This is a genomic window from Dyadobacter sp. LHD-138, from assembly GCF_030929615.1.
GTDB lineage: Bacteria > Bacteroidota > Bacteroidia > Cytophagales > Spirosomataceae > Dyadobacter.
The window spans coordinates 1-57,671 of sequence record NZ_JAVFVU010000043.1; the positions used below are offsets into that span (position 1 = coordinate 1).

General features: G+C 43.0%; 53 protein-coding genes and 1 other RNA gene (1 of these 54 running past the window's edge). 37 read left to right on the forward strand and 17 right to left on the reverse strand.

From position 1 onward, the window contains the following. Positions 1–89 precede the first annotated feature (89 nt). Both RB622_RS25445 and RB622_RS25450 read right to left on the reverse strand, forming a co-directional pair. Entirely contained in the window at positions 90–1,103 is a 1,014-nt protein-coding gene (locus RB622_RS25445) for a serine hydrolase (protein ID WP_308049577.1), read from the reverse strand. Between the two features lie 45 nt (positions 1,104–1,148). Continuing rightward, positions 1,149–1,337 (reverse strand): hypothetical protein, encoded by a 189-nt coding sequence (locus tag RB622_RS25450; RefSeq protein WP_308049579.1) that lies wholly within the window; start codon positions 1,335–1,337, stop codon positions 1,149–1,151. Positions 1,338–1,506: 169 nt separating this feature from the next. Between RB622_RS25450 and RB622_RS25455 the strand changes: the two genes are divergently transcribed. The 3 genes from RB622_RS25455 (at position 1,507) to RB622_RS25465 (ending at position 5,011) form a co-directional block, all read left to right on the forward strand. Continuing rightward, complete coding sequence (locus RB622_RS25455) at positions 1,507–3,699, forward strand: pyrroloquinoline quinone-dependent dehydrogenase (protein WP_308049580.1); 2,193 nt, start codon at positions 1,507–1,509, stop codon at positions 3,697–3,699. A 278-nt stretch (positions 3,700–3,977) separates the two neighbouring features. After that, entirely contained in the window at positions 3,978–4,838 is an 861-nt protein-coding gene (locus tag RB622_RS25460) for an alpha/beta hydrolase (RefSeq protein ID WP_308049581.1), read from the forward strand. Positions 4,839–4,855: 17 nt separating this feature from the next. After that, complete coding sequence (locus RB622_RS25465; RefSeq protein ID WP_308049582.1) at positions 4,856–5,011, forward strand: hypothetical protein; 156 nt, start codon at positions 4,856–4,858, stop codon at positions 5,009–5,011. 33 nt (positions 5,012–5,044) lie between these two features. Here RB622_RS25465 and RB622_RS25470 read toward each other — a convergent pair whose 3' ends face one another. From RB622_RS25470 to RB622_RS25480, 3 genes are all read right to left on the reverse strand, one after another. Further along, positions 5,045–6,184, reverse strand: a complete 1,140-nt coding sequence (locus tag RB622_RS25470) for a TlpA disulfide reductase family protein (RefSeq protein ID WP_308049583.1) — start codon at positions 6,182–6,184, stop codon at positions 5,045–5,047. 75 nt (positions 6,185–6,259) lie between these two features. Next, on the reverse strand, positions 6,260–6,505 hold the full coding sequence (locus RB622_RS25475) for a hypothetical protein (RefSeq protein WP_308049585.1): 246 nt from the start codon (positions 6,503–6,505) through the stop codon (positions 6,260–6,262). Continuing rightward, complete coding sequence (locus tag RB622_RS25480) at positions 6,502–6,687, reverse strand: T9SS type A sorting domain-containing protein (RefSeq protein ID WP_308049586.1); 186 nt, start codon at positions 6,685–6,687, stop codon at positions 6,502–6,504. Before RB622_RS25480 ends, RB622_RS25475 begins: the two co-directional genes overlap by 4 nt. A 793-nt stretch (positions 6,688–7,480) precedes the next feature. Between RB622_RS25480 and RB622_RS25485 the strand changes: the two genes are divergently transcribed. The 8 genes from RB622_RS25485 to RB622_RS25520 all read left to right on the forward strand — a co-directional run bounded on the left by RB622_RS25485 (position 7,481) and on the right by RB622_RS25520 (position 21,024). Next, positions 7,481–8,083, forward strand: coding sequence for a sigma-70 family RNA polymerase sigma factor (locus tag RB622_RS25485; protein ID WP_308049587.1), 603 nt, complete (start codon positions 7,481–7,483; stop codon positions 8,081–8,083). An 87-nt stretch (positions 8,084–8,170) separates the two neighbouring features. Then, on the forward strand, positions 8,171–9,271 hold the full coding sequence (locus tag RB622_RS25490) for a FecR family protein (RefSeq protein WP_308049588.1): 1,101 nt from the start codon (positions 8,171–8,173) through the stop codon (positions 9,269–9,271). 190 nt (positions 9,272–9,461) lie between these two features. Then, positions 9,462–12,767 (forward strand): TonB-dependent receptor, encoded by a 3,306-nt coding sequence (locus RB622_RS25495; protein ID WP_308049589.1) that lies wholly within the window; start codon positions 9,462–9,464, stop codon positions 12,765–12,767. Positions 12,768–12,783: 16 nt separating this feature from the next. Beyond that, entirely contained in the window at positions 12,784–14,298 is a 1,515-nt protein-coding gene (locus RB622_RS25500) for a RagB/SusD family nutrient uptake outer membrane protein (protein ID WP_308049590.1), read from the forward strand. A 52-nt stretch (positions 14,299–14,350) separates the two neighbouring features. Then, complete coding sequence (locus tag RB622_RS25505) at positions 14,351–15,793, forward strand: c-type cytochrome domain-containing protein (protein ID WP_308049591.1); 1,443 nt, start codon at positions 14,351–14,353, stop codon at positions 15,791–15,793. A gap of 6 nt (positions 15,794–15,799) precedes the next feature. Then, the gene (locus RB622_RS25510) at positions 15,800–19,042 is read left to right on the forward strand and encodes a DUF1553 domain-containing protein (RefSeq protein ID WP_308049592.1); all 3,243 of its coding nucleotides are present in this window, start codon (positions 15,800–15,802) and stop codon (positions 19,040–19,042) included. 5 nt (positions 19,043–19,047) lie between these two features. Continuing rightward, positions 19,048–20,532 (forward strand): DUF1501 domain-containing protein, encoded by a 1,485-nt coding sequence (locus tag RB622_RS25515; RefSeq protein WP_308049593.1) that lies wholly within the window; start codon positions 19,048–19,050, stop codon positions 20,530–20,532. Between the two features lie 306 nt (positions 20,533–20,838). Beyond that, positions 20,839–21,024, forward strand: a complete 186-nt coding sequence (locus RB622_RS25520) for a hypothetical protein (protein ID WP_308049594.1) — start codon at positions 20,839–20,841, stop codon at positions 21,022–21,024. Between the two features lie 51 nt (positions 21,025–21,075). Here RB622_RS25520 and RB622_RS25525 read toward each other — a convergent pair whose 3' ends face one another. After that, a complete protein-coding gene (locus RB622_RS25525; protein ID WP_308049595.1) occupies positions 21,076–21,393 on the reverse strand; it encodes a hypothetical protein in 318 nt (105 codons plus the stop codon). A gap of 235 nt (positions 21,394–21,628) precedes the next feature. On the opposite strand from RB622_RS25525, the gene RB622_RS25530 reads away from it, so the two are divergent. Continuing rightward, positions 21,629–22,801 carry a protein-L-isoaspartate O-methyltransferase gene (locus RB622_RS25530; RefSeq protein ID WP_308049596.1) on the forward strand — a complete coding sequence of 391 codons (1,173 nt, stop codon included), beginning with the start codon at positions 21,629–21,631 and terminating at the stop codon, positions 22,799–22,801. A 551-nt stretch (positions 22,802–23,352) separates the two neighbouring features. Here the strand turns inward: RB622_RS25530 and ssrA are convergent. Then, positions 23,353–23,725, reverse strand: a transfer-messenger RNA (tmRNA) gene (gene ssrA, locus RB622_RS25535). 752 nt (positions 23,726–24,477) lie between these two features. On the opposite strand from ssrA, the gene RB622_RS25540 reads away from it, so the two are divergent. From RB622_RS25540 to RB622_RS25570, 7 genes are all read left to right on the forward strand, one after another. Further along, positions 24,478–25,455 carry a T9SS type A sorting domain-containing protein gene (locus RB622_RS25540; RefSeq protein ID WP_308049597.1) on the forward strand — a complete coding sequence of 326 codons (978 nt, stop codon included), beginning with the start codon at positions 24,478–24,480 and terminating at the stop codon, positions 25,453–25,455. A gap of 16 nt (positions 25,456–25,471) precedes the next feature. After that, positions 25,472–26,314: an exosporium glycoprotein BclB-related protein gene (locus RB622_RS25545; protein WP_308049598.1), complete on the forward strand. Its 843-nt coding sequence runs from the start codon at positions 25,472–25,474 to the stop codon at positions 26,312–26,314. A 222-nt stretch (positions 26,315–26,536) separates the two neighbouring features. Beyond that, entirely contained in the window at positions 26,537–27,232 is a 696-nt protein-coding gene (locus tag RB622_RS25550; RefSeq protein ID WP_308049599.1) for a hypothetical protein, read from the forward strand. A 339-nt stretch (positions 27,233–27,571) separates the two neighbouring features. Beyond that, positions 27,572–28,081 (forward strand): sigma-70 family RNA polymerase sigma factor, encoded by a 510-nt coding sequence (locus RB622_RS25555; protein WP_308049600.1) that lies wholly within the window; start codon positions 27,572–27,574, stop codon positions 28,079–28,081. Between the two features lie 3 nt (positions 28,082–28,084). After that, the gene (locus tag RB622_RS25560) at positions 28,085–28,660 is read left to right on the forward strand and encodes a hypothetical protein (protein WP_308049601.1); all 576 of its coding nucleotides are present in this window, start codon (positions 28,085–28,087) and stop codon (positions 28,658–28,660) included. A gap of 10 nt (positions 28,661–28,670) precedes the next feature. Continuing rightward, entirely contained in the window at positions 28,671–29,579 is a 909-nt protein-coding gene (locus RB622_RS25565) for a hypothetical protein (protein WP_308049602.1), read from the forward strand. Between the two features lie 23 nt (positions 29,580–29,602). Then, positions 29,603–30,868: a hypothetical protein gene (locus RB622_RS25570; RefSeq protein ID WP_308049603.1), complete on the forward strand. Its 1,266-nt coding sequence runs from the start codon at positions 29,603–29,605 to the stop codon at positions 30,866–30,868. Positions 30,869–30,997: 129 nt separating this feature from the next. On the opposite strand, the gene RB622_RS25575 is transcribed toward RB622_RS25570, so the two are convergent. Beyond that, positions 30,998–31,519, reverse strand: a complete 522-nt coding sequence (locus RB622_RS25575) for a DinB family protein (RefSeq protein ID WP_308049605.1) — start codon at positions 31,517–31,519, stop codon at positions 30,998–31,000. 194 nt (positions 31,520–31,713) lie between these two features. Between RB622_RS25575 and RB622_RS25580 the strand changes: the two genes are divergently transcribed. Next, the gene (locus tag RB622_RS25580) at positions 31,714–32,001 is read left to right on the forward strand and encodes an Ada metal-binding domain-containing protein (RefSeq protein ID WP_308049607.1); all 288 of its coding nucleotides are present in this window, start codon (positions 31,714–31,716) and stop codon (positions 31,999–32,001) included. A gap of 41 nt (positions 32,002–32,042) precedes the next feature. Here RB622_RS25580 and RB622_RS25585 read toward each other — a convergent pair whose 3' ends face one another. The 3 genes from RB622_RS25585 to RB622_RS25595 all read right to left on the reverse strand — a co-directional run bounded on the left by RB622_RS25585 (position 32,043) and on the right by RB622_RS25595 (position 36,333). Continuing rightward, positions 32,043–32,942, reverse strand: coding sequence for a DNA glycosylase (locus RB622_RS25585; protein ID WP_308049609.1), 900 nt, complete (start codon positions 32,940–32,942; stop codon positions 32,043–32,045). Between the two features lie 139 nt (positions 32,943–33,081). Further along, positions 33,082–33,705, reverse strand: coding sequence for a response regulator transcription factor (locus RB622_RS25590; protein WP_308049610.1), 624 nt, complete (start codon positions 33,703–33,705; stop codon positions 33,082–33,084). 123 nt (positions 33,706–33,828) lie between these two features. Further along, on the reverse strand, positions 33,829–36,333 hold the full coding sequence (locus tag RB622_RS25595; protein WP_308049611.1) for a T9SS type A sorting domain-containing protein: 2,505 nt from the start codon (positions 36,331–36,333) through the stop codon (positions 33,829–33,831). A gap of 542 nt (positions 36,334–36,875) precedes the next feature. Here RB622_RS25595 and RB622_RS25600 point away from each other — a divergent pair. The 5 genes from RB622_RS25600 (at position 36,876) to RB622_RS25620 (ending at position 39,693) form a co-directional block, all read left to right on the forward strand. Further along, the gene (locus tag RB622_RS25600; protein WP_308049612.1) at positions 36,876–37,529 is read left to right on the forward strand and encodes a response regulator transcription factor; all 654 of its coding nucleotides are present in this window, start codon (positions 36,876–36,878) and stop codon (positions 37,527–37,529) included. Between the two features lie 363 nt (positions 37,530–37,892). Next, the gene (locus RB622_RS25605; protein ID WP_308049613.1) at positions 37,893–38,435 is read left to right on the forward strand and encodes an N-acetyltransferase; all 543 of its coding nucleotides are present in this window, start codon (positions 37,893–37,895) and stop codon (positions 38,433–38,435) included. 79 nt (positions 38,436–38,514) lie between these two features. Then, on the forward strand, positions 38,515–38,775 hold the full coding sequence (locus RB622_RS25610; protein WP_308049614.1) for a hypothetical protein: 261 nt from the start codon (positions 38,515–38,517) through the stop codon (positions 38,773–38,775). Beyond that, entirely contained in the window at positions 38,760–38,945 is a 186-nt protein-coding gene (locus RB622_RS25615) for a hypothetical protein (protein ID WP_409021940.1), read from the forward strand. The genes RB622_RS25610 and RB622_RS25615 overlap by 16 nt, the downstream gene beginning before the upstream one ends. Further along, positions 38,932–39,693 (forward strand): HEAT repeat domain-containing protein, encoded by a 762-nt coding sequence (locus tag RB622_RS25620; RefSeq protein WP_308049616.1) that lies wholly within the window; start codon positions 38,932–38,934, stop codon positions 39,691–39,693. Before RB622_RS25615 ends, RB622_RS25620 begins: the two co-directional genes overlap by 14 nt. A gap of 135 nt (positions 39,694–39,828) precedes the next feature. Here the strand turns inward: RB622_RS25620 and RB622_RS25625 are convergent, their stop codons facing one another. Beyond that, entirely contained in the window at positions 39,829–40,026 is a 198-nt protein-coding gene (locus tag RB622_RS25625) for a hypothetical protein (RefSeq protein ID WP_308049617.1), read from the reverse strand. A gap of 408 nt (positions 40,027–40,434) precedes the next feature. On the opposite strand from RB622_RS25625, the gene RB622_RS25630 reads away from it, so the two are divergent. The 12 genes from RB622_RS25630 to RB622_RS25685 all read left to right on the forward strand — a co-directional run bounded on the left by RB622_RS25630 (position 40,435) and on the right by RB622_RS25685 (position 52,693). Beyond that, on the forward strand, positions 40,435–41,037 hold the full coding sequence (locus RB622_RS25630) for a helix-turn-helix domain-containing protein (protein WP_308049618.1): 603 nt from the start codon (positions 40,435–40,437) through the stop codon (positions 41,035–41,037). 853 nt (positions 41,038–41,890) lie between these two features. After that, a complete protein-coding gene (spt, locus tag RB622_RS25635) occupies positions 41,891–43,096 on the forward strand; it encodes a serine palmitoyltransferase (protein WP_308049619.1) in 1,206 nt (401 codons plus the stop codon). Then, the gene (locus RB622_RS25640) at positions 43,093–44,217 is read left to right on the forward strand and encodes a hypothetical protein (protein ID WP_308049620.1); all 1,125 of its coding nucleotides are present in this window, start codon (positions 43,093–43,095) and stop codon (positions 44,215–44,217) included. The genes spt and RB622_RS25640 overlap by 4 nt, the downstream gene beginning before the upstream one ends. Beyond that, a complete protein-coding gene (locus RB622_RS25645; protein ID WP_308049621.1) occupies positions 44,214–45,206 on the forward strand; it encodes an NAD-dependent epimerase/dehydratase family protein in 993 nt (330 codons plus the stop codon). Before RB622_RS25640 ends, RB622_RS25645 begins: the two co-directional genes overlap by 4 nt. Before the next feature lie 195 nt (positions 45,207–45,401). Continuing rightward, positions 45,402–45,860: a phosphatidylglycerophosphatase A gene (locus RB622_RS25650; protein ID WP_308049622.1), complete on the forward strand. Its 459-nt coding sequence runs from the start codon at positions 45,402–45,404 to the stop codon at positions 45,858–45,860. Next, positions 45,860–46,231, forward strand: a complete 372-nt coding sequence (locus tag RB622_RS25655) for a GtrA family protein (RefSeq protein WP_308049623.1) — start codon at positions 45,860–45,862, stop codon at positions 46,229–46,231. Before RB622_RS25650 ends, RB622_RS25655 begins: the two co-directional genes overlap by 1 nt. Before the next feature lie 83 nt (positions 46,232–46,314). Further along, positions 46,315–48,870 (forward strand): DUF5686 family protein, encoded by a 2,556-nt coding sequence (locus tag RB622_RS25660; RefSeq protein ID WP_308049624.1) that lies wholly within the window; start codon positions 46,315–46,317, stop codon positions 48,868–48,870. A 16-nt stretch (positions 48,871–48,886) separates the two neighbouring features. Next, positions 48,887–49,618, forward strand: a complete 732-nt coding sequence (locus RB622_RS25665) for a CDP-alcohol phosphatidyltransferase family protein (protein ID WP_308049625.1) — start codon at positions 48,887–48,889, stop codon at positions 49,616–49,618. Continuing rightward, positions 49,596–50,165 (forward strand): DUF4833 domain-containing protein, encoded by a 570-nt coding sequence (locus RB622_RS25670; protein WP_308049627.1) that lies wholly within the window; start codon positions 49,596–49,598, stop codon positions 50,163–50,165. The genes RB622_RS25665 and RB622_RS25670 overlap by 23 nt, the downstream gene beginning before the upstream one ends. A gap of 8 nt (positions 50,166–50,173) precedes the next feature. Beyond that, the gene (locus RB622_RS25675) at positions 50,174–50,812 is read left to right on the forward strand and encodes a sterol desaturase family protein (RefSeq protein ID WP_308049628.1); all 639 of its coding nucleotides are present in this window, start codon (positions 50,174–50,176) and stop codon (positions 50,810–50,812) included. Next, complete coding sequence (locus tag RB622_RS25680; protein ID WP_308049629.1) at positions 50,802–51,722, forward strand: phosphatase PAP2 family protein; 921 nt, start codon at positions 50,802–50,804, stop codon at positions 51,720–51,722. The genes RB622_RS25675 and RB622_RS25680 overlap by 11 nt, the downstream gene beginning before the upstream one ends. Positions 51,723–51,811: 89 nt before the next feature. Continuing rightward, positions 51,812–52,693 (forward strand): glycosyltransferase, encoded by an 882-nt coding sequence (locus RB622_RS25685; protein ID WP_308049630.1) that lies wholly within the window; start codon positions 51,812–51,814, stop codon positions 52,691–52,693. Positions 52,694–52,700: 7 nt separating this feature from the next. Here RB622_RS25685 and RB622_RS25690 read toward each other — a convergent pair whose 3' ends face one another. The 5 genes from RB622_RS25690 to RB622_RS25710 all read right to left on the reverse strand — a co-directional run. Then, a complete protein-coding gene (locus RB622_RS25690) occupies positions 52,701–53,465 on the reverse strand; it encodes a glycosyltransferase (protein WP_308049631.1) in 765 nt (254 codons plus the stop codon). Continuing rightward, a complete protein-coding gene (locus RB622_RS25695; protein ID WP_308049632.1) occupies positions 53,462–54,409 on the reverse strand; it encodes a glycosyltransferase family 2 protein in 948 nt (315 codons plus the stop codon). Before RB622_RS25695 ends, RB622_RS25690 begins: the two co-directional genes overlap by 4 nt. A 10-nt stretch (positions 54,410–54,419) precedes the next feature. Then, on the reverse strand, positions 54,420–55,235 hold the full coding sequence (locus RB622_RS25700) for a DUF5672 family protein (protein ID WP_308049633.1): 816 nt from the start codon (positions 55,233–55,235) through the stop codon (positions 54,420–54,422). Positions 55,236–55,256: 21 nt separating this feature from the next. Continuing rightward, positions 55,257–56,198: a hypothetical protein gene (locus tag RB622_RS25705; protein ID WP_308049634.1), complete on the reverse strand. Its 942-nt coding sequence runs from the start codon at positions 56,196–56,198 to the stop codon at positions 55,257–55,259. A gap of 165 nt (positions 56,199–56,363) precedes the next feature. Next, positions 56,364–57,671, reverse strand: partial view of an ABC transporter ATP-binding protein gene (locus RB622_RS25710; RefSeq protein WP_308049635.1) — the 3' portion only. Its footprint extends 516 nt past the window's final position; only the last 1,308 of its 1,824 coding nucleotides appear in the window; the start codon falls outside the window, past its right edge — the gene reads right to left on this strand; it ends in the stop codon at positions 56,364–56,366.

The window sequence follows — 57,671 nt, forward strand, 5'->3', positions numbered from 1 at the left end:
TCTCAACTTTTAAGGGGGTCAACATGTGCCAGAATGGCAGGCGATTCCAGCGAATCAGGCTACTTTAACATTCCAAAACATTCCGGCTTTTAGGGGGTCAACATGCTCCGGAATATCCAGGATAAAATACCACCGAGCAAAATCGAAAGGCCACTGTTGTATCCAAATTTCTCACCAGGCTTGTTCTTCTCATCCAAGTTTTTAGTCAGGACATACTGATACATATCTTTGCTCCGGTTCATCAAAACAGCATCGTTTTTCGGATCTGTATAAGGAATATCCTCTCTCCAATCTAATCCTGCCGACATGGTCAAAGCATTGCGGAGCGTAGGCAGCGGTATTTTTACTTTTATAGAATCATTGTAGGTCGGGAAGAAAGCAGTCAATGGTGCATCAAGATTTTGGATTAAACCATCATCATGTGCAATGCCAATCAGGAGGGATGTCACACTTTTGGTGCAGGATTGTATACTATGAATTCTTTCCCGATCACCCAGATAGAAGTATTCGTCCAGTAGCAACTTTCCATTCTGGGCAACAAGCAATGCATCCAGCCCATGAAAGTTGCCTTTTAAAATGCTTTCAAAAAGAGCATGCAATGGCTTCGAATTTGCAGTTTTCCTATGCATTGTGCCCACTTTCCAGCCATCACTGATCAAAGGCGGAGACTGATACGTCCATCTTTTTACTTGTTGATTCTCCTGATCGATCCTTGCCGGCCGCTGCGAGGACCAATGATCTGTTTTCGTAAAACTCAGCGTTTCAGGCTTGCGGTCTGGCATATGGAGTATCCCTTTGATTACCGTCTTATTCTTTGAAAGACTGCCTTTAAATGTCGCACCCTGCCCCAGATCCAGCGTTATCTCTGAACTTTTTACACTTGCACTTGACAAACTTCCTTCGGCCATTAACTCCGGAATTTCAAACCGGCCGCTCCAAGCGTCATTGAAAATATCGTGGCGTAGTTCAAAATCAAAAGCGCTTTTTTGATGTGGTACAGCCTCAAATTCAGTATGCCAGATCCCGACCACTTTTTGTTCATCAAAAGAGCAAGCCGCAACAGCTCCAAGCAGCGCCAGACTTACGAAGCATTTGTAAATCACTTTTAATATAATGAATTCAGTTTTGTGCTTTTTTTGATTTAATCTTTATTGTAAGTACAACGTCTTCTGACTGCCGTAGTCGAGGAAAATGGTATAAAAGCCATAGCCCATGCTGTGTGATTCCCGTGGGTCTGCTTTCGAAAGACCGGCAATGCTGACCAGCGGGTGGAGCGTTGATTGTTTATTGAATGCATTATAATCATGGATGCTATCAAATCTCAGGACATTACCCATAGGTCTGTTATTTAAGATGTAATGAAAACTTAGAATAGAGCCTTCAAGTTAGATCATGGCCCTTGATGTGATCAGTAACTTTGGTATGTAATTCAGTAATCTGTATACGTGCAAATTCACAAAATACGCATTACTTGCAGAAGTATAACAATGTCTAAAAAACATGCAAATGATGAAAAATATAAAGCTAAGGATTCCATTTGTGGTTGCGCCCAACAGAATGCGTTCTATCCGATTGACTGCTCTTGCCGTAACGATCATTTCGATTCTCGCCATCTCATCATCCTGGATGATTCAAGGTTCGGAAGACAACGGCTGGGGCGTTTATAAGGGCGATGAAAAAAGTACAAGTTACTCCGCTTTTGATCAGATCACTTTATCGAATGTAAACAAACTGCAAAACGCCTGGACCTTCGAAATGAACGACGTGGCCCCAGGTGAACCACCCATTTCCAGCCAAAGTAACCCAATCATTGTAGATGGGATCATGTATGCAAACTCTGGCAAGCAATGGGTGTATGCCATCAACGCACAGACAGGAAAGCAGCTATGGGCATTCAATGCGTTAGAAGAGGGCGCACCCACTGCCGCCAGCAGGGGCGTGACCTATTGGGAGAGCGGGGAAGATAAAAGGATCATATATTCTGCGGGCAATTACCTGATGGCTATCAATGCCAAGACAGGAAAACTTATTCCCACATTTGGTCAACAGGGAAAAGTTAATCTCAATGTTGGGGTCAGAGACGATCCTGCCAAAATATCGGTTACACTCACTACCCCAGGTAGTATTTTCAAAGACCTGATTATCATCGGGTCAAGATTACCTGATTTTTATGGTGCCGCCCCTGGATATATCAGGGCATATAATTGTAAGACCGGAAAATTAGCGTGGACATTTCATACCATCCCGCATCCTGGCGAGGTTGGTTATGATAGCTGGCCCAAAGAGGCTTATAAATATGCAGGCGGCGTGAACTGCTGGGCGGGTATGAGTATAGACAAGAAGCGGGGTATGGTTTTCCTTGCTTTGGGCTCGCCCACTTATGACTATTATGGGGCTGACAGAGTTGGTGCCAATCTTTTCGGGAACTGCGTATTGGCCCTGGATGCTGCCACAGGAAAATATAAATGGCATTTTCAGACTGTACATCATGATATTTGGGATTACGATTTGGCCAGCCCACCCAATTTGGTTACCATCAAAAAAGATGGAAAAGACCTGGATGCAGTAGCTCAGGTTACCAAACACGGTTTTATTTTTGTCCTTGACCGCGAGACGGGGCAATCACTTTTTCCTGTCGAAGAGCGGAAAGTACCTGCTTCCAATCTGCCGGGAGAAGTAGCCTATCCGACCCAGCCATTCCCAACAAAACCAAAAGCTTTCGTCAAACAGTTCATGACCGAGGAAGATTTAACAAATTACTCGCCGGCCGACCACGAGGCAATATTAGCCAAGTTCAGGTCGGTACGTTATGAAGGGCTGTTTACCCCACCTGATTTAAAAGGAACGATCTCCTTACCTGCTACCAGAGGTGGTGCCAATTGGGGAGGAGCTGCATTTGACCCCGGTACAAACTACCTGTATGTAAGAGGTCACAACCTGCCCGAAATACAAACCATTGTAGACGCCAATAAACAGTTTGCGGTGCGAAACAACACGCTTTTTGAGGCAGGCAGGGTTACCTACATGAAACATTGTGCATCGTGCCACGGCCCTGAAAAGAAAGGAATTTCGCCTACTTTCCCTTCATTGGTTGGTTTAAAAGGCAGAAAAGCTGAAAAAGAAGTGCTCGGAAAAATTTATCAGGGCGGCGGTGCAATGCCAGGTTTTAAAGGCATTTTATCCACCAGTGAAGAAAGGGCCATTATGGCCTTCCTGTATGATATGAAAGACGCGAAAATAGACATCCCACAGGTAACAAAGAGTGGCGAAGAGCCGGTTAGGTATATGAATACCAGCGCGTATGCTACATGGAGTGATCCAAGCGGTAATCCGGCACTTAAAGGACCTTGGGCTACTTTAAGAGCCCTGAACCTGTCAACAGGCGAGTATGAATGGCAAATTCCAATCGGTAATGACGAAAAGCTACAAGAAAAAGGCGGTCCGCCAACAGGGCTGCTGGCGCGTTCAGGCCCGATGGTAACAGCAGGCGGCTTGGTTTTTATTAGCGGCGCGGCAGATAAAAAGTTGTGGGCTTATGATAAAAAGACAGGCAAGATGGTTTGGGAAACCACGCTTCCGGCGGCAAACAATGCCAATGTATGTTCATACATGGTAAAAGGAAAGCAATATGTGGCATTATCAGTGGGCGGCACCAAAGAAAAGCCATCCGGGTCGATCATGACGTTCGCATTGCCGTAAAATTTTATAAACAATACGCATCGTGGTGAAAATCACCCTGAGCATTAACAACAAAAAGTATCCGATAGAGACTGATCCCGAGATGCCACTGCTCTGGGCGATTCGTGATATGGCCGGTTTAAAAGGTGCCAAGCATGGATATCGTTTCCGGACAATACCATCATCAGATTCATTAAAGTTTGGGATTGTCCAAGCAATTCAATAATTTTCATAAAAAATGCGTATTAAATCTTGAAATCTACATATTGCAACTAACCACGTCATTTAGACGCATCAAGATGAGACGACTCCTTTATTTTATGGTATTTAGTTTACTCGTTGCTTCATGTAATCAGGTAGAAAAGCCTAATGAGCAGGTAGAAAAACCGATTAATTATGGGTCAAATCATGGGAAGTATGTAATAATACACGACACGAAAATCTATTACGAGGAGTATGGGCAAGGGGTCCCTTTGCTACTCTTGCATCAGGGGCTGGGCTCAATAGAAAACCTGGCTGGCATAATACCCGAACTTTCCAAACATTTCAGGGTTATAGCGCCTGATGCCCCAGGACACGGCCGCTCCGGTCACGCTGACAGTTTAAGTGGAGAATTGATGGCCGAATATTGCTCGCAACTGATTGACCAATTAAAGCTGGACAGTGCTTATGTGATGGGCTGGAGCACCGGCGGGAACACTGCGCTGCTGCTTGCAGCCAATAGGCCCGACAAAATAAAGAAAGTGGTGAGCGGTGCTTCGAATTCAAAAGCCAGTGGACTAACTCAGGAAGCACGCGATATGTTAAAGGAGTATACCGTTGAAGCTGTAAAAGAGGATAAGGATTGGTTAGAACATTATCAGCGAATGAATCCCGAACCCGAAAAATGGATGAAGTTTTGGGAGGACAATCAAAAGGCGTGGGAAAGAGAGATCAAGATCCCAGATGATAAAATTACCAGCATTAAAGTACCCGTGTTATTGATCCGTGGTGACAAGGATATGATCAAACTGGATCATACTATATCGATTTTTGAAGCGCTCCAATACGGACAACTATGTGTTTATCCTAACGTGGGGCACGAAATGCCAGACGAAAAAGGAGAAATGCTATGCCGGATAGCAATCGACTTTCTGAATGAAAAAAGCGCTCTCAAATAACACCCATTTAAACAGTGGTGGCTGTTGCAGAAGTGCCTGTGAGTGTACTGGGAGACGGGACTTTTGTTAATTTCACTTTTGAGAAGGGCGCAGTAAAATGTTCATCCTTGGTGGATTATTCGAGAATTACGCCCCGCTCACTTCATTCACTGCCCGGTAGTATCGGTGGTTAAAGCCTTTTAAGCAACAACTCTTTTGGTAGTCCACTATTTGCCAGAAATAAGTCCTGCTATTTTATGATCTATGGACTCCCTGCCAGTTGCAATTCCAAGCTGGCGACTAACCAATTTGCCTTGGGGATCAAAGAGAAGGGAAACTGGGATTGCGCTCAGATCGTACTTTTTATCAAACTTTGTAAATGAGCTATCGCGCCTTAAAAGCATCTGGGGCCAGGGCATTTTCTCCCGCTTTAGAGCACTTATCCATGCCTTTTCATTTTGATCAATCGAAATACTCACGACATTTAAATTTTTGCGTTGAGCATGAAATATTTTAGTGATTTGCGGTATTTCTTGTCTGCATGGCCCACACCAGCTAGCCCAAAATACGATTAGATTATATCGCATACTGTCAATTTTTAGCTTGGATGGCAGAAAAGTTGAATCGAAAACTGCGATATCTTGAGGTATGTTATTCCCGTTCTGATTTTGATAATCAGAATATTCCACTAATCGCTTGTAATTTGGGGTACTGTAAACCGATTCATCAAATAGCAATAGCAATTCCTGTATCTCTGTATCTTTCATCTTACTCTTATTGCAATTAATCTGTCGTAGAAGGTGTTGAGATGTTGAAAATTGTTTGATAATGCGTGCATTATAGTCGTTTGACTTTTTTGTGTTGCCTGCTAATGGGGTAAAGGCCCAGTGCTTATAAGCTGCTTCCGTTTGTTTATTTATATTCAAAAAAGTAAAGGTGATTATTTCCTTTTTTTTGACCTTGGAGGAAGTATCAATGACAAAGTTCATTACACCTCTATCTACGTAGAACTGGCTCATATATGTTTTCTCCTTGAAAGGGTTCTTATATCCTAGCAGCCAAAATGAGTAATTTTGATCACCGGTTGCATACAGCATGCTGGCCTCGAATGGTGTAAAATTCTGGTCAGTTTTGATTCGGAATTGAAACTTCCCGTTTTTCACTATTGCTGAATCCAAGAACATTTTAGTCGCCTGTTCTCCCAAATAGACTTTTTTCCCCTCCAGGAACTGATTTGACTTTAGATCGACATTAATGACGTATTCGTCTCGTTCACCGCAACTTGACAAAGCGAGAAATATCCACATCCAGTTTGCAGGGAAAATGGAATACTTAATGCCTCGTGCATAAATAAAATTTAGGTTCATGACGAGAAAAGTTAGTTATTCGGTAATATATAAATTGTTTATATATAAAACAAAAATAACAAACTCCTTCGTGTTTTAGGAAATGGTGGTTTTTCTGACTTTTTTCATCACTGTTAATATAGCTTTTAAAAGCATGGGATGGGTTACGTCAATGTTGTCGGCCTGGCTACTTCGGATCTTACAGCCATTGGGCGAAAAGTGAACAACAAAAAAGTTGACTTTGCTTATCTGACAATGCAGCATGTTATGGCAGAATCCCACATTTTTATCCCGGTTCGGCAGACCCAAAGGGTCTGCCAGCCAGGATTCGGAAATTGTCAATGCACAACAAAATTCTGAATCTGTTCTTTACTCCCTTTTCGTACGGAGATCAGATACATACCCACGGGCAGCCGGCTCACGTCCAGATCCATTTTTCCTTCCGCTCTCTGAAGTAATTTTGCGTTCACTTTTCGCCCAAGCAGATCGTACACGGAGAATGGAATGCATTGTCTGTTGTCCACAATATGTCAAACAGACCTAGCCTCAGGATTCGGTTTGACTGGGCACATTCCTTTGACGTCCGTTCAAAAACCACATCATAGATTGTGGATGAAAGCGTTTTCTAAAAACGAGAAGCAATCCCCCAAAAAAGGTCTGGATCTTCTGGAAGCGTAAATAGAATTGCAGTCTTTTATATAGATATTCCGATGACCGTACAAATGATTTAATAATTCCGAAAAACGATCATGCATAAACTAAATACAGCAAAATTGCACAACATTCATTTGTTGAGTTTCTGTGAGGTAAAGACGGCGGTCTGAGCGATTATTTTGGTCGCTATGTCTTTCAGGGTACTGAGGGCACTTCTTTCGGAGTCAAATTGTCCAGGGTTTGGGTTTCAGTGAGGTGGCTGCGGGTAGGATGGAAAGGCAAAATACCTTTAGTAAAGATTCACGATGTGGAAGATACCTGCACTAGCTTTCGATTTTGTCGCATTAAGGTTACTAGAATAGTTATAATATTTAGTTGAATTATTATTTTATTGACCCTTGTTATTTAAATAAGATGTTGATATGTTTGTACATATTTGAGCATGTACTAGTCCTTTGATATTTGTGCGTGACCCCATTGACAGTCAATAACGAAAAGATTTTCGGGGCTTTGTAGTCAGGAGAAAAGCACTTGCTGAGAGCTCAGAAAGGGCAACTATATTTTTTGAAAAAGGATCAACATGCATAGTAGTGAAATCGCTATTGGATGCGGGCTTGATTGTCATTACGGCCAAATCGAACTACTATCTTTTTATTTGCGTCAATGGATGACTCTAAAGTAAGCCAGGAAAGTGAAGAATTTTTGCTATGGCAACGTTTCAAAATCGGGGACAAAGAGGCCTTCTCGCGGATTTACACTAAATACGCAGGAATTCTCTACAACTACGGTTATCACATGTTACCTGATACCTATCTGGTTCAAGACGCTATTCAGGACCTGTTTACCGATCTCTGGCGTATGAGGCAAAATCTTGCTCATACGACTTCAATCAAATATTACCTTTTTAGATCGCTTCGCCGCAAAATTCATCGCCTGTCAGCGGGCGAACGCCTTTTTGACTCCTTTCAGGAAGATGATCAGGACGTTGGGATTCCTTTCGTTCTCTCCGATGAGGCCCTCCGAATTGAGCGTGAGACGACAGATGAACAGATCCTGGCACTGCAAAAAGCATTACTGAAACTTCCTTCACGGCAACTTGAAGCAATCCGCCTACGTTTTTTTGATGGGTTCGAACTTGACCAGGTTGCTGATATTATGCAAATGAATGAACAATCTGCCAGGAACCTCATCCAACGTTCTCTCCGCAAATTGAGGCTGTCATTTGATTTACTTGTTATGATATACCTTTTCCGATATTTTTTTTAAAAATAACACGATCAAAGTGAGTTAAAAACAGAATTGATCGCTTTGGTACTTCCAAAGAGGTCAATTTATTGCCTTAATCCAGTACTCATGAATTATTCGAAATTTACTACCCAAGACTTTTTGATGGACCCTTCTTTTGTGCAATGGGCAAGAGAAGGTAAAAATGATGCGTTTTGGAAGACATTTATAGCCAACAATCCTTTCAAAAGTGAAGAAATAGAGCAAGCCAAACTGTTTGTCAATGCTGTGAAATCGTTTCCGTTATTTGAATTGGATGCTGAAAGTCAGGAGTCGCTGTGGGAGCGGGTCGAGCAAAAAATCGAGGAGGAAACACCTGTAGTTACGATGCCATTACTAGGCAGAACATGGTGGGTGGCGGCTTGTGTACTGATGATAGCTTCCTGGCTGGGCTGGCAAACATTTAAGAAAGACAATTCAAACAGTGTGACTTATGAAAACCTAATTACAGCGACGGACACAAAAAAAAGTGACTTAGTCGAATTTGTTAACAACACGGACAAAGTTTTGCCGGTGAATTTGCCTGACGGTAGCTCTGTATCCTTAAAAAAAAGAAGCCGTTTGGCATACTTTAAGAATCGTTTTGGGACAACTAAGCGGGAGGTATATATGTCCGGTGAGGCATTTTTCGAAATAACCAAGAATCCGGCAAAACCATTTTTTGTTTATGCTAATGAATTAATTACCAAAGTGTTGGGTACCAGTTTTATTATTAAAGCATACCCAAACGATAAGCAGGTAAACGTATCCGTGAAAACAGGCAAGGTTTCTGTATTTACACAGTTTGAAGCCAAACGGTCTTTGAAATTGAATTCCAATGAATTGGATGGCGTGGTGCTTACGCCCAATCAGCAGATCACGCTTGACAGACAGGAATTAAGGCTATCGCGTACGTTGATTCACCTGCCGGAAGTGCTTTCAGCGGCTGATACGGAAATTCAGTCTTTCGAATTTGATGACGTACCCGTTGCCGAGATTTTTGCGAAAATAGAAAAAGCCTATGGAGTCGAAATTGTTTACGATGAAGAATTACTGTCTGCATGCAAAATGACCGCCTCACTGGATAATGTGCCGCTTTACGAGAAGATTGAAATGATTTGTAAAGGATTGGGTGCCACTTATGAGATGATCGATGCCAAGATCGTAATTGAATCAAATGGCTGCAGTTGAAGCAACTTTAATCCGCTTATGATGCCAGAAAACTAAAAGAAAAAAGGTCAGTTGTGCGTCAACACGACTGACCCTGAGTTGCCCTCCCCGCTTGTTGGTCCTTGAAGGGAGGTTTTTGTCAAATTTCCTAATCTAACAAATCAAATGTATGAAAAATGATCTACTATTCTGTAGGCAAGTCACTAGATTTATGCGACTCACATTAACGCAGCTACTGCTGTCGGGTTTATTAATGAGCACAGTGTTCGCTCGCGAGGGAAAGTCTCAAGAGCTTCTGAGCTATAAAATTACTATTAACAAGAAGCAGGAGACCGTCAAGTTGATATTTTCTGAAATAGAGAAGTCACTGGATGTGAAATTTCTTTACAGTTCCAACCTGCTCAATCCCAATCAAAAAGTATCGCTTTCAAAAAATGAGACTTTGGGGTCGATCTTAACGAAGATACTGACACCGCTGGATTTGGAATATGAAGTGGCGGATAGGCAAATAATCATAAAACCTATATTGGTACCGTTAGGGCAAAAACGACGCGATGACTTGGGTAGCTCGCGGCCTTCGCTTGATAGTCTGATAAAGGGAGTAGTGGTCGATGAAAAAGGAGAAGCGCTTCCCGGCGTTAATGTTTTGATAAAAGGGACGCAAAGAGGCACGGTTACGGATGTCAAAGGAAATTTCAGTATTGATGTTTCTGCATCGGCCAGAGCCCTGATATTCAGTTATGTTGGCTATTTGCCTCAGGAGATAGCGATTACGAATTCCACTTCACTAAAAATATCCCTTAAAGCTGACCAGAAATCTTTGGAAGAAGTGGTGGTAATAGGTTATGGAACGCAGCGAAAGGTCGACGTTACAGGATCGGTTGCCTCTATCAGCAGTGCTGCCATTATGGAAAGGCCGTCTCCCAACGCGCTCGGTGCTCTACAGGGACTCGTTCCGGGGTTAAATATTACTTCAAATTCGGGGCGTCCCGGCGATATGCGCGTGAATATCAGAGGGTTTAACTCAATCAATGCTTCCAATAATCCTTTATTTGTGGTTGATGGCGTGATCGGCGTAGATTATTCTACAATAAACCCTAATGATATTGAGACCATCGATGTTTTGAAAGATGCTTCTTCGACGGCCATTTATGGGGCAAGGGGTTCGGGTGGAGTAATCATTATCACTACTAAACGTGGTAAGGATGGAAAGACAGCTGTAAATTTGAATATTTCGGGAGGCTATAACGTATTACCAAGAGAGATTCCTCTTCTTAACTCAACGCAATATCAAACCATGGAAAAGGCCGCATATGCCTTTGTCCCCGGTAGGGCATACCCGGATTTTGCAAAACTTGAGCCCCTGCTTTACAATGCGGACGGCACGCCGAAATACAATACCAATTGGCAGAGAGAGGTTTATAAGCCATCTTTTTCTCAAAATTATAATTTATCGATCGCCGGTGGCAGCCCCAATGTGAAATACAGTATGAACTATGGGTATCAGGATGACCATGCCTTAATGCTGTTCACTTATTTAAAGAAATATTCGGCAAGAATTAATGTTGATGCAAAAGTTAACAGCTGGCTCACGACGGGCTTAAATCTGTCCGCGATCGGCGCTAAAGAGCGGATCCAGGATGACGGGGTTGGAGGCTTTAACGGTCCTAGAAATACAATGGAACAATTACCGATGATTCCTGTAAAAATGCCCGATGGCTCGTGGGGAGGTAACTTTATGCATTTAAATTCGGAGGGTTCCGACAACCCGGTAAACTGGTTAACCAACTATTATAATATCAATAATAAAGTTAACGTTTTGGGAAACTCGTATTTAAATTTCCGTTTGGCTGATAATTTAGAATTCAAAACGAGTCTGTCCTTAGAAAGTTTTACAAACAAAAATGACATATCTGCCAGTGGATCTGCTGTACAACGCGGTCTTTATCAGCGGATTCGTGCAGGAATAAATACGGAGAGGTCTCTTTACTGGCAGAGTTCGAGCTATTTTACCTACAAAAAACAGTTAAATGAGGCCAATAACTTAAATATTATTTTAGGTACGGAATGGGCTAAGAAGCATAACGAGACATTTGGTGCTTCTTCTGCAAACTTTGATAGTGATTTTTATCTGGCGAATAACCTGGGTGCCGGGATCGTTCCTAATCCTCCGACATCTAACGTGTATGATTGGCAGATTCATTCCTATTTTTCCAGGATAACTTATTCTCTGTTAGATAAATACTTGTTTACCGCAACGGGGCGATATGACGGATCTTCCAAATTTGGAGCAAATCATAAATATGCATTCTTTCCTTCAGCTGCCGTAGCATGGCGTGTTTCAGAAGAGGACTTTTTAAAGAATTTCAAGACTGTAAGCGATCTGAAGATAAGGTTAAGCTATGGTAGCACCGGGAATTCTGAGATTGGGCAATACCAATCCATTGGAGCCCTGGCATCCAATACGGCTATATTTGGCGGGGCGCGTGCGGGCGGTCAGGTGCAAGGTAGAATTCCCAATCCCAATCTTCAATGGGAAAAGACCAATCAGTTAAACATCGGTGTTGATTTAGGCCTGTTTAATAACCGTATCAATGCAGTGGCAGATTTTTACAACAAAATTACAACCGGTCTGTTATTGAATGCCCCCGTTCCTTTTTCATCAGGATTTGATAACGTGCTAAGCAATATCGGGTCGGTACGTAACCGTGGCTTTGAACTAGGGCTGACTACGCGGAATCTCATTGGGGCTTTCAAGTGGAACACTACGCTTAATTTTTCAGCCAATAAAACCAAGATACTGGCGCTGGGCTTAAATAACGAGGATATTTTTCCTGGTCCGGGATTTCTTGACCAAACCAATATATTACGGGTAGGAGAGTCTGTCGGAACGTTTTATGGGCTTACCCGTTTGGGAACCTGGGGTGACAATGAGTCCGCGGAGGCTGCGAAAGCCGGCGCTAAACCTGGTGACATCAAAGAATCGACTACCAAGAGTGTTTTGGGGCACGCTTATCCGAAGTATGTAGCTGAAATCATCAATAAGTTTTCCTATAAAAACTTTGAACTGGTTGTCGATATCCAGGTAAGTCAGGGCAATAGCGTGTTAAACCTAGGCTATGCTACTTCGGAAGACAGACAAACGCTTGCCAACAGTTACACGACTGTTTTGAATGCCTGGACGCCGACCAATCAAAATACCAGCATTGCCAAGGTAAGATTAAATGGTGATGGCCCTTCATTGCGTCAGGATAGTCATTATGTTCAGGATGGATCCTTTGTGAGAGGTAAGAATATTTCACTGTCTTACACCGTGCCCAAAAGTATCACCGACAAATTACATTTAAGCGGTTTACGCATGTTTGCCGGAGTTCAGAATGCCTTTCTGATTACCAAGTATAAAACGGGCTATGATCCTGAGGTCTCAACTTACCCGCAGGCCTTTGCTTATGGGATAGAATTCTACGCGCAACCCAAGGCAAGAACATTCAATTTAGGGGCAAATATCAGTTTATAATTTTATAATCAAGATAATGAAAAATATAAGAATATTAATTCTGATTCTAGGCATGTCCGTCGTGTCATGTGATAACTTTCTGGACGAAAATCCTGCAAGCTTTTATACTCCGGATAACTATTACGCAAGTTATCAGCAGGCGCAAAATGCTGTGAATGGTATTTATGCCTTTACGCGCGATTTCTATAGTCCGGTAGGCCTTTATGAGGAAAACGCCATGCTCATGCTGGAAAACCCCACCGGTCAGGCGAAAAGCGACATCAATCAATCCAATAACAATGCCAATTTGCGGAACCTGAACATGCAAACCACGGATCTGTATTTTAGGGTTTGGTGGCGTAGCTCCTATAAAGGTATTGGCGCGGCAAATTTGGCCATTCAGAATATACCGGCAATTTCATCTGCCGTTGTTACGGATGCACAAAAAAATCAGCTGTTGGGTCAGGCCAAATTCTTGCGGGCTTGGTTCTATTTCAATCTGGTCAGAATATTTGGTGATGTACCTTTGGTTAGCGAGCCTACCAGCAGTGCAGCCGGCCTTCAGATACCGCGGACGGCCACAAAAGACATTTATGAACAGTTAATTGTACCGGATTTACTTGCGGCAGAGCAAAGCGGGTTGCCTTTGTCAGACAATACGGGAAGAGTAGCTATTGGGGCTGTGAAATCACTGTTGGCGAAAGTTTACCAAACAATGGCGGGTTTTCCTCTGCAGCAAAAGGATAAATTGCCTTTGGCTAAACAAAAAGCTATGGAAGTGATTAGCTCCGGGAAATATACACTTTACCAAAACTACAGTCAGTTCCGCGACCCGGCCAACGACAATAGAATGGAAAATATTTTCATGGTCCAATATGCTTCCACGATTGCCTCGAGTCCTATGTTTGCCTTTACGCTTCCAAGTTTCAGCTTAATTTCTAATGGACAGCAGGAGATAGGTACGCTTTTGCCGGATGACACATTTTTTGGATCGTATAGCGCGTCCGATCTTCGGAAACAAGAAAGGCAATTCTTCTATTCTCATGCTCCCAATTTTTCAACAGGAGCCGATGTGCAATTCAAAAATGGACAACATATCTACAAGTATTGGGATGACGTTGCCCAGGCGAGTGGGTTAGGTTCCGGAAAGTGCTTTCCTATAATACGCCTTTCCGACATCATGCTCCTATATGCCGAAGTTCAAAATGAAACTGATGGAACGGCGGATGCAAATAGTTATGATTATATCAATGCAATACGGAAAAGGGCAAATCTGGCACCTTTGGCTGGGCTAAGCAAAGATCAGTTTCGTCAGGCGGTATGGCGGGAAAGGAACCATGAACTTTGTTTTGAAAATCAAACCTGGTTTGATATGGTCAGAACGCGGATGGTATACGATACTAAAAATGATGCTTTCGTTCCGATGGTAGGCTATTCCTTCCCTCGGGACAATACGATCAAGTTCCAGGAGAAGCATTATTTATTCCCGATACCGCAGGATGAAATGAATGCAAACCCGAAATTGGCTCCAAATAATCCTGGATATCAGTAAGCGCATTTATTTCCGTTCTTATACAAGAATTATATTTATTGTTTTTTAGTATATGCTTAACATTGAAACTATAGGGCGCCTTCATCCGCTTCTGGTACATCTTCCAATTGGCGTTTTGCTTTTTGCCGCAGCGCTGATGGTCTTTGGTCGGATCACCAGGGCCGATCTGGGCGCGGCGGTTTCATTTGCATGGGGGGCCGGCGCTTTTATGGCTTTTTTGTCCTGTGGTGCAGGATGGCTGCTGGCCCGGTCAGGTGACTATGATGCGGATATGGTACAAGTCCACCAATGGACCGGCCTGCTGACCGCCGGGCTTGGAACCTTGACTTTTTTAGTGCGGAAATACCGCTGGCTCCCTGCCTCTGCAACGGTGATGGTGCTCAGCATTGCGGGGCATTACGGTGGAAACCTGACCCATGGCGAGGGATATCTTTTTTCAAACGAGGAAGCGTCTTCGTCGGCTGAAGAGTCCGCGAAGACGCTGGAAGAGCAGGCGCTGGTAGTCTCTGATTCGACAGGGAAGAAGGTCATCCGACGCAGTTTTATGTACAGGGACCAGGTTATCCCCGTATTCAAAGCCAAATGTTACAGTTGTCACTCAGCTGCCAAAAAGAAAGGCGGGCTCCGGCTAGATACAGAAGCATTTATCCGAAAAGGCGGTAAGAATGGCAGTGTGCTCACAGCAGGTAACCCCGCAAAGAGCAAGCTGTTTACCTATCTGCTATTGCCGGAGGGCGACGACCGCCATATGCCGCCGAAAGGTAAACTCCAACTCACACGCCAGCAGATCGCCCTTGTCCAAACCTGGATCCAGCGCGGAGCTTCGTTCAAGGAAGAAATAGAAGTGATCCAGCAAAGTGACGACGATCCGCTGGTTGCCGGGATACCCTTGCTGCCATTGACTGCGGATTCGACCGAAGGGGTTGTTATCGAACCTGAAAAACCCGATTTTGAAACTACTTTGCTAAGTAGGCCGATGAATGCTCCTGACCAGCAGATTTTGCTAAAACTGAAAGAACAGCAAGTATCGCTGACCAAAATGTCACCAGGGGCGGAGTATTTGTCGGCCAATTTTGTGAATACCAGAGATTTCAAGCCAGAAACCTTCCAGGCCCTGCAAGGTATTCAAAACCAGGTGGTACGACTACGACTGACAGGCCAGCCGGTTCAGGATAGTGACTTAAAGCAATTGGCGCAATTTAAGAACCTGACGAGGTTGAACCTGGAAAATACCAAAATCACGGACAGGTCGCTCGAGCTGCTGGCCACATTGCCGAGCCTGGAACACTTGAACCTGTACGGTACCGCAGTGACGGACACGGGACTGGCACAGTTAGCCGCCTATCCGAATCTGAAAGTGGTGTATTTATGGCAAACCAAGGCTACTCCAGAGGGTATAAAGCGACTTTTGAAAGCCAGGCCAGACCTTAAAATAGAAACCGGTATCCAGCAGCTCGCTGCGCCGGATACCAATAAAGTACTGTCAAAAAAATAGTAAAAGATGATCAAATATCTGATGTTTATATTGGTAGGCGTGCCTTTATGGTCTTCACAGGGCCCCGGCAACAAGGATATTAAAGTGCCTGCGGACGTGGCGATGGAAATTGCGAAATTGCCTGTCCAGCTTGACTATAACCGGCATGTAAAGCCCATCCTTTCCGATAAATGCTTTGCATGTCATGGGCCTGATAAGGCTAAGCAGAAGGCCGGCCTGAGGCTGGACTTGCCAACGGGCGCTTTCGGGCAGCTTCCTGAAAGTCCCGGAAAGGTAGCGATCAAGCCTGGCGATTGGGCCAAAAGCGAAATGGTACACCGTATCCTTTCCGAAGATCCTGATTTCAAAATGCCAACGCCGCAATCCCATCTGACGCTCAATGCCGGGGAAAAGGCGGTTCTGATGAAGTGGATTAAAGATGGTGCCGAGTATAAGCCGCATTGGGCCTTCGTAAAACCGAAAAAGGCTACGGTACCGGTGTCAACATCTGTAATTGAATGGATTGTCAACCCCATTGATAATTTTATATTGTCAGGGCTTGAAAAGGAAAGGCTTAGCCCGGCGCCGGAGGCGAGCAAAGAGTTACTGCTGAGGAGGTTGTCGCTAGACATTACCGGACTTCCGCCTACGATCGGAGAGCTGGATGCGTTCATCGCTGATAATAACTCCGGGGCCTACGAAAAGCAGGTTGACAGGCTGCTGGCATCAACGCACTACGGAGAAAGAATGGCGGCAGACTGGCTGGATGCGGCCCGTTTTGCTGATTCGCATGGTTACTCTACGGACCGGATGCGGGATATGTCGCCCTACCGCGACTGGGTGATCAGCTCGTTTAACCAGAATATGCGCTACAACGACTTTATCCACCAACAACTCGCCGGCGACCTGATGAAGGGCCCGGGAAATAGCGCCCCGACCAGGGATATGCTCATTGCCACTGCCTTTAACCGGCTGCATCAGCAGAATGGGGAAGGCGGCATTGTGGAGGAGGAATATCAGACAGAATATGTGATGGACCGCGCCAATACGGTCGGGGATGCGTTTATGGCCATTTCGCTGGGTTGCGCACGCTGCCATGACCATAAGTATGACCCGGTGTCCCATAAGAACTATTACGAGTTGTTCAGCTTTTTCAACAATGTGCGCGAGGCAGGCCAGATTGCCCATAATGAAGACCTGCCTACACCAACGTTGATGCTTCCAAATGAAAAGCAGGAAAAGCTGATGCAGTTCATGCGTTCGGCGATTTCAGAGAAAGAAGCAAAAATAACCCGCAGCAATACGGCAGCAGGTTTTGAGGCATGGCTTGCTTCCGGCGCCTATCAGAAATTGGCGGAAGAGACGATACCTAAGGTCGGCTTGCAGGGTATTTACGATTTTGAAGATTCTCTTTCAAACCGTATCAATAAACAGCAAAAGGGAGCGATGAAGCGCGATGCAGGGGATAAGGACAAACCTGTGTTTGAGAAAAGCGCGCGCGGACAAGTATTGGTGTTGAATGGAGACAGCTATGCCGATTTAAAGGATGTGGGTGTCTTCCGCAGATCGGAGCCTTTCTCGATCGGTATATGGGCATGGTTTCCTAAGGATTTTAAAGAGGGGGTTATTTTTCACAAAAGTAATGCAGAGCGGCTGTACAACTTCAAGGGCTATCACCTTTTGATGAAAAACAATGTACTGGAAATCAGCATGGCGCATACGGCACCTTCCAATGCGATAACCCGACATAGTCGCCTCCCGGTTCCACGTGAGAAATGGGTACATCTGACGATGACTTACGATGCCTCATCGACTGCACGGGGTTTTCGCCTCTACCAGGACGGGGCCGAAGCACCTATGGAAACGGTAATCGATCAGCTTTACAAAGACATTATTTTTTATCAAAAAAATGAACCGGCTTTGCAGATAGGAGGCTGGTGGCGTGGCCTGGGCTTCAAAGGCGGAAAAGTGGATGACGTGATCGTCTACAACAGGGACCTCACGCCTTATGAGGTGCGAATCCTGGCGGGGAAGGCGAGCTGGGAGAATCTGGTCGGCAAGGCAAAGGCTGATCTGACCGATAAGGAAAAGGAGGTATTGAGTGCCTATTATCAGCAGACCGTAGAGCCGGCATTGCAAACTGAAAGAGAAGGACTTCGTCGCTTGCGAATGGCATACGATGATTCGACAAAGAATGTCGCAGAGATCATGATCATGCAGGAAATGCCTAAACCAAAGAAGGCGTTTCTGCTTCAACGTGGCCAATACGATATGCCTGCCGAAGAGGTTTTCCCAAGCACCCCGACGGCTATCCTGCCATTCCCGGACAGCCTGCCTAAAAATAGGTTGGGGCTTGCCAAATGGCTTACCAGCAAAGAAAACCCCCTGACAGCCCGTGTGGCAGTCAACCGGTACTGGCAGAGTTTTTTCGGTGTGGGTCTGGTTAAAACGGCAGAGGATTTTGGAAACCAGGGCGCCTTACCAAGCAACCCTGAGCTGCTTGACTGGCTGGCTGTAACATTCGGACAGGATTATGGATGGGATGTAAAACGGCTTATCAAGCTAATGGTGATGTCACGGGCTTACCGGCAGGATTCTCACACGAGTCGGGAGCTCCTGGAAAAGGACCCGGATAACCAGCTCCTGGCACGCGGGCCGTCCGGCAGGCTTTCCGCTGAGATGATCCGTGACAATGCATTGGCGGCGAGCGGACTTTTGAACCCCAAAATAGGAGGAAGGAGTATCAAGCCTTATCAGCCGGATGGCTTGTGGGAAATCAATAGTATGACTTACAAAGCCGACACCACCGATGAGGTCTACCGCCGTAGCGTATATGTGATCGTAAAACGCTCGGTACCCAACCCGACACTCGCTACTTTTGATGCCTCCTCCCGCAGCAGCTGCATTGTGAGGCGGCAGCGAACGAACACGCCTTTGCAAGCCCTGGTGACACTCAATGATCCTACTTTCCTGGAAGTCGCCAAGGTAATGGGGGAACAAATGGCAAAACAGCAGGATGCCGGGGCGGCGATTGTACAAACCTACCGGAAATTGACCGGCAGGACCCCGCAACAAAAAGAAATCATAATACTTGAAAATCTGAGAAAAATGGAGTTAGGGAAATTTACTTCCAACCCGCAAAAAGCCAGAGGCTGGCTGAAATCGGGTATGTATGTGACCGACCCGTCCCTTGATCCGGCAGCAGTGGCAGCCAATGCGGTCGTGGCGATCGCGATCCTGAATTCAGATGCTACATTGACAAAACGATAACCGGTATGAGCGCACATCATCATGAACCATTCCGCCTGCATACGCCCGACCTGGCGGATTTGAACCAAAAGCTCGACAGGCGGGCGTTTTTCCAGCGTACGGCCTCCGGCCTGGGCGCACTGGCATTGGGCAGCCTTTTGACCAATGCCACAGAGGCCTCGCCGATGAATGAAAAAACATTGGAATCGATCAGGCGGCAAGTTGCACCCAAAGCAAAGCGTGTGGTTTACCTGTTTATGGCAGGCGGCCCTTCGCAATTCGAAACCTTTGACTATAAACCAAAGCTGGCCGGTATGCTTGGCAAAGGGCTTCCGGATTCTGTCCGGGGCAGTCAGCGCCTTACTGGCATGAGTGCCAACCAGGCGAACCTGCCCATTGCACCCTCGCTTTACAAGTTTGACCAATACGGGAAGTCCCGGGCCTGGGTAAGCGAGCTCTTACCCTATACCGCGCAGGTTGTCGATGAGCTCTGTATTGTAAAATCCCTCTTTACCGAACAGATCAATCACGATCCGGCGATCACCTTTTTTCAGACCGGACACCAGCTTCCTGGAAGGCCCTCGATTGGCTCTTGGGTGAGTTATGGGCTTGGATCGGAAAACCAGAATTTGCCTGCATTCATTGTTTTGGTCTCCAAAAATGCCTCCAAAGACCAGCCGTTGTACGCGCGGTTATGGGGGAATGGCTTTTTGCCCTCGGAACACCAGGGCGTTCAATTTCGCTCAGGTAAGGAGCCTGTCTTGTTTTTGAATAATCCCGAAGGTTACGACGGAACAGACAGGGAAAAGATGTTAAGCTATCTGACCGAGCTTAACCAGGTGCAGAATGAAAGCTGGGGCGATCCGGAAGTCAATGCACGTATTTCGCAGTACGAAATGGCGTTCCGGATGCAGACTTCGGTACCTGAAGTAATGGACACTGCCGGTGAACCCGACGAAGTGTTTGAGCTATACGGACCCGACAGCCGTGATAAGGGCAGTTACGCAGCAAATTGCCTGCTGGCCAGGAAATTATTAGAAAAGGATGTGCGGTTTGTGCAGCTATACCACCAGGGTTGGGACCACCATGGCTCATTGCCGAAAGGAATGGCCAATCAATGCAAACAGGTTGACCGCGCCACGGCGGGACTGATTGTTGACCTGAAACGTCGCGGAATGCTGGAAGATACGCTGGTTGTTTGGGGTGGGGAATTTGGGCGGACGGTATATTCCCAGGGCAAGCTTAGTGCCGGCGATTACGGGCGCGATCATCATCCGAGATGCTTTACGATGTGGATGGCGGGAGCTGGTGTGAAACCGGGTTTCAGCTATGGACAGACGGACGATTTTAGTTATAATATCATTAAAGACCCTGTTCATGTCCACGATTTTCAGGCCACCTTGCTGCATTTGTTGGGTGTTGATCACGAGCAACTTGTGTACAAATATCAGGGTAGGAGATTCCGCCTTACGGATGTTCACGGTAGAGTAGTGAATGAAATCCTGACATAATATTGGTCGGAGCAATACGGGTGAACGATTAGCAATTAATTTGATTATTAAGTACTGTTTAATCCTGCGAATTACTGATGCGCAGGATTATTTTTTGTTCACGCATTTAGCCACCAGTCCAGGTATCTTCTGAGAAATAGCCTCAAACTGGCTAATTACGGTATATTGGGTATAAACCTTTGATCGAAATGAAAAACTTTATGATGTGCAGAAAGTAATTCGAGCATATGCTAGCCCCGATTCGTTTTTCTACCTTGATCCGTCTTATGTTTCCTCCGACCAGGGGCCCCATACAAGGGTTATCAGATGGATGATTTCAAAGCGCTGCTGAAAGCCTGTGTTACAATGAAGGGCAAATTTTTGTTGAGCAGTTATCCGGAAGAATTGTTAATGGATTACAGAAGTAAATACGGATGGAAAACAGAAGATCATAAAAAACACTCGCGGTTGATGGACGTAGAAAAGAGACTAAAACAAAAGTCGAGTGTTTGACCTGGAATTATTAAGCAACGGGGTTGATCAATGCCAATCCGGTTACTATAACTAAGAATACTTACGCTTTAAAAAAGTTGCTAAATCTGCTTCAAGCTTCTTAAGCGGAGAATAAAACGCGCCAGCGATTACTCCATACAAAGTTGCATCTATAAGGCTTATTGCAAAATTGGGAGACACACCCTGTACTGTAATTTTATTTCCACTTTTCGAAATTTGTGCCCCGACAAACTCCGATTTCCTAACAACAATACTTTTGTTTCGACCTAGACCGAAAAATCTATAAGAAAATTTAGAAGAAAATTCTTGTTCCAGAGTGTGCACAATTTCCTCATTTGATAGATCTTCATCTATTGTAAAAACTTTCATAGTCAATTAGTTAAATGTAATTATGTCTGTCAAAGGTTCGGAAAAAATAACTAATTTCAAAGCAAGTATTGCAAAAACTTGAAATATTTAGAAACGCTCCACACCTTTCACCCGGGATGCTTTAATAATGTTTTGTGATACAAACTTTATCACTTTTAAGAGAACAGGTGTTTGAAGAGAAAATTTATTTAAATGCTTTTTAGTAAGTACTATTTTAAATCTATCACTGTTTAATATGGTTTCTTTTCACTCTTATCAGCATGATCTATTAAAGCAGATCGAACAAGCTACCGGAAAAGCAATTGATGCGACCATACGTCAGGCATTTCTAGATACACCTAGACATTTGTTTGTACAACAATATTTAAATCCGATGTCTCAACAATGGTGCAACATTAACATAGACGGAGGAGAAGAGCACTTTCCAATTCTTTATTCTGATCGATCATTGGTCATTTATAAACCATGTGATTCTCATTTCGTTTCCACCATTTCGCAACCCTCATTGGTGTTAGATATGCTAGCAATGATGGATATTCAACCTGGAAATACAATTTTTGAAATTGGTGCAGGTAGCGGGTGGAATGCGGCAATGATGAGTCAATTAGTGGGTGTGGAAGGGCATGTATATTCGATGGAGATATTTCCTGAGTTAGTTAATAGCACGCGACGAACTATTGAACGAATTGGTTTCCAGGCGGTAACTGTGCTACTAGGCGATGGCGCAATGGGGTACATGCATGGCGCACCCTTTGATCGCATTATTTTTACTGCTGGCAGCTACGACATTCCTTTCGAGCTGCATCGACAGCTAAAAGAAAACGGGTTGTTATTAGCTGTTTTGAAACTAGCTGGTGGTGGGGATGATGTTGTGCTATTCAGGAAACTAAATGGAGTATTAGTATCACAGCATTCTTCACCGGCTATGTTTATTCCTATGTTAGGTGGATCTCTCTCCAAATCGTTAGATGGAGTTGAATTGTCTAGTTTTCTCGTTGATCATAATTTAGTGGTGAAACCTATTGGGCAAAAACCATTTTGGTGGGGTAGACGGTTATCCCGGAATATGATGCAAGATACCGAGGGTATTCGTTCCTTTTTGCAGTTTAGCGAACCAGGTTACCGTGTATTTTTAACCGGTGAATCTATTGTTGATGTGTGCTTTGGAATGTACGACGAAGAAAATTGCTCGTTAGTTGTTGTTCAAAATAATCTACTAACCAGCTATGGGAGCTTTGATGCCGAAAACAAATTCCTAGAAATATTAAGTCAATGGATTAAAATGGGAATGCCTAGTTCTGTCCAACTATCACTGAGGGTATATCCAAAACCAGATTACCTTCCTGACAATCACGAAGGGTGGATTCTTGACAGGCCAAATTCTATTTTTCTATCGAGATTGATATGATAATAAATGTAACGGTAAACTCGGATTTTGTGAGACCCTTTATCTTTTTTAATTCCTAATTGATTTAGTATTGACCTCTTACTGCCTCAGGGTATGAATCTAGTGCGTCTTCGTCAAGAAATAGACCCAGATCTCGTAAATACTTATCAGTTGTATTAATGTTCTTATATCTACATTACGCCTGAACAAGTTTAATATCCTTTGTAGCTTGATACAGAGAAATTCCATCAGTCTGTTTTCAGCCGTACAAGTTGTAATCCTGATTCAGTGATCATTTTCGCCGCACATTTTCGACGCAATTCCGTTGTAGTGAAAGACAGCGGAATTTTCACGCGTTTTCTTTTTAAGTCCTGTGTACTTTCGTCGAATGCGTAAAATTCGATATACCATTCCTTGGACAGGTCAACACTGTGGTTACTAAACACAGTCAGCTTTTAAGGTCGCTCAATTTTATTTTTTATCATTCCGTGTGTGTTTTTTTCTTCGCCGGTTTTGTCCCGAATATTATCCCGAAAACGAAAAATGCCGCTCCTGAGACCAGAAACGGCATTTTGTGGAGACGGAGGGATTCGAACCCTCGTCCAGAACAGGGAAACCCTGCGCCTTCTACATGCTTATCCGCGATTGAATTTTCGAGCCAGACAAGGTTCACGGCGGACCCGCGTCTTGGCCTTAGGTCCTAGGGTCTCGTTGGCTTTCCGTACCACTATGCCAACCAGCACTGATTTGCGACACCCCGGAGCCCAACCATCAGTGCGTAGGTTGGAGGGATGATGGCATTTGCTAGATCCTCCGGATTAAGCAGCCATGGCGTAAGTATTTTCGCCAGTTATTGTTTGAAAGGTATTATTTACGGGAGGTACCCCCAGCTCCCGACATGCTTACACACAGAATCCCAACCCGCTGTCAATTCCAGTCGCCCCCAAAACGGCGCAAAAAACTAACCCGTGAAAAATCACCTTGGTTGGCTGCTCCTACTTGACAATGATTACAACCGGATAGTTCCACCATATAGCAAATTCTTTACCACATAACATCGATACATTGCCCTGTATACGTATAATCATCTTAGTGTCAGGCCGGTATTTACACAATGTTCTTGCTGTTTTTTATCACCTCTTGGCTTCTCAAACTCGTTCAAATTGGGGAAAAGGGTCGAATAGACGATACCAGACAAACTAACTCCTCCGACTTTGCCAGACTTAGATCGGCAAAGCCAACAAATTTTCAGTTGTGCATTGGGTACTTTGGAGCATGAGAGATTTCTGACTACTGGGAATTCCGCATTGTCGAAAAAACGCGATTTAATTCAGACTCATTTAGAATCACCAGGAAAAGATAAGCGGGTATGGTCGTATTTATTTAACGGTAAGGAGAAACGAATTTTGTTTTGACTGGTATTTATTTTACTGAAATATTGCCATATGAGGAAAAAACCATCAAAAAAGACTCGCTTTTGATGTGTCAATATAGTTATTGTCATGTATAGAATATTATCTATCGGTTAATTCTCATTTTTTAGTATAAAATATATGATATATAGGTAGTTATGTGATAATAATGATTGATATTCATGTAAATAATTCAGAAAATTTTATAAATTTACTTCTACATTTTAATAGAATGTTTTTAGTATTTAAAAGCAATTATTTTCTACTTATCTAACCACTTACTCTATGAAACGATATCTGCTTTTTTGCCAACTGGCATTGCTTTATTCTTTTAATGCTGACGCACAGTTTACTGTCGGGTCTGAGGGTTTTTTCATTAAAGAGAATACGGATGTTTACCTGGACGGGCTGACTTTAAATCCGACGATCGCATTAACCTTAACGAACAAGACACTGACCATTTCGGGAACTCCATTGCCTGGATCTCCTCCGAGTATTGCGCGCGTCTACAACTTTAATGATGCCTTTAATTTTGTGGGAAGGCTCGGGCTTTTTTATCTGGCCTCTGAGCTGAATGGCAACGTAGAGGCTACGCTGCAAGTGGTGCACAAGGATGCCGTAGCTGTTGTAACTTCTGGTAGCGTTGTTAATGTAACGACGCATTACATCTATAACGATCTGGTCGGGCCGGTTACCTTCAAATCGGCTACCGCGGCACTACCGGGCGCGCTTCCGGTGACATTGATTGATTTTACCGCTAAAAAAGAAGATGGAGTTGCCCAGCTTTCCTGGTCGACCTCTTATGAAACGAATAGCGATTTATTTGAAATACAGCGTAGTACGGATACGAAAAACTGGCTGGCGCTGGATCAGATGCCAGCCTGGACAGAAAGCCGGATGACGCGACGCTATGACTATACCGACAATCATCCGGAAGCAGGAACCAATTTTTACCGGTTAAAGATGGTCGATAAAGACGGAAGTTTTGCACTGAGTAAGATCCGGGATCTGACGTTTACCAAGGGTGTTGAAACATCCCTTTACCCTAATCCGGTTCTTGAAAAGCTAAAAATAAAGGTCGATAACTGGAATGATGTTGCCGGTATTATACTGTTTAATAATCAGGGGAAAACATTTTTTGAGTCTGCCAATGCACTTTCAGCGCGGGAGATTGACATGAAAGATTTGCCCTCAGGAATTTACATGGTGCAGGTTAAACGTCTCAATGGCAGCGTAAATGTTATCAAGGTTATCAAACAATAATATTTAAACATTCAATATGATGGAAAATCAATCTTTTACACATATAAAAACGGGCGTGCTTTACTCCTCCGTTTACAGAATTGTTTTGTTGTCAGCTTTGTTCCTTTTTGTTTCAATCTGTACAAAAGCGCAGGTTGGCATTGGTACCATATCACCTGATGGAAGCGCTCAACTGGATGTGACCTCACCCAACAAAGGAGTCCTTATCCCAAGAATGGGTAAAATCGCTCGGGACGGAATCGGTTCGCCGGCAACGGGGTTGCTGATTTACCAGACAGATAACACGCCAGGTTTCTACTATTACAATGGCTCGGCATGGGTTCCTTTTATCTCTCCTGTGGCTCCTGCCGGTGATGCAATTATTCCTTATGCCTCAGGAGCACCGATTGTCATGACGACCGTTGCATTAGGTTTGGTAGGAACTACTTCTCTGGTCGGGTTTGGTTCTTCTTTTCCGGGTGTAAGTTTGCTTGGCGGTAATATTGACCTTTCAAACATAACCAACTTAGCGTTCTCGGTGCCGCGTGCTGGCACAATTACTGCGCTCTCTGCTTATTTTAGTACGACGGTTGCACTTGCTTTGTTTGGTTCGACGGTTACGGTAACTGCCCAGGTTTACAAATCCAGTGGACCAAACAATTCTTTTGCACCGGTTCCTGGTGCAATAGTTAACCTTGCTCCGGGATTAACGGGCACATTTGTTCCGTTGGGTACGACCGTTAATGGGATTACAACTGGTTTGAACATTCCGGTGAGTGCAGAGGATCGTTTGTTGCTTGTATTTTCGTCAACCGCGGCAGGGCTAAGTCTGCTACATACGGTAACAGGTTATGCAAGTGCAGGTCTTACAATAAAATAGTAGAAAAATATTTAATCTCATTTCCCTTCACTGATCGTGAGACGGATTTCAAAATTCGTTTTCACGATCAGTGAAGGGATTTTTTTTGACTATTGTGAGGGCTGAAAAATATTCTGATATTTTTTATTTTAAATAGAGTATAATATGCTTAGCATCACATCCTTATATAAATTCCTGAACGCATGTAAACCTTTTGGTCTCACAATTTTAAACAGCTCACCCATGAAGCCCTTCTTTCTTTTATTGCTGGCGTTTTTTCTTGTTGTTTTGCCTGATTTTGCGTTAGCGGGAACAACAAATTGCTGTCCGGACGGGGGTGTTACGGCCCAGGTGGTTTATCAGTTCAATGCGTTTAGGGAAGGGACGGTTTATTTTAAAAACGGAAAACATAGCAAGGCTAAGTTAAACTACAATTACCTGCACGGTGCCATTGAATTTATCGATGGGAGCAAGGACACGCTCGTGATGACAAACAAAGGCAGGATTGACTACATTACCGTAGATCAAAATATTTTTTATGCTCAGGAAGACAACGGAGACATGGAGCTTGTTGCTGATTTTGGCAATATTATGCTGGTAAAAAAGACACACTTGGTTGTGAAGGGGAATAAGACAAATGTTTCGGAGCAGAAGTATGTGGCCAATCCGGAAGCGGCAACGCCCACTGCGCTGCTGATTTCAAATCAGGGTGGAGAATTTCGTTGGCAAAACAATACCGTTAATCCCGATTATAAATTTAAGACGGAGTATTACTTCATTGATCGGAATCATGTATTTCACATCGCCAGGAGAGCGAACCTGCTTAAAGTTTTTGATAAAAATAAAACAGCGCTATCCAACTATTTGAAACAAAACGATATCAATTTCAACGAGGAAGCGCAGCTGAAAAAGGTATTGCAGTTTTGCAGTACCTTTTAACAGTAACCCTATTATTGATTTTTGAAAATGGTGGTTTCATGTTTTCGGAAGGAAATGTGAAAATTACCATTTTTTTTCTGTCTTTTGAAAAAGGTATTGCTAAGCGGAAGCGGTTTTCGATGAAGAACAAAATGGCACTTTTTACCCTGGTATCACACAAAGTCTTTTTGCCCGTATTTATAAAAATAGAAATTTTACGGAATGCATAAAACGGCTTCAAACGATCGGGAGCCGACATTGTTGCGCTGCTTTGTCAATGAAATGATTTATTTTTCGCGCTGTATACAACCTTTGTATGCCAAACAGGCCTCTTTAATCCGAATACTTTAAAAACTCCCTATGACGACGGAGGCAGAATTGATTACCGGTTGCCTTTTACATGATCGGATTGCGCAGCGGCTCTTGTACGACCGGTACAAAAATGCTATGTATACCCTGGCTTACCGGATTACCGGCGACTATGACGATGCGAATGACGTGTTGCAGGATGCTTTTCTGGAAGTTTTTCGGCATCTCGACCAGTTTCGCGGGGATGCGACGCTGGGGGCATGGATCAAGCAGATCGTGGTCAGGAAATCAACGAAAAAGAAACGTGTCGTGATTTGGCAGAATGCCGATGAGGAAACGGGCGAAAGTATCGACTGGGCGGAAGTTGACATCAACGTGGCACATCTCCAGACGGCTATCCTGACGCTGCCCGACGGATTCAGGACGATATTCGTTTTGGCAGAAATAGAAGGCTATGCACACCGTGAAATTGCCGGGATACTCAATATCTCGGAAGGAACTTCAAAGTCGCAGTTGTTCCATGCAAAAAGAAAATTGCGGAGTATGCTTACATCAAGATGATCTATGGAATATAACATAAATAATTTGCGGGAGGCGCTGGCAAAACTTCCTTCCTCCGGACCGTCAGATCATATCTGGCAGGAAATTAACAGACAATTAAACGAGGCACCGTTACAAAATGGGTTGAAAGAACTTCCGGTATTTGAGCCGGACGCGCACATCTGGGACGCGATTGAAGCTAAAGTTCCTGGTCGCAACCGTATTAATATGGCCTGGTGGTATGCGGCAGCGGTTATCCTGATCGGTGGGATTACGGGCTTATGGGCTTCGAAACAGAATATGGCGCCAGCGGTTGCCTATTCGCAGGAAATTGTTGATGAACGCTTGCTGGCTAAAAAGGATCTGGAGACTGACCAGCAGTATAAAAAGCTGAAAGCGTATTGTGAAGTAGAAACAGTGGTTTGCAACGACAAGAATTTTAAGCGATTAGAAGAGGAATATGAAAAACTGCAAACGGCGACGGAGCAATTGCAGCAAGCGATGGGTACTTATAATACAGAGCCGGAATTGGTCCGCCAGTTTAGTTTAGTGGAGCAGGAAAAAGCAGAGGTGTTGAACGAAATGGCCAAAATGATTTAGACCTAAGATCATGAAATCAGATATAAATATTTTCCGAAAACGACCGGTTTTAACAATCCTCCTCTGTTGGGTGGCTGTTAGCGGTTTTCAAACGGCGCAGGCGCAGCATGTTTTGCAGGTTGCTACGAAAGCGATTGAAAAAACTGTCGCAGCCACATCTATACGGACACTCTACATTAATGCAGAAAAGGCCGATATTGAATTGATCGCCTGGGATAAGACTGAAATAGCAATCGTGCTGGAATTGTCGGCAAGGCATCCCGACAAAGCCACCGCGACTAGTGATCTTGGTAAGATACAATACATTGCCGACCGGAGCGGGAAAGACTATTTTCTCCGAAATTACATTCTGCTGAAAGAAGGAGAAAGCAAGCCGCTGTCGAATCTTAAGGCTCGCTATGTGATTCATTTGCCATCGACCTGTGCCGTAGATCTGAAAAATACTTTCGGGACGATTCAGATGAAAGGGTTAGCCAATAACCTTAAACTGAGCGCAGATTTTTGTACCACTTCGCTGCTGAATATAAAGGGGAAAGGATTTTTTGAAACCTCTTTCGGAGCATTGAGAGCCATTGAGATTACCGGTACTTTTTCTTTTTCGAGTGATCATACGAATCTTAGTCTGGAAAATATTGGCGGCGCGATCCGCATGAATACTTTGTATGGAAACGTGGAGATATCTCCGTCACCCGGACTTACCAGTCTGGCGATACAGTCCAAAAAAGCGGTGGTGACGATGGTTACAAAAAACTGGCAGCAATTCGACTACGATATCAACAGTGCTTACACGACCATGAAACTTCCTAACGGTTTTAAATGGAAACGGAATACACCTGATTTTAAAGATGCATTTTACTCTAAAAATCAATTGGCCAACGTCCGGATCAGCGCGGAATTTGGCAACCTGACCATAAAATAGTGCCGCTTTCCTAAACATTAGCCATGAAAAAGAGCTTTTTTCTCTTACTTTTTTTATCAGTAGTTCACACACTATTTGCCCAGGACAGTACCCGAATTATCTTCAGCCAGGAAGCCGACACACTGGTCAAACAACGTTTCATTGACCGTTATGAAAATGTTTTTATGACTAAAGTGCCTACGCGGCATATGTTTAAAATTGGACTTTCGCAGTATTATCAGCCTATCCAGTTTACGTTTAACGACGATAAAGTCTTCAATAATTCCTCGCTTGCGATTGGCTACGAGTTTAAGTTTCTCCCTGCATTTTCTATTGCGCTTTCAGGGCATTTGCCGTTTTATGTCATCGAAATACCTTCTGAATTTGTATTTAAAAATGTCGTTTATGATGCACAGTTGCGGTGGTTCGTCAATATGAAAAGGAGAATCCGGACCGGAAAGAGTGCCAATAATTTCAGCGGAAATTATGTGGCTCTTAACTATACGCTGCCCGGCGCGCTCAGGATCTTGCAAAACGAGCCGACCGTTGGCATAAAGTTCGGATTTCAAAGGCGCGTATTGAACTGGGGTTTTATTGATTTTGCGGTGGCATTTCAGAAAAGGAGCCCCTGGTTTGAGTATGACCTGGATGCGCTCTGGGCTTTTTCAACCCAGGCCAGCTTTGGCTATGCTTTCGGAGACTGGAAAAGATCGAATAAGTCGCCGTTATGTGATATTTTGTTATGTGACGAGAATATCGGCAATCAGTGGAAAATTAAGTTGCCCGAGTTGACGTTTGGTCGCCATTTAAACCGAATGAGATTTGGTGTAGCCTATGAGCATAAAATCATGTCGTCTCCCTTTTCTGTAAACTTTCAATATGATATTAATTTGAGCAAAGGGTGGGGCTATACCGATGGTCCGGGGCGTTACATGGCCTATGAGACCTATACTGCGGATTTCGGCACGGAGATTTCGCAGTTTTTCACCATTCAGCCGAGGTATTATTTTCTTCAAAACCGGAGTAAAATGAGGGGGCAGGGTGGAAACGGCTTATCTGGAATGTATACGGGCCTGAATACCGAATATAACGTGTATTCCGGTCGGCACAACACTTTATTTGACAACAATCCGAATAAATATATCAAAAGTAATACGCTTTACATTGGTGCGCTTGTCGGTTTTCAGCAGAGGCTTTTTCGCCATGGTTACCTGGACTTTAATACCTCTTACAATTTCAAAAGGGAGAAATATTCGAAGGATAAGTCAACCGGATTTAGAGGGAATCTGGGTCTTGGATTCGCCTTTTAGTTATCATTACTTATACAAACGTCATAGAATAAATGGCTTGTGTCACTGCGTGAAGAAACCAAAAAGATTTGATTTTTTTGATGAAAAAGGCAGATCCGGCCTTCCAAAAGAACAGATCTACCCTTTCGTTTAGTACCTGTTCCAGAACGCTGGCGGTTCTATGCCCAGCGAACGAAGATAAACGTATCCTTGTCCACGGTGGTGAATCTCGTTATCGATTAAATAGAGTAAAGCAGCATTGACGGGTCCCTCGTATTGCCCGAAAGCGCGGTCGTTTTCCTGAAAACGCTGGGCAGGAATTTGTAGCCAAACCTTGTTTATCTCTTCGGTAACCATATCCCACAAGTCAAGAATTTCCTGTTTTGTTGCCGGCGGTGGCGTATTGGAAGCCAGTGGCGGGTTGTCGAATGTCCAGTTCCCGAAAGCGATACCGTGAATCCCAGGAGCTGCGAGTCCAATAAATTCCATCGACATCTGCGCAAAAGTACGCATGCCGCCAATAGAATAATTGAAGAGTTTTTCTTCCGGGAATGCGTCGATAACCTGACGTGTAAGGCGTCTGTGTCCCTGCCAGTGTTCCAGGAGGGCGTCGCGCGAGATAAAACCGGGTACTGCAGTAAGCTCAATTGCGGATGTGATGTTGTTTTCCATGTGTCTAAGGTTTTGCGTTTTAATATTTATACACAAATGAAATACCGCGAAATGACAACCGTATGTCAGTAGGGGGCAGGAATTTTTTTAATAATGAACTTATCTCGCGAAGTTGGCTTTTGACCGCAAGATCCGGGTTGAAAGGCGAGACATGAAATCCTATTTTTGCAGATATTATACCCGGATTAGGAAACATGGTTAAACACGAAACACTGGGGAACAGCGCATCTGACCGGTCGAGCGCCCTAGGCCGTTTGATCAGAAGCGGAGAAGTTACACTGGGCGGTTATAAAAAAAATGGAATATATGGAACATTGCGATGCAGTGCGGGCAGGAGAATGAAATTGGAAAACCGCGTTTTTTTCAGGGACGAGCAGGAGGCAATCGGGTTGGGCTACCGGCCTTGTGGAAACTGTATGCCGGAACAATATAAATTTTGGAAGGCTGGAAAGAGCTGGGCAGGTAATGCTGAAAAAAGTTGAGTATAAGCAAACGAAGGTCGACTTAAGGTTAAAACAGAGCGTTATTTTTTAGCCAGGCTTCTCCATAGATAAAATACGAGATAACTTTCCCAGCCCGCAAAATCCCGGAAGAAGCGGTTAATTGGCTGTGTGTCTTTTTTTGTTTCAATAACCTGGTGTGAAAATAGCGCCTGCATTAAACCGGCGTCACCATAGGGTATACACGACTGCTCTTTGAGGCTTTTCATGAGTGCGTAATTGGCCGTCCATATGCCAATTCCCTTGACGGAAGTAAGTGCTTTTTGTCGGGAAAGGAAATCTGGCAGCGCGGTTAATATTTCCTTACTGAGCTTTTTTTTGACAAATATTCCGGCCAGGCCTATGAGATATTCCGCCTTTTTTGCAGAAAACTGCATGGCTCTGAGTTCCTCAGGATCAACACGTGCCAAAGCTTCACAGGTAGGGAAAATGTGGTATTCTTCATTTTCGAATGTCATATGTGTTCCATACTTTTCCACCAGGCGCCTTTTCAGTTTGTAGGCAAATGTCAGGTTGATCTGCTGACCGATAATGCCCCAGCATAATGCTTCAAAAAGATCAGGAATGCCAATGAGCCTCAGTCCTGCGAATTCCTGGTTCATGTAAGAAAACCGGGGATCCTTGGATAAGAGCCTGTAAAACGGTGTTATATCACGGTTAAGATCGAACCATTCAGAAATGTATTCCTGAATGAGCGGGGCATCGCTTTCGTCAAAATCGCCGGAAATAATCTCAATAAACAGCTGGTCTGATTTCTGAAAAATATCCGTTAAAATAAGCTTCCCGTTAATAAACAGGGGTTTTCTGACGCGATCGGAATAAATGGTGTGCAGGCAATCGTCAAAATTTCGGTTCAGAAACCACAGGCATTCTGTGAAGCTAAAGGAGGATTCCAGCGGAATTGAAACGATATATTTGTTCATCAGTTTTATGGGCGCCAAGGGTTTTTTTTTATCCAATTGAAGTTTCGATAGCTACCCATCTGCATAACAAAGGTATTGGAGGGAAATTACCTTTCCATGCCGGATCTTGCGGTTTTGGTGGCGCTAAATAATTGAAGTCCTATTCCAGAAAATCCCGGAGTTCAAGTGTGTTTTTAACGCCCAGTTTTTTAAATATTTTGGTTTTGATCGTACTGATCGTTGAGCTTTTTCGCCCCGTTTTTGTTGCGATAGATGAAGTTTGCATGCCCTCGCAGAGATATTTGGCCACTTCTTGCTCCCTTTTGGTAAGGAGGTTTTGCTTTTCATCATGTATCTTTTTTTTCTTCACAAATGCCTCCGATAGGTATTCCAGCAGTTGAGGACTGATGTAATATTTTCCGTTTAAAACAGCATCAATACAAGCCAGAAGTTCGCCTATGTCGTTTTGTTTTAAAACGTAACCATTAATCCCGGATTCGAGGTATGGCATTTTTTTAAAATTCATTGGATTCTCATCGTAGATAATGATGGGGGTTTTTGGGTGATAGCCTTTTATCCTTTCAACCGTGTGAAAGTTGCTTTCCTTTGGATTTTCATTAATACCCTGAATGATCAGGTTTGGTGTAAGCGCCGGATTTAATTCATTGTATTCAATGATATCATTGCCCTCTTTCACGATAACTTCAATAAAATGTTTTTTCAAACAAAAGGACAACCCAAGACGAAGGATGGGATGCTTATCAATCAGTGCAATTATCAACATACTAAAAAGATTCAAGGTGAGAATGAGAAACAATCACCCTACCGATATGGCCGGCAAGGTGATTGTTAAGCAATTTTGTTTTTCCTTACTGTAAGATTCAGGCTCTAAGTTCTGAGCCAAACTTCATCGGGTAACGATTATTTTTTGTGTATCAAGTGTCCCATCTGTTTGTAAAACCTTAACAATATAGATACCGGTTGAAAAATTCTCTACACTGATTCCTTCACCTGAAACAGAGGCCGATTTGTATACGAGTATTCCGGATGCATTGACTATGGAAACTTCTTTTAATTTTTCTAAGGGTACATTTTGAATATATAATTTTTCAGTGACCGGGTTAGGGTAAACCGTTACCAGCGAATAGATGGTATTCGACCTGATACTTTCAATGTGGCTGAAAGCATAGGTTTCGTCTTTGTCAATCATTTTAATGCGGTAATAAACTGTGCCGCTGATAGGAGTATTATCAGCAAAATAATAGTTTATCTTTGATATACTTGTACCGTTTGCTAACTTTTTCCCGATATAATTCCACGTTTTTGCATCAGCACTACGTTCGATCTCGAAACGATCGGCGTTGATTTCTCCGGCTGTCGTCCAGTTCAATTGCGCCGAATTTCCTTCCTGACTTACGGAAAATGAGACAAGTTTCACAGGCAGGGGAGTTGGGAATGAAATGGTGTAATTGGCCGGAACGCTGGGTTGTCCTGCTGCATCAACCTCTGAATAGGTAAAGGTTAGGCTTGTGTAACCGCTTCCGGTAAACTTGACAATCAGTTTGTCAGGATTATAGGACGGTATGGTTTGACCGGCGGTAACGGCTTCCGAGGGTGACAGAACTCCATCGCCGTTGACATCATAATACAATGTTCCGTGCGTAGGCAATGTCTGAATGATGACCGTGTTGGTTCCGCTGATTCCATTGTACATACCATCTTCAAAATCAGACCCGATTAAAGGGCCAGGGCTGCTGATGGTTCCTGTTCCGTTAAGCGTAATGGCCGAATTTGCGGCTGGTTGTGTTGGCAGGATGTAGTTTTGTGTTACGGCGACCGGGATTTTTTCGATGCCAAAATCTTTGCCTGTAATGTCTGCATTGCCGGTTGAAAATCCATAAGTCCCGCTGTAAGATGGCGCCGAAGTGAAGATCCAGTCTGTTGGCAGTGTCGACGTGGTGGGCCCGGTTTGGCCTGCCGTATAATTGCTTGTGCTCAGGTAGATTTTCACATTGGTTGTTGGAGGCACGCCCTGAAACAAATAAGTACCATCCGGTTTTACGGCCGTGCTCATCAGTACTTTTCCTGTCGTTGCATCGACCAGGATTGCGAAAAGCCCCCCTGCATTCGTAGCCGTTTCAGCACCGGTTTTTATGTTGGTAAAAGTTCCGGCGGCACTGCCATTGGCGTCGTTCCAGATTGTCCCGCTTAGGTTCTGTGCCAGGAAATAACCGTTGATCGCGCTCAAATCGGCTCCGTTAGCGTCATTTGGCGTATTGGTAGGGTAAATAGTTGTATCTAAAAAGCTGTTTACCTTCCTGCTGTCACCTCCCACATTGGCATCGTTGGGTAGCACTGAATAGCCATGGAATGTATCACCAATGGAAAGTCCGAGATCTGCGAAAGATAAAAACATGGCCTTGACATCCTGAATCGTAATATTTGAATTTACGACGGTAGGGCGGGTGGCAGCCAAAAGTTGATCATTGACTGTTGCGGAACCAGCCTCATCTCTTCTTCTTAACGCAATGCTGGACATTTGGGAAATAATCGTTGTCGGCGTGTAAGCGCCTGATAAAGCCCCGCCATTGACACCTTTTTGTGTCCATGTATTGTTGAAGCTCAGTACGTCGTCATATAGATAATTCGTGCCTGCACCGGTGTTAGTTCCGCCACTTAATGCTTTTATGGCAGCGATTTTTATGGCGTCATCGTTCTGGCCGCGGTTAGCCAGGATTATGCCACTGGAATTGATATTTCCAATCGTCACGGCGATTCCAGTGTTCCATAGAAAATCTATCCTTTCGACGTTATTGGCCGTTACGTTTGCTTTTGCCCCGTTTGTTCCGTCATTCGGGTCGGCGTTGTATTCCTGATTTACAAAAGTATTATCGGTCCCGACATTGGCAAATCCGTTCATCAATGCAATGTTTCCTTCAAGATTTGCAGCACTTAGGGGTGTTCCCGGATAAGAGGGTATTAATGTAAAAGTGGTTCCCGATAGGGTACCCTCGGCGTAAAAACTTTGACGATCACCCCAAGGTATGGCCTGCTGGCTGGGAAACAATGCCCCGGTGCCATGTGCCTGATAACCACTGCTGATGTTTCTTCTTAGTACGACCGAGCTGGGTGATTGAGAAGATTGCAAATTGTAAGTACCGTCCCCTACCTTAAAGGAAGTGAGTTTTTTATTGTTTGTTCCAAAGTGGTATGTGGCATTGGTAGCAGGTAGTACGTCACTGCTCAGGGGCTGCATTGCTTGCGCCGTATAGTTTGAAGCAGTACCTGTAATCGATGAAATAACAGGCGAGGTGATATTGGTTTGGCCTTTTGTCTCAATGGCTAATAAAGGACTCAGGCATAATGCCGATAGCAGGCAGGATTTTTTTGAAAACTGGTAAAGCGTTCGCATAGTGTAAGAAGGATTAATAATTGTACAAGTGAGAGCCGGATTCCGGTACACGGCAGTTTCTTTCCGTCATTTACCGGAAATTTGTTTGATGAGGGTTGTTAAATAATTTTGACTGGAATAGTCGCTCTTTCTGCTATAATATTTTCTATATTACAATCGATAGAAAATCAGCGGTGAAATTCTGACGGTAGTCATGGTTTGTGGATTTCGAGTAAACTGGTTTGCGGTTTTTGACTAAATGACATTTTGGGACACCGTTGGATGGAGGTGTCTTCGGAAGTGAATTTTTGTATAGATACTTGTTTGAATAACAGATAGATGTGCCATAATTTTAGTTGATGAAAAGTGTTGTTTGACATGCATGAAGTGATGATACAAATGTCGAGGAAGCACACATCACTGCCAATACACCAAACGAGGTATATTGAGGATGCGAATACCTGATATGAGGTATTTTTTAATAGTGTTTTTTATAAGATTTCGAAAAAATTCTATAATTTCCTTTTTTGTAGAAAGGATTAAGTTCTATATGTCAATACCGTATGCATAGTAAAATTTACACAACCGGTACTGCTGTGATATATGAGGACCACGGATTGTTTGCCGCCACGTTTTCAATGTTACTGGAAAGAACCGGTTTTTTTTCGGCTGTTAACTGTTTTAATACGGAGGAGGAAATACTGAGATATTTTGCCCAGAAACCTTCCGGGAATATTTTTCTTTTTACGGATTATTTTGTCCCGAATAGCAATGTGATCCACCTGATTGCAGATCTACGCAGGTTTTGTCCGACGGTCAGGATTGTGGTAGTAAGCAGCCTAAGCAACGCGGCGTTGATAAGGAAGATTCTCGCTCAGAAAGTAGATGCGTTTATCAGTAAAATAGAAGGATCCGAAGAGGTAATTGCCTGTATTAATTCCATTTTGCGGAGGGAGTTGTATCTTTCACCGCATATCAGCAGTCTTCTGGAAAAAGAAAAGGCAGAAAAGACGGTTGTGGATTTTACGCCGAGGGAGCTTGAAATTTTAACTCAGATTTCCTGGGGGAAAAGTACCGGTGAAATTTCCGACGAGCTGAACCTAAGTAAACATACCGTTCTGACGCATCGCAAAAATATGCTGGCCAAAACGGAATGTAGCTCGATAACAGAATTACTGGCCTATGCCCTGCGGACGGGATTGATTGTTGGTAACTAAAAAAGAAAGGTTTATACCGTTTTTGTGTAACGCCAGGTTCTTTACGGACAAGGGGTGCGGTTTTGGTGCCATACCATGCAATGGCGCGTAAAACTTTTTGGGGCACCTCAATGGCGCTGAGCCTCTTTCGCTCCACTGTTCATCCAAATTTCATAAGATGGATGGGGGAAATGATCATCCCTTCGGGATTATTGATAAGTTTAAACAACTTCTTAACGAAAAATAATATCAGCCAGGGAAAAGTGCTAAAAGTGAAAGGGGACAGAAATATCCGGTAAGAATCGGCGGGTAAGCCGGAAAGGTTAACTATCTTCGGATTTGACCTTAACCTGTTGCTTACTAATACATTTAAACGAAGTAGTATTGAAGACGATTTATATGCCAAGGTTTGCTGACATCAGCGATGTGGAAGGAATTATGAGCCTTTACAAAGCAGTAGCCAGGAATGCTGGTGGTATTGCCCGCGAAGTCGGTGAGATAACGCCGGACTATGTAAGAGGGAATCTGGAAAAATCCTGCGAGAACGGAATTTGTCTGGTAGTCGAAAATCCTGTTAACGACCGGCAATTATTGGGAGAGATTCATTGTTATAAATTGCAGCCAACTGTTTTTAATCATATATTAAGTGAACTGACGATTGTGGTCCATCCGGATGTTCAGCAGAAGGGGATTGGAAAATTACTGTTCAGCTCTTTGCTGAAACATATTGAAGAAGTCAGAAATGATATTTTGAGAGTGGAGCTGATAGTCCGGGAAAGCAATACAAGGGCTCAGGCGTTTTATCAGCAAATCGGTTTCAAACAGGAGGGACGTTTTGAAAAGAGAATTGACACCAAATCTGGTTCCTTTGAGGCAGACATTCCGATGGCCTGGTTTAATGCCAATTTTGACAGGAAATCGTTTTGAAGAGTATCGGCCGTTAATATCCCATTCTGTAATTTGCATCGTAAATAGTCTGATCACTTACCGCCCAAAAGCGAAAAAAATGTTTACCATATCAACAGATAAAACGAAATTAAGTCTTCCGGTTATTCACGCGTTCCTATCAAAAGAAAGCTATTGGGCGAAGGATATTCCCGTAGGGTTTGTAGAAAAATCCATAGAAAATTCACTTTGTTTTGGTGTTTATGATGGAGATAATCAAATTGGTTTCGCCCGGATCATCAGCGACTATACGACTTTTGCTTATTTGGGGACGTATTTATCTTACCGAAATATCGCGGTCATGGTTTGTCTAAAAGGTTAATGGAGGAAATTAAAGGTCATCCTGATCTGCAAAATCTTAGAAGATGGATGCTTGCGACGGCTGACGCGCACACCTTATACGAGCAATTCGGCTTCGCGGAATTGGCAAAGCCGGACTATATCATGGAAATTGTCAATATTGATATGTATAGCAAAAATGAGTTTTTATAATTTATCCAAGGCAGAACGGCTAGGTGTCGTCGAAACGATCAATAACGAGATTCGTGAGGATGTCGGGCGGGGAGAAACGGCTAGGGTATTGAGGTATTTTTCGGATGAAGATACCTACATCCGAAAGTCGGGTTACCTGGCTATCGGCAAACTGTATAAGGAAAACAAGGCAGGTCAGCCGGCTGTTATTGCTTTGTTGAACAATCTGCTCACCGAAGGTGACTTTAAGGTCAGACAAACGGTCATTAATTCGGCAGGTGAAATCGGGAAGTCTGATTTTCTGGTTGTGGAGTATTTCTTTGACACCGGGTTGTTTGATGAAAATCCGGCGGTTCGGAATGCGGTAATTGGCTCAATCAAGAAAATGGGAGAGAAGAATCCGGCTCCGGTCCTGCAATGGGCAAGAAAATATCTCCATCATGAGGACAAGGAAATTCGCCGGGAAATCTGTCATGGTATAGAGCTGCGCGGCCGAACACATCCTGAGGACATTCTTCCACTCCTAAAGGAGCTTCAGTTTGATAAAACGGCAAGAGTTAGAAATACCCTGGTACATGTACTTGGGCAGATCGCCTACAAAAAGGACTGTCTCGCTTCGGTGATTGCAGCCTTGAATACCTGGGATAATAAAGAGGTCGTGGAAAAAGCGCTGGATGAAATTGTGGATGTCCATCAGCGTTACAAAGATTTTGCTATTCTGAGTCAACAGGAAGCGGTGGATTACATCGCGGCCCATTATCAGAAATAAGATACGCTTGGAACTAAGTTTCAAAGAAGCGGTAAAAGGAACACTATTTTGACGGCCTGGCTGAGATCCGGATTGCTCGATAACCGGTAAAATACAGGTTATAGTGTGTGTAGCGTGCTTTGAGGGAATGAAGAATTAACTTGCGACTTTCTCCTTGTTTTTTTCCAGTCGTCCGCCGGGAGTGAACTCTCCTTCAATCCATCGGACAAAATTTTTGGCGTGCGTAAGATAGATATTCGCTGCCAGTGGTTTTAATTCCGACGCCTCAATTTCAGTCATGTACTTCTCGAGAAGCCGGTTAATTTCGGAAAACGAATGTTGATCAGTTTGCATAGTTCTGGGTTAAAATAATGAAAATGGTTACCTGTATTTTATTAAGATTGCTGCTGGTAGTTCTAAAATGCGAAATTTGTCGAAATTAATTTGAATGCCTAACCATTAACTAAGTAGTCACGTATTCTCTTTGTTTTAATCCGGCAATTGCAGGACTTATGACACGTGAATTTAACCTGTTTTTCTGATGTTTGCATTATATTTCAATATGTTTTATAGAAATTTTTCTATGTCCTGTTTTTCGCTGTTTTCAAGTAAAAAAATCGCTGCTGACTTAAATAATAAAGGGACGGGTTGGTACTTTATTTAGAATAGCTGAAATTATTAGCAAAAATGTATTGTTCTGTCTTGGGTATAAGTTAATTTTGGACCATTATTCGATTTTAGTCGAAAAAATAACAAGACCAGATGTTAAATAAAGATGAGATAATCAAGGCGAAGATTTTGGAGGGGGCCGATAAGCTTTTCCAGAAATACGGGTTGGGTAAAACAACCATGGAGGATATCGCGAAGGATGCCGGAAAGGGGAAAAGTACGCTTTATTATTACTTTAAAAGCAAGGAAGAAATATTTGACGCGATCATCAGCCGGGAAAAAGATCAGTTTTTTCAAATGCTGAAAGGGGAAATATCGAAGGCGCCAACGGCTCTGGAAAAATTCAAGACATTTTATATCAAGCGTTTTGAAATGATGAAGAAGATGGCAAATCTATATGCCGTTCTGGTCTCCGAAACGCGCGAATCGTTGTTTGCAACAGGCGGAGATTGTCATTGGCGTAAAAAGTACGATGAAAAGGAAATGATTATCCTCAAAAGTATTCTTGAGTACGGGATGATCAGTGGAGAGTTCAGGATATTAAGTGAAGATGAACTGGAGAAACTTGCATTTGTGATGGCAAGCGCGCAAAGAGGAATTGAATTTGACCTGTTGATGTACGACAAGCTGGATGAAATGCATAGCTACCTGAGCTTGCTTTTGCAGCTTGTTATGAATGGTATTAAGAAAAGTTAGTTTTTGAGCTGGTTACTTCGACTGGCATACGGAGACGGTCTATGATTTTAATTTTAAAATGTAACAAGAATCGGAATGATCTGTCTGACTGCCGACGTCGTGAAAAGACGAAGCGGCTGGGAAGCATTCAGGGAGTGAGTCATTTTGTGACCAAATTAGTTTGTTAGAATAATTTAAGAAGAAGTAATCTGCGAATACCGATATCATTATAGCTGCTTATCTTTTTTAATTCTTAATTTAGTGATAATGTCAGACTTATGTTCTGGTGAATAACGGCATGTGCGCCGGTGTCAAGATTAAATAGAAATTAAAATAACCATAATCTAAAGATATAGACGGTTTAACTAAAAGAAATACGGTTTATTTGCCAGTTAATAATTTCTTATAGATTTAATAACATTGGTTGTTATAGAAAGCTGAATATATTCTTGTAAAGAAAGTATTAAAAGTGCAATTTATTTATATTTGTCCTGACAGTACAAAAGTGATCAAAATAGGGTTATTTTACCAGTGCGGCATTGCGGAAAAGTATTGAATTAAGGGCTGTTCGCGCTAAATACGGCAGAAACAGGGTTTTGTGGTTACATCCGTGAGCGGGCGGAATTGTCTTTATCCGGCTCGATTATTTTCACGGTATTTCAATAAAAACTGTTTTTGTTATAAATTTTTTAAATAAATCAATTCAAGTAAAAACCTTTATTGAAGTAAACATGTTAGGTAATGCAGGCGAAACGTTGCGTTAACATTGCCACAATCTGATTAAATTACTTTTTTAATGACGAAAATGATGCATAAACCACTTGGACGAGCTGAAAATCAGGGAGTAGGTGCATGTTTCTGACACTAAATATTTATGGGGAATAAACTACATGCCCGGGTTTCTGAATTCAGAGATTCGAAGGTAATTAAAGAGAAGGGGCTGTACCCTTATTTTAGACCAATTGAGTCAGGTCAGGATACTGAGGTATTCATTCATGGCAAAAAGGTTCTTATGTTTGGTTCTAATTCATACCTTGGATTAACCAATCATCCGAAGGTCATAGAGGCAGCCCGTGAAGCCATTACAAAATACGGGACTGGCTGCGCCGGGTCCAGATTTTTGAATGGAACACTCGACATCCATGAAGAGTTAGAAGAGAAATTGGCGGCTTACACCGGAAAAGAGGCTTCAGTGCTTTTTAGCACTGGTTTTCAGGCTAATTTGGGTGCCCTTTCCTGCATCACAGGAAGGAATGACTATTTGATCCTTGATGACGCGAATCATGCTTCCATTATTGATGGCAGCCGCTTGTCGTTCTCAAAAGTCGTTAAGTACAACCACAACAACATGGCTGATCTGAGGAATAAGCTTCGCAACCTTCCTGAGGACGCCATAAAGCTTATTGCCACGGACGGGATTTTCAGCATGGAGGGTGACATTGTCAAACTTCCTGAGATGGCTGAAATTGCGGATGAATTTGGAGCAAGTATCATGGTGGATGACGCGCACAGCTTAGGCGTTATCGGAACCAATGGTGCCGGAACTGCTTCGCATTTTGGGCTTACCGATAAAGTGGACCTTATTATGGGGACGTTCAGCAAGTCCTTTGCTTCGCTTGGGGGGTTTATTGCCGCTGATGCTGAAACCATTGAGTTTTTGAAACACCGTGCCCGCGCGCTGATGTTCAGTGCGAGCATGACGCCGTCGTCGGTTGCGAGCGTTTTGGCATGTCTTGAAATTGTTCAGAACGAACCCGAGCACATCGAGAAGTTGTGGGCTAATACGGACTATGCCAAAAAACTGTTGCTCGAAAGTGGTTTTGATCTGGGACGTACAGAAAGTCCGATTTTGCCGATTTACATCAGAGATAACGAAAAAACGTTCCATATCACGAAGCTTTTGCATGAAGACGGCGTATTTGTTAACCCGGTTGTATCGCCAGCGGTACACACGACTGAGTCACTGATCCGCTTTTCTTTGATGGCTACCCATACATTTGAACAAATAGAAGAGGCCGTAGATAAAATGTCGAAGGCTTATAAACAAATATATTCCTACCCTGTTACTGAAAGTGTATGACCCTTGTTTTACCCGTTAATTCAAAAAAGGATTTAGACCGTTTCGTTGATTTTCCGCACGACCTGTATAAGGATGATGTGAACTACGTTCCGGAAATATTTATTGGGCAAAGAGACTTGCTTTCACCTGGTAAACATCCTTTTTATGAGCATTCAAAAGTGCAGCTGTTTCTGGCTTTTGCTGGCGACAGAATAACGGGTCGTATCGCTGCGATACACAATCGGAATCACAATCAGTTTATTGGGGCAAAGGATGGTTTTTTTGGTTTTTTCGATTGTATCGATGATCAGAAAACGGCGGATCTGTTGTTTAAAAGTGCCATTGATTGGTTGAAGCAGGAGGGGTTAAACAAACTTGTTGGGCCGGCAAATCCTTCCACCAATGATGTTTGCGGACTTTTGGTGGAAGGATTTGATATGCCGCCGGTTGCGATGATGCCGTACAATGCGCCATATTATTTAAGACTTATTGAAAACATTGGTCTGAAAAAAAAGACGGATTTGCTGGCATATAAAGTAATGCACGAGTCGGTGAACGATAAGTCGATCAGAATGCTGGACACGCTTCAGAACAGATTGATGGAAAGGCACGGCATTGTGATCAGAAAGGTTAATCTGAAAGACTTTAAAAATGAAGTCGTTAAGATCCGTGAAATTTACAACATTGCCTGGGCAGAAAACCTTGGTTTTGTGCCGACAACCGAAGCGGAATTTGAATATCTGGCCAAGGATTTGAAAATGATACTGAACCCGGATTATTGTTTGCTTGCAGAGAAGGATGATAAGATCGTCGGGTTTATTCTGGCAATTCCGGATATCAACCAGATCCTTATCAAGATAAAAAAGGGAAGATTGTTGCCGACCGGTATTTTCAAGCTTTTGTTTTTGAAAAAGAAGATAGACATGCTGCGCATTCTCACACTGGGTGTCATTGAAGAGTACCGGAAAATGGGTATTGAAGCGTGTCTGTACGGCGGGATTATCAAAAACTCGAAAGGTACCAATATCAAAGGGGGCGAATGCTCATGGATGCTGGAAGAGAACCATATGATGAACCGGGCACTGGACCAGATGAACGGGGAATTATATAAACGTTACCGGTTATTTGAAAAAGAAATATGAGTGAAAGGATTTTGATAACGGGTGCCAGTGGATTTATAGGTTATCACCTTATAAAAGCGGCGCAAAACGCAGGACTTGAAGTCCATGCGGCTGTGCGCTCCACGAGCAAGTTGTCACAACTGGATTCGCTAGCTCCAAAATATATTTATCCGGATTTCAGATCGAAAGAATCGCTTGCCAAACATCTGGAAGAGGGACAGTACACGTATATTGTACACGCAGCAGGTGCAACCAAAGCAAAGAATCAGGAGGAGTACAATACGATTAATGCGGGTTATACGAGAAATCTGGCTTTAGCCGCGGTAGAGTCGAAAATTGACCTTAAAAAGTTTGTCTTTTTAAGCAGTCTTGCAGCCCAGGGGCCATCTGCCTATCAGGAATATCAGCTTTTTTTGGAAAGCAGGACACCTAATCCGGTTACAGCTTATGGGAAAAGCAAACTTCTGGCGGAACAATATCTGGCCGACATTGAGCTACCCATGGTAGTGCTGAGGCCAACGGCCGTTTACGGACCGGGAGAAAAGGATTTGTTTATCGTATTCAAAATGTTGCAGGACGGACTGGATGCCTACATTGGAAATAACCCTCAGCGTTTCAGTTTTGTTTATGTTCAGGATCTGGTCAATGCGACCATGCTTGCCCTGAAAGCTGAAAATAAAAAGGAGCACATATATAATATTTCTGATGGCAATGTCTACAACAGATATGAGCTGGCAGATACGTTTAAGGCACTACTTCGGAAAAAAACGTTACGTTTTCACATTCCGGAGGGGATCGTAAAAGTGGTGGCCAATTTAATGGAGCTGGCGTATGCCAATTCTGAAAAGACGCCGGTGTTAAATAAAGAAAAACTGAATGAACTTACTGCACCCAATTGGGCTTGTAGTATTGAAGCAGCGAAAAGGGATTTGCATTACAATCCTATTTATAATTTAAAAACAGGATTGGCAGAGTCAATACCTTGGTATACAGAGAATAAATGGCTTTGAGATCACCTCTAAATCGAAACTTATGATTGACTCAGATCATTATATCAGGCCTCCGGGAATCGATTCAAACATCTTGCTTTCCTGACTTGGAGCTTGGTGATAGCTGAATAAATATTAAGGTCAGGGACGGAAGATTGGTTCGCTTACCCGAATGGGAGGTATGAACCTGGTAGCATTGGATTTAACCTGTAAATAATGAGTCAGTTGCATAAAATAATTGCAACATCCTTGGGAATAGGATATGTCGGAAAAGGAGGGGGGACAGTGGCCGCTGTTGTTGCGTGTGTTTGCTGGTATTTTTGGCACACCATGTATTTGCCAGATCCATGGCTTACAGTAGGGTTCACGCTTGTCATTACTATAGTCGGGGTTATTTCTTCAGGTGCTGTTGAGCCTTTTTGGGGAAAAGATGATAAAAAGGTGGTGATTGATGAGGTCGCGGGGATGTGTATCAGCTTATTATTTTTACCTGCAACAGGTGCTTACATTGTAACAGGGCTTATCCTGTTTAGGTTTTTCGATATCGTTAAACCTTTTTACATCAGAAAAGCAGAAAAGTTGCCCGGCGGATGGGGCGTCATGCTGGATGATGTGCTGGCGGGTATTTGTGCAAACATTCTTCTACAAATCGTATTTAGATTCAATCTCTTGTAATGTTAACGTTTATCAAGGCGCAGGCTTCTTCTTTGATAGCTACATTTCTCGACTTTTCGACTACAATCGTTCTGGTGAACTTTTTTGGTCAGGATCCGTTTAATAGTAGTATAGCAGGTACAATCTGCGGTGGAGTGGCCAATTTCATGATAAACCGGTATTGGGTATTCGACGCAGCCCGTAGAGAAATGGGTGCTCAGGCTTTCAAATATTTTTTGGTTTGGGTCGGAAATTTGGCACTTAATGCAGGCGGGATGTACTTGATTTTACACGGAACGAATTGGAATTACGTCGTTTCGAAGGCATTGGTAGCACTTGTTGTAGGTTTTGGCTATAACTATGTCTTTCAGAAAAAACTGGTTTTCAGATAGGTTTTAGATGAAAAATAAGATTTAAAAGGGAAAGGTACTCCAGCGATTAAGCCCACAGCATGGAGGCGCAAAAAACATTTACAATGTCAATACGATTTAAAATAATTGGAATATTCCTTCTGACGCTGTTTGGAGCCGACGTTGTCCGCGCACAAACTACAATCATCAGGGGAGTACTTACGGATTCTGCCTCCAAAGAGACTTTGCCGTATGCCAACGTCCTGATTCCCGGAACGATCTTTGGCACGCAGGCAGATGACGAAGGGAGGTATGTGATAAAAATTGAAGGAAACCACACGAAAATTCAGTTTGGTTATATCGGGTATAATACGGTAGTGAAAACGATAGTTCCTGGAAAAGAACAGGTTATCAATGTGAAACTGAGCGTAAATGCCGCCATGCTGACCGAGGTTGTCATCAAGGGAAAGGCGCGTTACCGAAACCGGAACAATCCGGCCGTTGAGCTTATCCAGAAGGTGATTGACCACAAAAAGGAAAATCAGATGGATGCCAACGACTTTGTGCAATACGAGCAGTATGAAAAAATATCGCTGGCACTGAGTAACTTATCGGATAAATTCAAGGAGAGACGTATTTTTAGAAACTATCAGTTTTTGTTTACCGAGCAGGATTCGAGTACGATCGGTGGAAAGAACATGCTGCCGGCTTATTTGAGAGAACGCCTTTCGCAGGTCTATTTCCGTAAGAATCCTTATAAGAAAAAGCAGCGCGTCCTGGCTGATCAGCGTGCAGAGTATGACGCTCGCTTTATCGACAACGATGGTTTGAGCACTTATTTTAACAGACTTTATGAAGATATCAATATCTACAACAATAATATTTCAGTAGTTACAAACTTGTTACTGAGCCCGATAGCAAACAGTGCTCCGACATTTTATAAGTTTTTTATTACGGATACAATCAAAACACAACAGCCCTGGCTGATTGAATTAAGCTTTATCCCGCGTAACAAAACAGATCTGCTGTTTCAGGGGAAACTGTACATCACGCTTGACGGACATTACGGGGTCCAGCATGCGTATCTGACTGTGAATAAGGATATCAACCTTAACTTCATGCGTGATCTGGAAGCCAAGCTGGAATTTGAAAAAAGTGCGGACGGCAGATATCACATGAGTAAAAGCACGCTCGGGATGGAGTTTGCATTCGGGGACAAGGGCGGCGGGATTTACGGTCAGCGAACGGTGACTTTTAAGGACTATGAAATAAACCAGCCAAAACCGGACAGTGTTTACTACGGGCCTTCCGAGGAAATCGTCTATAATGCCAGCGAAAAGAAAAATCCGGACTTTTGGGTTTCGTCAAGACATATCCCCCTGGAACACCGGGAAGTGGAGATTTATAAGAATGTAGATACGCTTCAGACAATTAAATCTTTTAAACGTACAATGGATATCGGTACGCTGTTGTTTGCAGGGTATAAGTCTTTGGGCGCTCTGGAAATCGGGCCGGTGAACACCTTTTACAGTTTTAACCCGGTTGAAGGTTTAAGATTACGTTTCGGAGGAAGGACTACGCCACAGTTCAGCAAGCGGGTTTATTTTGAGACCTATGCGGCTTACGGGTTTAAGGACATGAAATGGAAATATTTTTTGAGCGGGACTTATTCGCTTAATAATAAATCCGTTTACCATTTTCCGCTGCATTATTTCCGGGTGAGTTACCAGCGCGACACAAAGATTCCAGGTCAGGAATTACAGTTCGTTCAGGAAGATAACTTCTTGCTGTCATTTAAGCGGGGGAATAATGACCGCTGGCTGTATAACGATATTTATAAATTCGAATACGTTCGGGAATTTCCGAGCCGGATTTCCTACAAGCTCGGATTCACGCAGTGGGCACAGAGCCCGGCGGGCGCACTGCTGTACCAGCGTTACGATACAACCAGCGACGGACTCGTTAATATTCCGAAACTGTCGAATGCTGAGGCTAGTCTTGAGCTGCGTTATGCACCGAAGGAGCAATATTATCAGGGGAAATTATACCGTATTCCGATTCCTAATAAGTACCCGGTGTTCACTTTTAGATACAGCACGGGGATCAAGGGGTTTCTTCAGGGGGAAACGAGCTATCATAATTTTACGGGTAATGTCGCCAAGCGGTTTTTCCTTTCCCAGTTGGGCTACGCGGATGTTACGGCTGAAGGAGGTTACATCATTGGAAAAAATATTCCGTTCCCTTTGCTGACGATTCACAGGGCGAACCAGAGTTATGCGTATCAGCTGAGTTCCTATAACCTGATGAACTTTTTAGAGTTTGTCAGTGATCATTATGCGAGTTTAGGTGTTGAATATTATTTGAATGGATTTCTTTTTAATAAGATACCGTTGTTAAAAAGATTGAAACTGAGAGAAGTCGTAGCATTTAAAGGTGTGTACGGGGGTTTGAGAAGTGAAAACAATCCGGCGAATAACCCGGAACTATACCGCTTTTTGACAAATCCGGATGGAACATCAGCCACTTATTCTCTTAATAAGGAACCTTACATGGAAGGAAGTGTGGGGATAGCGAATATTTTTAAATTATTAAGAGTTGATTTGGTTAAACGGTTCAACTATCTTGACAATCCCAATGTTTCGGAGTGGGGGATCAGGGCAAGGGTTAAGTTGGATTTTTAGTGTAAAAATGTTTAAAATGAACAAGGACGAGTTAAGAGTTGCCTTACAGCAAGGCATCTATAAAGTGATCAATCCGTTTGTCAGGTTCCTTATCAGAGCCGGACTGACACCCAATATGGTCACAACCATTGGTTTGGTATTGAACATTGGTGTTGCCGTGATCTTTATTGTTGGTGTGGAAGAGGGCAACCGGGGTGATTTTCGGTATGTCGGCTGGGCAGGGTTTCTGGTTTTGTTTGCAGGGATTTTTGACATGCTCGACGGGCAGGTAGCCAGGCTGGGTAATATGAGCTCTACTTTCGGAGCCTTTTACGATTCTGTTCTGGATAGGTATAGTGAGATGGTTATGTTCCTCGGTATTTGTTATTATCTCGTTGGCCATCATTATTTTTTCAGTTCGCTGTTCGCATTCATCGCTTTGATCGGTTCGGTCATGGTGAGTTATACCCGCGCCAGAGCGGAAGGCCTTCGGGTAGAATGTAAAGAAGGGTTGATGCAGCGCCCGGAAAGGGTGGTCCTGGTCGGGGTTTCTGCAATTGCCTGTGGTGTTGCATCGGGCTATATTGGTGGGGATTATAAACTTTTTATTCCCGGATTACCTTTCCATGTATTTGAAACAATGTCAATTTTTACAATTCCCATTACGATCATGGCCGTTCTCACCAACATCACCGCCGTTAACCGATTGTTAAGTGTAAAAAAAATATTGGATAAAAAAGATTCCGATGAGATTTCTATTAATCATTAGTCTTGCTGCTGTGTTCGCAACAAGTACAATGGCATTTGCCGACAAGAAAAACCGTGAAAATCTGACTGTTTCGGCCGTTGATACCTTCCCGGTGCCCAAGTTACCCAATCTTCTTTTTTATATACAAAGAGATCCGAATACGAATACCATCTGCTACGAATTAAATGTTGATGAAAAAGGTAGACTGGACGAAGACAACCCGGTTCACCCGTTTTGGATCCGTTATCCTGAGGGCGGAATGCGTAAGGAATTGAACTATCTTCAGAGAAAATTTGCTTACGGAATTATAGTTAAGAAATCCGGTAAAGATTATTTTCAGTTAAAATCAGTTGCTTACGCTAAAACTCCGTTATATTTAAAGAAGGGGACGAATAATAAATACCAGGTTTTCATGCAAATTAATCAAAGGCAATGTGTCCTGACTAAAATTTTTGTGCGAATCGACGGCGGAACTTTCTGGGTTCCCAATGTAAAATACATCGAGGTGACGGGTACTGATCCTGCGACTGGTAAAACTGTTGTAGAAAGAATTACTAAATTTTCCTGATTTGTGTCATGCCTAAGAACTACATATCCAACTCCAAAGAATCGGTTAGGATGTTCAAAAGCGATCTCCTGGAATCCGTTTCTAAAGTGCACTATTCCGTGCCATTGTTTATTTTCATTCCCGTAATTCTTTATTTCGCGTGGAAGGCAATCTGGGAACAGCACCTTTCAATGGCCTTGTTTGCACTGTATTATTTGTTTGGCCTGTTTGTATGGTCGCTTACGGAGTACATCATGCACAGGTTCGTTTTTCATCTGGAACCTAAGCATGGGAATAAAACATTGGAACGGATCCATTTTATCTTCCATGGCGTTCACCACGATTATCCGAGTGATACGCACAGACTGGTGATGCCCCCGTCGGTGAGTATCCCTTTATCGGCCGCCTTTTATTACTTGTTCTCGTTCTTTCTGGAAACGGGTCCGCTGGCGGCTTTTTTTTCAGCATTTATGAGCGGTTATCTGTTTTATGATATGACCCATTACATGCTGCATCATGCCAATTTCAAAAGCAAATTCTGGAAAAAACTGAAAAAACACCATATGCTTCATCATTACGACGATGCCACGAAAGGATATGGGGTGAGTTCTCCGTTATGGGATAGAGTTTTTAGCTCCGATTTTTTAAACAAAAAAAATGATCAATAATTTAGGAAGTACAGTGAGCATTGCGAAACCCGATTTCTACGGTCCCAAACCGCTTTTAATGATGCTTGGGCTGTCCGTCGGATATCTTTTGCTGTCCAGGTACCTGATAGGATTCAGAAGTGAGCAGGTTGTTCTTTTGGTGATCACCAATGGGTTTTATTTTTTTTCGGAATCCACACGTAAATTCATTACTGCATTTTCCATCTTCATCGTGTACTGGATTTTGTTTGATTATATGAAGGCTTTTCCCAACTATAATTACAACAGCGTCCATATCAAAAGTCTTTATGAACTGGAAAAATCCATTTTCGGCATTCATTCCGGTCCGGCAAGGCTGACACCAAATGAATTCTGGATCAAGCACCAGCACCCCTTTCTGGATGTGATGTCGGGGCTTTTTTACCTCACGTGGATTCCGCTTCCGTTATCGCTTGCAGGGTATTTATTTTTCAAAAACCGGCCTCAGTTTTTCAATTTTGCATTTACATTTTTGCTTGTAAACCTGATCGGTTTTGTGATTTATTATCTTTATCCTGCTGCGCCGCCTTGGTACAGCCAGCAATACGGGTTCAAATTCATTGCCAATACGCCGGGAAATACGGCCGGGTTATCGCGCTTTGATTCCTTTTTTAATGTGGGCATTTTTAGGTCAATCTATGCAAAAAGCTCAAATGTATTTGCGGCAATGCCGTCTTTGCATTCATCCTACCCGCTAATTGCCTTGTATTACGCAGTCAAAAGTAAGATCAACCAGAGTGTTGTCGTTTTGATTGGGATCACGCTGCCGGGGATTTGGTTTGCCGCCGTTTATACGAGCCATCATTATGTGCTGGACGTGCTGGCGGGAATAAGTTGCGCGATTACCGGTATCATCATCGTGCGTTATGGATTCAGAAAGATTTTGTCATGAATACGCGTGATGGTTTTGTGCAGAAATATTTGTTAATTTTTAATAACGTCAATAGACCAATTTTGTTGGGCTATTGACGTTGAAATATCATGATATCAATCGTAATATGTTCTGCCAATGCGCAGGCTTTGGATCAGGTCAAACGCAATATCCAAAACACCATTGGCGTGCCCTATGAAATTATTTCATTTAATAACAGTGATGGAAAAAAGGGAATATGTGCGTTGTACAACGCCGGTACAAAAGTAGCTAAGTACGATTTGCTATGCTTCATGCATGAAGATATCGAATTTATTACAGAACAATGGGGCAAAACAGTTGTGAACCTGTTTAACGCTGATGCACGGCTTGGTCTGGTAGGCGTTGCAGGCGGTGGGTATAAATCGCTGACTCCTTCCAGTTGGTATAATTATGATCTTGAAATCAATGGCGGGTTTTATTGTAATCTAATTCAAGGTTTTAAGTATACCGATAAAGCGGATGCGCACGATTATCGAAACCCTAGGCATGAGAAGTCGGCAGCGGTCGCTTGTGTTGACGGATGTTGGCTGTGTACGCGAAAAACAATTGCTTTGCAAAACCCGTTTGACCAAAAAATGCTAAGTCAATTTCATGGGTATGATATTGATTTTTCATTATCCGTAGGCCGGACCCATAAAGTAATGGTGACTTACGAAATTCTATTGAAACATTTCTCTGAGGGGAAATTTAATAAAATCTGGATGGAAGAGATCGTTAAGGTGCACAAAAAATGGAGCCACATTCTTCCCGTTAATATTGACAACTTGCCCGAGAATCGATTAAAACAAATTGAGCGGAATGCGTTTGAGATTTTCTTGCAGCAATCCCTGCAAAAAGAATATTTTTCAAAAATCCAACTATTGAAAATAATCTGGAGTACCAGAAAATCTCGTATTGCGACGTTATCCTTTCCCTATAAATTATTTCAAAAATTGAATAAGCTGACTTGATCAGGACCTAAATCCTTCCGCGTCTTAAATTTTTACGAAACTTTCTCAATTTGTTCAAATACGAGAAAAAACTTCTTCCTTCCCATTTATATTCGTAGTAAAACCGCTCTCCCGCCGTTAATTTTTTTTGTTCGTTTTCATTCTCGGTTTTAAGCGTTCTGCTCTCCAAATGATCAACATGGGAAGAAGTGATTAATGCATGTTTTAGATTATGCTTTTGAAGCGTGTTGCTATAATCGTTATCCGCATACCAAAATTTAAAACCAGGGTCTAGCTTGCCGGTAATTTTTAACATATCCCGACGGAAAAAAATACACCAGCCAATAAGCTCCTTTCTTACCTCGTAGCCATAGTGTATCCCGCTATTGATTTCGATTCCTTGCTGGGGATGATGGATTGTACAAGCCGGACTAACACTGTATAGCGCTTTATCATTTTTAAATGCACTTAATATTTCCGTTGCCCAGTTCGGATGGAAAAGAAGGTCATTATTGCATATACATACGTACTTGCTTTTGGTCATTTTTATCCCAATATTCATGTATTTATGATAGCCAAATGACTGCCAGGGATAAACGGTCTTTGCATTTTCGTATTGGTATGGCCGCATCGATTTGTTTGATTCAACGACAATGATATTGAATTTTATCCGGGAAGGATTTTCAGATTTTATCAGCGAATCAATACAATTTTCAGTAATGTTTTTTAACTCTTCGCTACGGGCATAACTTAGAATAACAATATCTATTTCAGTTAAAGCGGGATTTATCATTTTTTGAATAAAGCTTTTCTTTTGTAATTGAGTGCTTTGAAATAAAAAGAGAAGAAAATTTTAGAATCACTCACGCGGGCCATTCTCCTTAAATCCCTGACGTCGATCAGTGAAATATCGTACATCATTAATTTATAAAGCTTTCTTTTTCTATCTCTATTTTTTGCGAGTAGTTTTTGTTTTTCATCCGTTGACAAATAGAGAGATTTGCAGATGTAATCAGAAATCCTATCCCGAAATCTTATTTCGCCCTCACGCATTATCCTTAAATCTTTACTGACACTGTGGCGATGAATACGTATGATAGTCTTTGCATCCGCATGTTTTAGGTAGCAGAAGTGCGCGCCATTAACGGCACAGCGAAACCAGAATTCCCAATCTTCGGTATGGTTACTGAATTCGGGAAATCCTCCTGTCAATTCAACGATCTTCTTCCGCACCAACGGGCTGCTCATCACCGCAATGTTGGAATACAATAGGGTGTCAAGAATATTAAAACCTTTATCACATAGACGTGGCATCCAATCTTTGCATTCCATTTCATAGTCAGGATAAAGAATGTCAGGTTTTCCGTCTTCAAAATAAACGTGATCGGTATAGCAAATGTCAACCTCAGGGTGCTCAGCAAAGAAAGAGAGCTGAATCGCAAGCTTATCCGCACTGATTAAATCGTCAGCATCTAAAAACTGGATAAAACTACCTTGTGCTTCCTTGATACCTACATTCCTGGCGGTAGAAACTCCTTTGTTCTCCTGAAAAATATATTTGAACCGTTTATCTGAGGCAGCATATTTTTTAATGATTTCCCGACTATTGTCGGTTGATCCATCATCTATAATAATGGCTTCCCAATTAGCGTAAGATTGGTTTAGCAAAGAATTTAAAGTCTCTTCGATGACAAAACCGTAATTGAAGGATGGTATAATGACGGATACAAGAGTCATACTTTGGCGATTAAGAATTAATATCGTGTCCTTGCTGCGTAATAAAAGGCTCCCAAAAATCGAGATTTTCGTCCCAGGCGTGGCAGCCAAACGGGAGCTGGTTGCTCATCATCCGATAAGCTCTTTCCGGTGAATTTTCAAAAGAAAATTGTAATGCAACTTTGTAGGATGGAATATTGAGCCACTTTTTTTTTCGGTTAACCTCAATACTCCAGAATGCGTCTTCGTGAAACTGGTGCTCCGAACGCAAATGGTATTCCGCTATTTTATCTGAGAAAATTTGCGTGAGTGCATAGAATTTTTTTACCCGCCGCAAAGAAAATCCTCCATTACCAACTTGGTTTTCAAACTGTTTGGCGCTCGGTAAACCATTTTCATAGACGTTGTATCGTTTATGAAAAAAGTTTTGGAATTTTGTTTTAGCCGTTTTAATAAGATCGGGGTCATTGATGGGTCTTATCCATGGCGCGCCTACATAGTCGTAAGATGTTGCAGACCAAAGATCAAGGTCGTCACGAAAAACAAAAGCATCGAGCTGATAAATGAGAATAAACTCAAATTCCAAAAAACACTGATAAAATGTAGTGGAAAGCATCAATTTGTTATAGCCATCAATACCGCTGAAAAAATCGTCATCAAAGGACTTTACATCTGCAAAATGCACGTGCTTTTCAATTGCAGATAAGTCCAGTGAGTTCGGTTTTATGGCAATAACCTGGTGTTTTCCCAATACCTTTATGCATTGCGCCAAAGCAATATTCTCGTATTTGCTTAGCTGTGTTTTGTAAAAGGGAACTATGACTGCCGTGGTTTTTGCTTTTTTCATCGGGGACAAGTATTCAGCTTTCTATTTATTCAGCATATGGACCAGCGATTCCAAATGTTCCTGGAAAAAGAAATCATATGCATTTTCTCCTTCCGGAACTACGTTAATTACTTCAAAAGTCGGTTCCAGAATTCTGGGAACTTTCAGAGCCTCGGCGATTGAAAATGGGAATGACTGGTTGCCGATAAAAAATTTACACCCGGCTATAATTTCGGCAAGCTCCATAAAATCCGATATTTGTTTCCATTGGAGATTGGGAATACTCTTTTTCATGTCTTTGTACTCGGACTCTACCCCGACAAAGAGCACGTTGGGAAGCTTCGACAGAAATTTATAGTTGATCGTAGAATTTCGATACCTTTCACTTCTTGCCAGAATAATTTTGTCAGCATAGGACGAATCACCTTTGGCTTGTAACCACGGTTTGTATAGTATAGGGCTCACACCGGTTAGATAGCTGCACCAACGTGCGATATTTCCTTTACCCAAAGGAATATTGCCATCCCGGAAATAATCCATGTCGATATGAATCTGCTGGTCCGTATGAACTTCGCAAGTTTTGATATACGGTTGGGGATTAATCAAGGCTATCAGCATTGCCGCCATGTGTTCATTTAGCATTACATTTCCCATCGGATGGGAATTATAACCGGATAGAACCAGTGGTTTTCCCAGGCGTAAATACAAGTTTACAGAAACGCCTGTAAGTTCATATATCCTTTTGATGGTCGGCAAAGCATAAATAATATCACCGGCATTACCACTATGACTGATATTGACTGATCCGTGATTGGCGGCCAGCTGCATGATCTTTTCAAGCGTGGTAAACCGCTCAGTTCCTAAAATGAAACTGGATAATTCCTCTTGCCGGTAATTTTTAAGCTCCCACTTATACCGCTTGTATTGTACCTTGTCTGTATATTTCAGCCAAAGTTTAGCTATTGGATTCTTTTGTTTAAACATGCTACTAAAATTCGAACATTCCTCGTGTAACGTCAGATATAACCGCGGTCTTCGAAGGACTTTCTTGTCTGTTTAGTTCTGTAAATGGCGGTAAAACTATCCTTTTAACGAACTTATTGCCCGGCAGGGTACGGGGATGAAATATGCTTTTAGTGTTTATGCCAACTATTCATTAAAAGTCTGCATATCAATAAGTCGCTTATACAGGCCGTTTCGATCCAGCAACTCACCATGCGTTCCCTGTTCAATGACCTGTCCGTCTTCCAGCACCACAATAATATCTGCGTTCTGAATGGTACTTAGTCTGTGCGCGATCACCAGTGAAGTTCTGTTTTTCATCAGGTTGTTCAGTGCTTCCTGCACCAGTTTTTCTGATTCCGTATCCAGTGCCGACGTCGCCTCATCCAGAAGCATGATCGGAGGGTTTTTCAAAACGGCACGTGCGATACAAATACGTTGCTTCTGTCCGCCTGACAGCTTCATGCCGCGGTCACCAATATTACTTTGGTACCCATTTTCAGTCTGAAGAATAAACTCGTGCGCATTGGCTACTTTAGCCGCATTTTCAACTTCCTCCTGCGTGGCATGCGGCATACCAAACGCAATGTTGTTAAAAATGGTATCGTTGAAAAGCAGTGATTCCTGATTAACCACGCCGATCATGGACCAAAGGGATTCCATTTTTATATCTTTTACATCAACATTGTCGATGGTCACTTTTCCGCTTTCTGCCTCAATAAACCTTGGAATGAGATCCATCAATGTAGACTTGCCACCACCAGACGGTCCAACCAAGGCAATGGATTTTCCTTTCGGGATAGTCAGGTTTATTGATTTCAGAACAGCTCGTTCAGAATAAGAAAAAGACATATTTTCAAGTTTTATCCCTTCGTTAAAAGCTGTGATGGCTACCGCATTCGGAGAATCTACTATTTTTGGTTTCTCATCGATCAACTCAAGAACGCGCTCACCCGCGGCAATACCTGCATGAATGGTACTGAATGACTCCGTGATGGCTTTTGCAGGCCTCATCACCTGCGAAAAGATACCGATGTAGGAAATAAATGCAGCGACGCTCAAATCTGACTGATTTCCAAGAATTAAGGAGCCACCGTATAACACGATGGATGTTACCATTAATACGCCCAGAAATTCAGAAACCGGACTGCCTAACTGTTGACGGCGTGCCATTTTTCGGCCTAAATCCGAATACCGCACATTTTCAGAATCAAACTTTGTTTTGATTGCCTGTGTGGCATTAAACGACTTTATTATCTTAATACCTGTCAGCGCTTCATCAAGATAACTGATCATCAAACCAAACATTTCCTGCGATTGTTTGGCTTGTTCTTTCAGGCGTTTCACGATTTTAGAAATGATAAAAGCGGAAATTGGAATCACCAATACTGCAAAAATGGTCAGTTTGAAAGAAATCGAAAAAAGCATAAATACATAGGCAAGAAGCTGCAACGG

Coding starts and splice junctions, on each gene's coding strand:
- RB622_RS25495 (WP_308049589.1), top strand. CDS start 9,462: ATGCGACTCACATTAACGCAGCTACTGCTGTCGGGTTTATTAATGAGC.
- RB622_RS25560 (WP_308049601.1), top strand. CDS start 28,085: ATGGAATATAACATAAATAATTTGCGGGAGGCGCTGGCAAAACTTCCT.
- RB622_RS25690 (WP_308049631.1), bottom strand. CDS start 53,465: ATGATAAATCCCGCTTTAACTGAAATAGATATTGTTATTCTAAGTTAT.
- RB622_RS25565 (WP_308049602.1), top strand. CDS start 28,671: ATGAAATCAGATATAAATATTTTCCGAAAACGACCGGTTTTAACAATC.
- spt (WP_308049619.1), top strand. CDS start 41,891: ATGGGGAATAAACTACATGCCCGGGTTTCTGAATTCAGAGATTCGAAG.
- RB622_RS25550 (WP_308049599.1), top strand. CDS start 26,537: ATGAAGCCCTTCTTTCTTTTATTGCTGGCGTTTTTTCTTGTTGTTTTG.
- RB622_RS25555 (WP_308049600.1), top strand. CDS start 27,572: ATGACGACGGAGGCAGAATTGATTACCGGTTGCCTTTTACATGATCGG.
- RB622_RS25660 (WP_308049624.1), top strand. CDS start 46,315: ATGTCAATACGATTTAAAATAATTGGAATATTCCTTCTGACGCTGTTT.
- RB622_RS25515 (WP_308049593.1), top strand. CDS start 19,048: ATGAGCGCACATCATCATGAACCATTCCGCCTGCATACGCCCGACCTG.
- RB622_RS25600 (WP_308049612.1), top strand. CDS start 36,876: ATGCATAGTAAAATTTACACAACCGGTACTGCTGTGATATATGAGGAC.
- RB622_RS25460 (WP_308049581.1), top strand. CDS start 3,978: ATGAGACGACTCCTTTATTTTATGGTATTTAGTTTACTCGTTGCTTCA.
- RB622_RS25650 (WP_308049622.1), top strand. CDS start 45,402: ATGAGTCAGTTGCATAAAATAATTGCAACATCCTTGGGAATAGGATAT.
- RB622_RS25470 (WP_308049583.1), bottom strand. CDS start 6,184: ATGAACCTAAATTTTATTTATGCACGAGGCATTAAGTATTCCATTTTC.
- RB622_RS25685 (WP_308049630.1), top strand. CDS start 51,812: ATGATATCAATCGTAATATGTTCTGCCAATGCGCAGGCTTTGGATCAG.
- RB622_RS25575 (WP_308049605.1), bottom strand. CDS start 31,519: ATGGAAAACAACATCACATCCGCAATTGAGCTTACTGCAGTACCCGGT.
- RB622_RS25705 (WP_308049634.1), bottom strand. CDS start 56,198: ATGTTTAAACAAAAGAATCCAATAGCTAAACTTTGGCTGAAATATACA.
- RB622_RS25620 (WP_308049616.1), top strand. CDS start 38,932: ATGAGTTTTTATAATTTATCCAAGGCAGAACGGCTAGGTGTCGTCGAA.
- RB622_RS25570 (WP_308049603.1), top strand. CDS start 29,603: ATGAAAAAGAGCTTTTTTCTCTTACTTTTTTTATCAGTAGTTCACACA.
- RB622_RS25670 (WP_308049627.1), top strand. CDS start 49,596: ATGAGATTTCTATTAATCATTAGTCTTGCTGCTGTGTTCGCAACAAGT.
- RB622_RS25500 (WP_308049590.1), top strand. CDS start 12,784: ATGAAAAATATAAGAATATTAATTCTGATTCTAGGCATGTCCGTCGTG.
- RB622_RS25675 (WP_308049628.1), top strand. CDS start 50,174: ATGCCTAAGAACTACATATCCAACTCCAAAGAATCGGTTAGGATGTTC.
- RB622_RS25450 (WP_308049579.1), bottom strand. CDS start 1,337: ATGGGTAATGTCCTGAGATTTGATAGCATCCATGATTATAATGCATTC.
- RB622_RS25645 (WP_308049621.1), top strand. CDS start 44,214: ATGAGTGAAAGGATTTTGATAACGGGTGCCAGTGGATTTATAGGTTAT.
- RB622_RS25525 (WP_308049595.1), bottom strand. CDS start 21,393: ATGAAAGTTTTTACAATAGATGAAGATCTATCAAATGAGGAAATTGTG.
- RB622_RS25510 (WP_308049592.1), top strand. CDS start 15,800: ATGATCAAATATCTGATGTTTATATTGGTAGGCGTGCCTTTATGGTCT.
- RB622_RS25625 (WP_308049617.1), bottom strand. CDS start 40,026: ATGCAAACTGATCAACATTCGTTTTCCGAAATTAACCGGCTTCTCGAG.
- RB622_RS25505 (WP_308049591.1), top strand. CDS start 14,351: ATGCTTAACATTGAAACTATAGGGCGCCTTCATCCGCTTCTGGTACAT.
- RB622_RS25485 (WP_308049587.1), top strand. CDS start 7,481: ATGGATGACTCTAAAGTAAGCCAGGAAAGTGAAGAATTTTTGCTATGG.
- RB622_RS25540 (WP_308049597.1), top strand. CDS start 24,478: ATGAAACGATATCTGCTTTTTTGCCAACTGGCATTGCTTTATTCTTTT.
- RB622_RS25490 (WP_308049588.1), top strand. CDS start 8,171: ATGAATTATTCGAAATTTACTACCCAAGACTTTTTGATGGACCCTTCT.
- RB622_RS25655 (WP_308049623.1), top strand. CDS start 45,860: ATGTTAACGTTTATCAAGGCGCAGGCTTCTTCTTTGATAGCTACATTT.
- RB622_RS25700 (WP_308049633.1), bottom strand. CDS start 55,235: ATGAAAAAAGCAAAAACCACGGCAGTCATAGTTCCCTTTTACAAAACA.
- RB622_RS25630 (WP_308049618.1), top strand. CDS start 40,435: ATGTTAAATAAAGATGAGATAATCAAGGCGAAGATTTTGGAGGGGGCC.
- RB622_RS25545 (WP_308049598.1), top strand. CDS start 25,472: ATGATGGAAAATCAATCTTTTACACATATAAAAACGGGCGTGCTTTAC.
- RB622_RS25530 (WP_308049596.1), top strand. CDS start 21,629: ATGGTTTCTTTTCACTCTTATCAGCATGATCTATTAAAGCAGATCGAA.
- RB622_RS25610 (WP_308049614.1), top strand. CDS start 38,515: ATGTTTACCATATCAACAGATAAAACGAAATTAAGTCTTCCGGTTATT.
- RB622_RS25595 (WP_308049611.1), bottom strand. CDS start 36,333: ATGCGAACGCTTTACCAGTTTTCAAAAAAATCCTGCCTGCTATCGGCA.
- RB622_RS25580 (WP_308049607.1), top strand. CDS start 31,714: ATGGTTAAACACGAAACACTGGGGAACAGCGCATCTGACCGGTCGAGC.
- RB622_RS25590 (WP_308049610.1), bottom strand. CDS start 33,705: ATGTTGATAATTGCACTGATTGATAAGCATCCCATCCTTCGTCTTGGG.
- RB622_RS25585 (WP_308049609.1), bottom strand. CDS start 32,942: ATGAACAAATATATCGTTTCAATTCCGCTGGAATCCTCCTTTAGCTTC.
- RB622_RS25520 (WP_308049594.1), top strand. CDS start 20,839: ATGGATGATTTCAAAGCGCTGCTGAAAGCCTGTGTTACAATGAAGGGC.
- RB622_RS25455 (WP_308049580.1), top strand. CDS start 1,507: ATGATGAAAAATATAAAGCTAAGGATTCCATTTGTGGTTGCGCCCAAC.
- RB622_RS25680 (WP_308049629.1), top strand. CDS start 50,802: ATGATCAATAATTTAGGAAGTACAGTGAGCATTGCGAAACCCGATTTC.
- RB622_RS25665 (WP_308049625.1), top strand. CDS start 48,887: ATGAACAAGGACGAGTTAAGAGTTGCCTTACAGCAAGGCATCTATAAA.
- RB622_RS25695 (WP_308049632.1), bottom strand. CDS start 54,409: ATGACTCTTGTATCCGTCATTATACCATCCTTCAATTACGGTTTTGTC.
- RB622_RS25640 (WP_308049620.1), top strand. CDS start 43,093: ATGACCCTTGTTTTACCCGTTAATTCAAAAAAGGATTTAGACCGTTTC.